Here is a 56,562-nt window from a genome sequence, read left to right as displayed (position 1 = left end):
AAAATGGAACTGCCGCTTTCCGGCCACGTGTTTCCGATTGTGGATATCGAGGACTATTCGCTGCCAACATTGGAGAAGCGTGAAGCGTTTGCCGCCGATGTTGTTATTGCTTGGACGGGAGATGAGAAAGTGAACGCCGAGGTCGCATTGGCGGCAAAGGAGCGGGGAGTGGAACGGGTGCTTGCGCTGGCGGAAACACCGGTGCAAGTCGAACAGCTAAAGGCGGCAGGCATCGAAGTCATGTCCGTCTTGCTGTCGTCGACATCGATGCTGAAGGCGTCGATTGAATCGCCGCGAGTGGCGCGGATGTTTATAAACAAAGATGCAACATTACATGAAATTACGATGAATAACAATGAATATGATGGAATCCCGCTCCGCCGCTTTCCGTTTATGGGCGATTGCATTATCGTCCGCATTTTCCGTGAAAATGAATCGATCGTTCCACATGGGGATACGGAACTACATAAGGGCGACCGCCTCATTGTCACCGGCTCAAGTGAGTATGTTGCTGAGCTGCGGGAGCTGTTGGAATAGTAGCACATTTGTTATGAGAGATCTGCTGACAATGAGGTATAGAAAATGAATACGATGTTCCCCGCTTAGCCAATATGGCAGAGCGGGGATTTATTTGTGCGGATCCATACTATAATCCTCTGAGAACAGCCCATCTTGCTAAAAAATATATATTGCCCCGATAACGATAGCGGTGAAAATGATAGATACAGCAATGACCATACTAAATAACGCTTTTGATAATTTGTCCATGCTTGCCTCCTTCGTATTGGATTCTGCATACTTCGAATGAAAATTCAGAAGCAGTCTAAACAAAAAATCGGGGCTTTCTGGCAAAATACATCCCCGATTTTTTACCCTTATTACGGCGCGAACGGAAAAAACAGAAAAGCAACGAAAAACAGCGAAAAATAAGCAACAGCAAGATAAACAAGCGTAAAGAAAACAGCGAGAATGAAAGGAAGCCATCGTTTATTCGCAGGCATCGACTTTATTTTCTGGATAAGGCGAAATAATATAAGGAAAAGCAGTAAAAGGACAATACGATATACCATGGTACGGCCCATTTCCCGAGCGTAATGGAGCCGTCTGCGTTGTACCATTCCATGCGGCTAAGGCGGAAAAATCCTGTTTGATAGCGGATCCATAACGAACCAACGATAAAAATGGCAATGAGAAGGGAAAACGCGCCGCCGATCCGTCGTTTTTGCGCAGGCATCGTTCCTTTCAGCAACCAAAATACGCCGCCTAAGTAACCAAGTGCAATTAGTTCCATCTATGATTCTCCTTTAAAATAAAATGCGGTACATAAATGGCAAAATGCAACGGGTTTTACGCATATAACCTTTTTTTGGTATTATAATTCTACATATATGAAACAAATTCCTTTTTTATCTGTTTTTTACTATAGATAGGAGGAAATTGCCATGTGCGGACGTTTTTCGTTAATGGCTGATATTATGCAGCTGCAAGCATTGTTCCATTTTGTTTATGCTGGAACGATCCCTCCCCGCTTCAACATCGCTCCAAGCCAAGAGGTGCTGACCGTTGTGGAGGAGAATGGAACACGAATTGGGAAGATGATGAAGTGGGGGCTCGTGCCATCTTGGGCGAACGATCCGAAAATCGGCTGGAAAATGATCAACGCCAGGGCGGAAACGGTCGATGAAAAAGCGAGCTTCCGCCATGCGCTGAAGCGCCGGCGCTGTTTGATTTTAGCGGACGGATTTTATGAGTGGAAAAAGGAAGGGACGAAGAAAATTCCGTACCGATTTGCGCTGCGAAACGGAGAGCCATTTGCGTTTGCGGGGTTGTGGGAGACATGGGACAAACATGGTGAAACTCTGTATACGTGTACCATTATTACGACAAAGGCAAATGAATTGGTAGGTACGATTCATGATCGCATGCCTGTGATATTACCACAAGAGTGGCATGACGCATGGTTAGACCCGAAGTTAGAGGATACTGATTATGTCAAATCACTATTGCAGCCGTATCCTGCCGAAGAGATGAAAATGTACGAAGTGTCAACGGTTGTCAATTCGCCGAAAAACGATGTAATAGAATGCATTGAGCCAGTCCATAGCGAGTAAACGGGGGAGAAAGATGAATCCAATTATTTTGTTTGACGGCGTTTGTTCGCTTTGCAGCGCCAGCGTGCAATTTATTATCGTGCGCGACCCGAGTGCGGTGTTTCGTTTTGCGTCTTTGCAAAGTGAATCAGGAGAGGCGCTGCGGCAAAAGTTTGGGGTTCCCGAGGTGGACAGTCTCGTGTTGCTCGAAGACGGCCGCTATTATACGAAGTCAAGCGCCGCTCTCCGCATTTGCCGGCGACTGAAAGGCGCTTGGAAACTGTTTTATTTGTTTTGGCTTATTCCGAAGCCGCTGCGGGATTATGTATATGATTTTGTTGCTAAACATCGGTATCAATGGTTTGGAAAACGGGATTGTTGTCTTATGCCTACTCCTGATATTCGCGCGCGGTTTCTTGATGAGCAACAAAGCGACAATAGGGAGGAAAATGTTTGCTTATTGTCGTATTCGGAATAAGTAACTGAAATAGGGGGAGATGATTTAATGAATGGCGGCCAAAAAACATGGCTGGACAGCTTGACGGTGAAAGCGTTGGAACAGTTTTCCGAAGACATGATGGCGGCAGTGAAAAATGGTGAAGATAAAGAGAGACAGCGATTTTATGAAGGAATGGCAGTCGCTAGCAAGCTAGCAGCCATGAAACTCAAAGGGGAGTTTGAATATATTGATGAAGAATTTATCCATCATGTGTACGAGAACATGAAAACGCTAATAAACGATACGTTCTCAGCGTCTAAAGAAAATACAAAAGAACGATGCTCTTTTTGCTTGCGTGAAAAAAATCGTCTTGCCAGAGGGCCGTTTGCCTCGATTTGTGAAGACTGTTTGCAATTCGGGCTACAGGTTATCGAAAGTCAAAAATAATTGTTTCACCATGATGAAAGTGAGGAAACAATATGAAACGGAGCAAGGATAATGCCGAACATTATATATGGGGCGGTCGCTGTGACGGGTGGCATTTAGTAAAAGATTCAGATTGGAGTATCATTCATGAGAAGATGCCGGCCGGCACTGCCGAAGTACGACATTATCACCAAAAGGCAAAGCAATTTTTCTTTGTTTTATCGGGAATTCTCACATTAGAAATCGATGGTAAGGAAATCGTTCTTACTCGTCACGAAGGAGTCGAAATCCCTCCGCTTACCCCTCATCAAGCGTTTAACCGATCAAGTGAGGATGTGGAGTTTCTTGTTATTTCGCAACCAGCTTCTCAAGGAGATCGAGTAAGTTTATAAAAGTGAATGAAAGGACGTGACGATCATCGCGAGGAAAGTAGAAGTCGTCCCGTTTTGTGAACAATGGGCAACGATGTTTACCGAGGAAGCAGAAAAGCTGAAACGGGTATTTGGTGAACAATGTTTGCGCATCTACCATATCGGCAGCACGGCCATTCCGGGGATGAGTGCCAAGCCTATCGTTGATATCATGATAGAGGTCCATGATATTGACTATGTCGACAGTTATAACGATGCGATGGCAGCGCTTGGCTATCAAGCGATGGGAGAAAACGGCATTCCGAAGCGCCGCTATTTCCAAAAAGGCAGGGATGAGCGCACCCACCATGTCCATGTGTTTCCGGCAGGAAGCGAGCATATTGCGAGACATATAGCGTTTAAGGAATATATGATCGCGCATCCCGAGGAGGCCAAGGCATACAGCCGCCTGAAAGAAGCGCTTGCCAAACAGTTTCCTGCCGATATCGAAGCATATATAAAAGGAAAAGACGCATTCGTAAAAGAAATCGAGAAGAAAGCGTTAGCCTGGTACAAACAGAAACAATAAAATAGGACTGCCATCTCTCTTTTTTTTGCAAAAAATGATTGACAATCAAGGGAAAATCTTCATATTATAAGATCAAATAGTGTAAAATTACACTAAAAGGGAAGTTTTGTATAAAAGGGGATGGTGGTTTTGAAGTACGGATGGTGGATTTGGGGGTTAAGCCTTCCTACCTTTTTAGTGACGTATGTGTATTCATTTTTTCTCGCCAGCAAAATTGCCTATGAATCCCAGGCGGATTGCCGGCAAAAGTTTATTTTTACTCCGAAAGATGTGGAATATTGCAGCGATATTTACCCCATCGATGTTTTTCTCATCTCGCTAAAGACATACCCGCTTTCCTACCTTTGTATTGCATCAGGAATGTTCTTCGTTCTGTATCCACTGTATCAGCTTTATAAAAAAAACCTTTCATATAAAACGGTATATTTGGCACTGTCATGGATTCCTGTCCCGTTTCTCTTTCATTTTTTCGAATATAATCAATATATTTCGATGCGTTCGTCTGCATCTCCTGCTATTGTATTATGTGTCGCTATTATCATTGTAGGAGGCCTATCCACACAAGCAAACTGGAAAACGTTTTTCCTGATGAACGGAATCGCTGCGGTTTTGACATTGTGCCTTGCGTCGCTTGCGATCCCGAATGATCTGCATTGGTTTAAGCCTGTTACGAGAAATGTAGCTATGGTGTTTACAGCGATTGTGTATACACTTGGCCAGCTTGTCGTGCACTTCCTTGTCAGGAGCGTCATCACGCTAGTAAAGAGGTGATAAAGGTGGATTGTTTAGGATGCCGGATTGCGCATGGATTAGAACCAACATATATAGTATATGATGATGAGCTAGTCACTTGTGTGCTCGATATTGATCCATTCAACGAAGGACATATGCTTATTTTACCGAAGCAACATATTCGGGAATTGGAAGAAATGGATGAGGAGCTGTCGCTGCATGTGATGAAAACATCGCAATTATGTGCAAACGTGCTAAAACAACGGTATGGGGCGGACGGCATTACCATTTGCCAAAATGGCGGTGTGTTTAACGATTTGGGGCATTATCATATGCATATTATTCCTCGGTTTATCGGGGACGGATTTACATGGAGTGAATCGCTGTTCGATACAGGAGCGAAGCAGCGGCTTGCCGAAACAGCCGCTAATCTGAAAATCTATTTTCATCGTGTTTTAGGAAAGTCCTAATCAAGAAAAGAGAGAAGGAAAATAAGCATCTTCTCTCTCTTATGTGGTAATCGTGGGAATTACTCGAGCTGCTTTTGAGCATAGCCAATAAGTGGAAAGCTTAATAGCAATAAAACCACGATAAATGCGATGACGCCAAGCCAATGAAAGTGGGTCCAAAAATAGCCGCCGCCTGTGCCAGCAAGGCTGGAGCCCAAATAATAGAATAAGAGATAAAGAGAAGAAGCTTGCGCTTTATTCACGCTCGCACGCTCGCCAATCCAGGTGCTCGCGATCGAGTGGCAGCCGAAAAAGCCAAAGGTAAATAACGAAAGTCCGATGATTTTGACAACAACAGATGGAACGAGCGTAACCACCGCACCAAGCGCGGTCAATGCCACTGAAATGCTTAACACCAGCGCATGGCCGTATAAATCGGCTTTTCTTCCCATATAAACCGAGCTAAAGCTGCCAAATATGTATACGATAAAAAGGAACCCGAGAATGGACTGGCTGAATGAATACGGCGGCTCGCTTAATAAAAAGCCGATATAGTTATACAACGTCACAAATCCGCCCATAAATAAAAAGCCAAGCACAATGAGAGCCATTAACGGTTTGTTTCGCAAATGGACAGCATACGCCCGCATCGCGGTTTTGCCGTTGAGCGGTTTTTTCACCGAATGACGAGGTGTCGGGAGAATGAGAGCAAAAATTACGCTTAACAGAAGGGAAATCGCGCCGATGGCAAACAGCGCCGTCCGCCACGAAAACAAGTCGGTTAACAGGCCTGTTACAATCCGTCCAGCCATGCCGCCGATACTCGTCCCGCTAATATAGAGACCCATTACTTTTCCGATTCCGGTTGGATGAAATTCCTCAGCGACGTAGGCCATCGCCAGGGACGGAATGCCCGCGGCTGTCATGCCGAGAAACGTGCGTGCAAGGACAAGGGAAATAAAGTTTGGGCTAAATGCCATGGCCATCGACAATATTGATGTCAGCAGCATGGACATCATCATCACATTCTTTTTGCCGATGCGGTCGGATAAACTGGCTGCTATGAGCATCATTACCGCTAACGTTCCAGTAGACGCAGACACCGTTAAGCTGGCGGATGCGGCGGAAACGTGAAATTCTTTCGCGAAAATCGGCAACAGCGGCTGTGTCGTGTATAAAATCGCAAAGGTGACAAACCCGCCGAAAAATAGCGCCAAACTTGCTTTTATGTATTCGGCGCTGCCTTTTTGGATGTACGTCAATGTTCTCGCCTCTTTTATTTTGTTTATTGTTATATTCTTACTATAACTCTTTTAGATGGAAGACGTCCATGTCCTAAAATACTATCGAAAATCATGAAAACAAACACGCCGCAATCAGACGGCGTGTTTGCATCATTGTTACTGTTTTCGTTCCAACATCCATTTTGGTTTTCCGAATCCTTTAAATTCTTTGTCAATCACTTCTTCGAACTCTTTCGATTCGACGGCTTCTTTAATATCTTTGACAAATTGTTTATTTAAATCTTTTGTGTTGACAACGACGCGGTTGCGATAGTCATCGGGCATGTTTTCGAGTGCAATGGCATCCATTAAATTCATTTTTGCGGCTAAGGCATAGTTGCCAGGAACAGCGGCCAAATCGACGCTTTCCACGGTGCGCGGCAATTGGCCGGCTTCAATCGGCTTAAATTTAAGGTGTTTTATATTTTCTTTTATATCTTTTTCCGAAACGGTGAGCGGGTTGACAGATGGGTTGAGCTTAATTAATTTCTTGTCTTGCAAGATTAAAAGTGTTCTTGCCAAGTTGGTTGGATCGTTTGGAATCGCAATTTCACTTCCATCTTTAATTTCATCAAGCGATTTAAATTTCTTCGAGAAAATTCCCATCGGTGCCGTTGGAACGATAATGACTTCGGAAAGATCGAGGTGATGTTCTTTTGCGAAATTTTCCATGTAAATTTTATGCTGGAATAAATTAGCGTCTAGATCACCGTTGGCCAGCGCCAAGTTTGGCTGAATATAGTCGCTGAATTCGACTACTTTTACTTTGTAGCCTTTCTTTTCCAATATCGGTTTAATCGCTTTATTGACCATGTCGCTGTAAGGACCGGAAGTCGCTCCGATCGTTAGTTCTTTTTTCTCGGGAGTGCCGGGAGCCGTTTCCTTGCCAGCGCATGCGGCAAGAAGCCCGATGGAAAGCATGAAAACGAGAAAGATCGATAGTTTTTTCATGATAAAGTCCCCCTTAGTAGTTTATATTTCAACGACCTCACCGCTTATCGACCAAGCGGGCGATGCGGTCGCCGGCAAACTGAATGATTTGGACAAGACAAATTAAAATGGCGATCGTTGTAATCATAACGGTATTGTCGTAGCGGTAATACCCGAAGCGAATGGCAAGGTCGCCGATGCCTCCGCCGCCGACAATTCCAGCCATTGCCGAATATCCAACTAAACTAATCGTTGTGATTGTAATTCCATGCACAATGCCAGGGCGTGCCTCAGGCAGCAGCACATCTTTGATAATCATCCACGGTGTCGCGCCAACGGCAACCGCCGCTTCGATTACCCCTTTTTCGATTTCCCGCAAGGATGTTTCTACAATTCTTGCAAAAAACGGAACGGCAGCGACCGACAAAGATACGGACGCAGCAGTAGGTCCGATCGTTGTTCCGGTAATCAGTTTCGTAAGCGGCAACAGCCCGACGAGCAAGATGACAAACGGTATCGAGCGAATCATATTGACGATAAAGCCAAGGACGGATTTGACCACTGTGTTCTCCAAAAACAGCCCGCGGTCGGTGACGAAGAGGAGAATTCCGAGCGGCAAACCGGCAAGGATCGCGACGAAAAGGGAAATTGCCACCATATAAATCGTCTCTAAAAACGCTTTGTTCAGTTCGGGAATTAAATCAATTAACGCATCAAGCAGCATGTGCAATCACTTCCAATCCGTTCGTTCTTTGCGAAATGTAGTTAATGGCTCGCTCGATTTCTTCCGGTTCGCCGGTCAGCTCCATGACAAAGATTCCGAGCGGCATCTCTTGAATATACTCGATTTTTCCATGCAAAATATTGCCTTTTACTTTAAAGGCTTGTAGCATATCAGAAACGATTGCTTCCTCGGCGGTCTTCCCTTTGAACTGGATTTTGACAATCGTTCCTGTCCGCTTCTGCAGCAGATGATCAGGGAGTTCAAACCGCAATACACTATTGATAAAGGACTTTGTTAATTCTTCTTTCGGATTTGTAAAAATGTCATATACGGTACCTAATTCGATGATTTTCCCGTTTTGCATGACGGCGACGCGGTCGCATATATCTTTGACTACTTCCATTTCATGCGTAATCAGCACAATCGTAATGCCAAGTTCACGGTTGATTTTTTTCAACAGCGTCAAAATCGATTTGGTTGTACTTGGGTCTAACGCCGATGTTGCTTCGTCGCACAAGAGGACGGTCGGGTCGTTGGCAAGTGCCCGAGCGATGCCGACCCGCTGCTTTTGACCGCCGCTTAGCTGAGAAGGGTACGCGTCCCGCTTATCGGAAAGCCCGACCATTTCAAGCAATTCATTGACTCTTTTTTCAATTTCTTCTTTTGGTTTTTTTGCCGCTTTTAAGGCAAATGCGACATTTTCAAATACCGTTTTGGAGCTGACAAGATAAAAGTGTTGAAAAATCATTCCGATTTTTAAGCGGGCCTGCCGCAGCTGTTTGCTGTTCAATGCCGTTAAATCGACACCATCGATGATGATTTGGCCAGATGTCGGGCGTTCTAAAAGATTTAAGCAACGCAGCAACGAGCTTTTGCCGGCACCGCTATAGCCGATGATTCCAAAGATCTCCCCGTCTTGAATGGTTAAGGATACGTTGTCGACGCCGACAACTTGTTTCTTTTTCGTGGAATAGATTTTTGTTACATTTTTTATTTCGATCATCACTTCTTCCCTCCCGATCTATTTGCGGAGTTTTAGTAATTCTGAAAAACTATGTATATAAGAAGTTTTGCTTTTTTGTTTTTCCTAGAGGTGAAAAACAAAAAAGCCCCTTTCATTCAGAAAGAGGCATCGGTATGTCAATACCCGACTTATCTTTCAGAATGAAAGCCATTCTGCAGGAATTGGCACCGTTCCCTAAAAGGGAGGTTGCCGGACGTCATTGGGCCTGTTCCCTCGGTCACTCTTGATAAGCGGTTTGTTGTATGCAATTTTTACATTCATCATAATTCCAAGAAATCCGGTTGTCAATATTGGTTTTTGCGATGATGGGATAAGACAGCGCTTACATCGTTGTTATACCGCGAAAAAATTTTTTCGCAGGTGTTTTCCTCTTTCATGGAGAACAAATTAATGAAATAGGACAAATACATATTTAATAGATGAGGTGAGCATGATGCATATCGTTTCAGCCGCAGAAATGTACGAAATCGACCGCGACACGGTTGAACAAATCGGCATCAGCGCCGATTCTTTGATGGAAAACGCCGGACAAGCGCTGTTTCATGTGTTGTGCGAACGCATTCCTCGTTCGGCGCGTGTGGTAGTGTTAGCGGGAACAGGGAATAACGGCGGTGATGGATTTGTCGTCGCAAGAATGTTGAAAAGCTACGGATATGATGCTGATTTATGGCTTATTCCGCCGAAAGAAAAGATAAAAGGTGCGGCGAAAACGGCGCTTGAGGTGTATGAGCGTTCCGGATATGACTGGAAACCATATGCGGGAAATGAACAAGCGTTTGCCACGTACATTTTACAATACGATGTCATTATTGACGCCTTGCTTGGCATTGGCATGAAAGGGGAGGTGCGGCTGCCGTATAAAAAGATTATTGAGCTTGTCAACCGCTCCCACGCTATTGTCTATGCGATCGATATTCCGAGCGGAACCCAAGCGGATGGGGGAGAGACTGAAACCGCGATTCGTGCCGATGTAACCATCACCATTCAATGTCCGAAACTTGGGGCGTACACGTTCCCGACGGCCGATTATTACGGGGAGCTTCTTGTTGTTGACATTGGCATTCCGCCGCTTGCCGTCAAGCGGAATGCCGCGCCCCGCTTTGTATGGAAAGAGGACGATGTCGTGCGGACGTTGCCAAAACGGAAACGGTCATCCCATAAAGGAACGCATGGAAAGCTGCTTGTTGTTGGCGGTTCTCGTCCGATGACAGGAGCGATTACGTTAACGGCCAAAGCGGCGCTGCGAAGCGGAGCAGGATTATTGACAATGGCGGTGCCGGATGACATTTATTCCGTTGTCGCCAACCGCGTTCCGGAAGCGATGTACTATCCATGTCCGGCACGGGACGGAGTGTTTTCCGGCGCCTTGGATGTATCGGCGCTCGATATCGATGCGATCGCGATTGGCCCGGGGCTTGGCCGTACGGACGAGGTCCGCGATCTTGTTTCCGCCATCGTGCAGCAGCCAGTGCCGCTTGTTATTGATGCCGACGCCCTCTTTTTCTGGAACGAGTACACCGCGCTAATTCGTGAACGAAAAGCGGCAACAGTGGTCACCCCGCATCCCGGGGAAATGGCGCGCATGCTCAATCTATCGATCCGTGACATCGAAGGTGATCGTTTTGGTACTTCGAAGCGGCTTGCAATGGAGTACGGCATCTACGTCGTGTTGAAAGGACCTTATACGATTGTGACAACGCCAGACGGTTCGCAATACGTTAACACAACCGGAAATCCCGCCTTGGCAAAAGGCGGAAGCGGTGATGTACTGACGGGTATCGTTTCCGCGTTTCTCCTGCAGCATCATTCCACACAAGAAGCCATCAGCAACGCCGTCTGGGTTCACGGAAAAGCTGCCGATATGCTTGTAGAACGCGGTCATTCACAATGGGACGTGCTCGCTGGCGATTTGATCGAAGCAATTCCTTCGGTGCTTGCTTATGTGCAGGAAAAACAATAGGGGGAATATGGATTGAAAAATTGGAGCTTCTGGCTGGACATTGCAATGGTTGGAATCGGCGCTTTTTTGCTTTGGAAAAGCGTGGACCTTGGCGAAGCGTACACCAATCATTGGCTTCGCGAAAGTGGGGGACATGCGGACGCAGATACTTATCATATTATCTTATCCGAAGCGATTCGCATGTATCGTTCGGCAGGGGCGATTTTATTCGCCATCGGGGTATGGTTTCTGCGTAAAGAAGCGATGCGCTAGAATATAGAAGCGCATCGCTTTTCTGTTGGGAGTAGCTCAAATCTCCCATACCCGTTTTAGTTCGCGAATTCCAGCTCGGATGTCCTTCTCGCTCATTCCTCCAAAGCCGAGCAAAAGATACGGAGGCGGCGTTCCGCCGTTTCCAAACCAATATTTCGCTGCGGAATAGACGAGAATGCCTGCTTGTTCTGCTTTTTGCACAAGTTCGGCGGCGTCCTTGTCCTTTATTTCTACAAGAAGATGGAGCCCCGCTTTGTCGCCGATGATCGTTGCTTGATCACCGAAGTATTCGCGAATCGCTCCGATAAGCGCCTGCCGTTTTTTCGCGTAGATGGTGCGCATGCGGCGGACATGGCGTTCAAAATGGCCTTCACGCATAAATCGGGCGAGCGCTTTTTGTACGATCGTAGCGACGGTCTGGTGATAGTTGGCGCAGCGTTCATGAAACCGCGCCAGCAAACGTTGCGGCAGCACCATATAACTCGTGCGGATGGCAGGGGTGAACACTTTTGAAAACGTGCCGATATAAACGACGCGGTCTTCTGTATCGAGCGCTTTTAACGCAGGGATCGGTTTGCTCCCGTAGCGGAATTCGCTATCGTAATCGTCTTCGATAATAAATCCGTTTGACTGCTGCGCCCATTTCAGCAGCTTTTGCCGCTTGCCGATCGGCAGCACCATCCCAAGCGGCAATTGATGCGAAGGGGTGACATAAACGACTTTTGCGTTGGTTGTTTGCAGCTGGTCGATGTTCAGCCCATCTTCTTCCAGTTCAATCGGGAGAATAGAAAAATGGTGATTTTGAAACACGGTGCGAATGACATTATAACAAGGGTTTTCTAAAGCGACCACATCGTGCCGAAAGTCGAACAGCTGGCATAAGAGACCAATCAGTTGTGGCGTGCCAGAGCCGATAACGATTTGTTCTGGAGAACAGTGAATGCCGCGTGCGTAGTACAAATAGCGTTGAATTTCCTCGCGCAAGTCGATATCTCCTTTACGTTCTCCATACCATAATAATGCGCTTTGTTCGGAATCGAGCGCTTCGAGAAGACATTTTCGCCATGTTTTCAGCGAAAAATGGTCAAGGTCAATATGTCCGTAGCGAAAGTTGTAGCGAATGGGATTGGTTTTTGGAGCCTCCGCCAGAACATCGATTTGGGGAACCTGCGGTGCGAGAGGTTCTTCTAGTTCTTGAACAATAAACCCTACGCGCGGTTTGCTTTCGATATATCCTTCGGCAAGAAGTTGCTGGTATGCAGTTTCGACGGTGGTTTTGCTGATGGCTAAATGCTGGGAAAGCGCGCGAATCGAGGGAAGTTTGCTTCCTTTTTTAAGATGGCCGTTTGTGATTTCCTCTTTTATATATGTATACAGCTGCATGTAAAGCGGTGTGCCGTTTGTTGGATCGAGAATGGGTTGCAATTCCACTACGTTTTCCTCCTCTGACCCTTCTTTTTTCTTTATTTCTGTCCCTATTCATAAGGTCAACTCTTCGCTATGATTCCAATTATAACACGATGAAGGGAGAGAAATAGATGAGAAGGGACATGTTGGAGTGCAAAGACGAACAAAAAATCAACCGGTTTTTACAGGAAGCGTTGACCGGCTTTTTAGGCTTGGCAGACGGAGAAGAGCCGTATGTCGTGCCGCTGAATTTCGTATGGTGGAACGGTTGTGTATATATACATGGAGCGGAAGAAGGAAGAAAAATCGATATGATCCAGCGCAATCCGCGCGTCTGCTTTACCGTCAGCGAGCATATCGGCACGATGGTACATCCCGTGCCAGCCAAAACAAGCACTGCTTATATGAGCGTGATGATATTCGGAACAGCGGAGGTCGTTTCCGATTTACGTGAAGCAACAGATGCGCTGGAACAAATGCTCCGCAAATATGTGCCGGGCTATTTTGACCGTCCGCTTTCCGAGAGGCATGTATCATCATACCGCTCATCAGCAGGGAGCGCCACCGTTGTCATCAAAATCGTTCCTGACCGTATTACAGCGAAAGAAAAACCGTTAGAGGAAGAGCGTCAGTTTTATAGAGGAAGAACCGTACGGGACGATATCGGCAGAATTTTTTGACCGGAAAATAGATAGAAAATTTTATTTATTTTATTATAATTGAATATAAAATTCATTTTTTTATTATATAGAACGAGAAAGCATGATAAATAAAACAGTTGCCTTCAGCGGGATATGATCGAACAAGACCGAAAGTGGCAATATACGGTCAGCAGCTATTCGGCCGTGATGGTGATGCCGATTTTCAATGTAGTGGTGGGATTGAGTATACTGGTCCGGAGCATCGGTTTTCACCAGGAGCGGCCGAAAAGCGAAAGCAGGCCGCCCAGCTTGGTTTTCAAGGAAGGGATGACAATGGATTATACGATGTTTCCGTTAAGTGAATATGCGGTGACGGTTCGTTTTTCCACGGAGGTAGATGAAGCGGTGAATGACTACGTTCATCGTGTCGCTACTTTTTTGGAACAACAGAACAAAGACGGGATTTTGGATATTGTCCCAACGTTTTCATCGGTGACGGTGTATTACGATCCGCTTGTCGTTGGAAGCTACGGGGAAATGTGCGAGTGGCTGCGAACAGAGCTCGAGCGGGTCCAACAGGTGGAAGCACCGCCATCACGAACCATTGTCATTCCCGTCTGTTACGGTGGAGAGTTTGGCCCTGATTTAGAAGAGGTCGCCCGCTTTCACGGGATGACGGAAGACGAGGTCATTGCCATTCATGCGCAAGGGCGCTATCGCGTTTATATGATTGGTTTCGCTCCCGGCTTTGCTTATTTAGGCGGATTGTCTCCTAAGATTGCCACTCCGCGCCGCGCTACTCCAAGAACGCTTGTACCAGCCGGTTCGGTCGGCATTGCTGGCAATCAGACAGGAGTTTACCCGCTGGCGACTCCAGGCGGGTGGCAAATTATTGGAAGAACGCCGCTCGCTTTGTTCCGGCCGCATCATGAGGAACCGAGTTTGCTTCGTGCGGGAGATATCGTACAATTTTGTCCGATTACCGAAGAACAGTATAGGATGTGGGATGATGAGCGCCATTCAAGTAATACATAGCGGATTTTTCACAACCGTGCAGGACGGAGGACGCTTCGGATATCAAAAAGCCGGTGTGTCTGTTGGAGGAGTGATGGATTCGTTTGCGAGTCGCCTTGCAAATTTGCTTGTCGGGAATGACCCTAATGAGGCGACATTAGAAATAACGATGAGCGGTCCGACGCTTCGTTTTGAAACGGACGCGCTCATTGCGATTTGCGGCGGTTCATTTCGCTGTACATTAAACGGTGAATCGGTATCGATGTGGAAACCGCTTGTCGCCCGCAGCGGCGATATTTTGTCGATAGGGGCGTGCCAGAACGGTTATCGTGCATATGTCGCGTTTGCGGGCGGGCTTAACATTCCGCTTGTGATGAATAGCCGTTCTACACATGTACAAGCGCACATCGGTGGTTTTCATGGAAGATCGCTGCAGCCGGGGGATGTGTTGCCACTGCGATCCAATACACTAACGATTCCAGAAAGCCCTATTCGTTGGGGAATTGCTTTTTCAGAAAGAAATTACATAAACGGGAAGAGAAAAATTGTTCGCGTTGTAGAAGGTCCGGAATATCACATGTTTACAGAGCAAAGCCAAAAACGATTTTTTTCTTCCGTGTATGAAGTGACGACGCAATCGGACCGCATGGGCTATCGCCTGCAAGGACAAGTGCTTAGGCGAAAAGATGATACCGAGATGATTTCGGAAGCGGTCGCGTTTGGAACGGTGCAAGTGCCCGCATCGGGCCAGCCGATTGTATTGATGGCCGATTGCCAAACGACAGGCGGGTATCCACGGATTGCCCAAGTCATTGCGGCGGATTTGCCGATCTTAGCGCAGGCACGGCCGGGAGATATCATTCAATTTCAACCAGTATCATGGCAGGAAGCACGCCAGCTATATACGGAACGGGAACAGCAAATGAAAAGATGGAAACGAATGATTCAACAAAAGTGGAGGGAAGTTCATGACGCGCATTGATTTGAATTGCGACTTTGGCGAAAGCTTTGGAGTATACCAGCTCGGTGAAGAGGAGGAGATATTACGCTATGTCACATCTGTCAATATCGCCTGTGGCTTTCATGCCGGCGATCCGCTTGTCATGCGGAAAACGGTACGGATGGCGCTAGAAAAAAACGTAGCGATCGGCGCTCATCCGGGGTTTCCGGACTTGCTTGGCTTTGGCCGGCGCAATATCGCGGTCACTCCAGAGGAAGCGTATGCGTATGTTGTTTATCAAATCGGGGCGCTCGCCGCATTTGTGAAAGCGGAAGGAGGAACGATGTCGCACGTCAAACCGCACGGCGCCCTTTATAACATGGCGGCGAAAGATGCGGCGCTGGCCGAGGCGATCGCCAAAGCGGTGTACGATGTCGATCCAACCTTAATCCTGTACGGACTTGCCGGAAGCGAGCTGATTCGCGCCGGAAAGAAATTCGGCTTGCGCACAGCGAACGAAGTATTCGCGGACCGAACGTATCAACAAGACGGTTCATTGACACCAAGAAGCAACCCGCGTGCGATAATTGTCGATGAGCATGAAGCGGTCCAGCAAGTGCTTACCATGGTGAAAGAAAAACGCGTCCGCTCGCTGCAAGGCATCGACGTTGCGATTGAAGCGGAAACGGTATGCATTCACGGGGACGGCAAGAAAGCGGTGCTGTTTGCGAAGCGGTTATATGAAGCGTTGCGAAAAGAAGGTGTGGTCGTCTGTTCAATAAACTAGAGGAAGAAAGCAACGGAGGCCCTCTCTTTAACCAAATGTATTTTTCGATCAGATGCCCGTAGAATGAGAGCGGAAAGTTGATTGATGCGCGTCATCAGCGTTCTTTTTCTATCAATCTGGCCAATCGTCCCTTGCGGAAAGACAAATACATTTTGCGCGCCGAGTGGAAGAATGAGGCCAAGCGCGAGGATAAAGCCATGAATGAAAGCAGTAAGCAAGTTCCATTCTCCTTATCTATGTTATGATAGGTCTTGCGCCAGTCGAATCATATCACGGCATGGTATGCCGTTTTCCAAAATAGGCTCCTCATAGTGCCGGACAAAAAAATCTTTGTCAATCCCCGTGATGCGAAACCCGCATTTTTGATATAGCGCCAGCTGTCCAATACTTGAGTTGCCGGTGCCAATTTCTATCGTTTGATAGCCTTGTTGTTTGGCTGTTTCAATCGCGTGCTGCACGAGCTGTTTTCCGATTCCTTTTCCTTGATGCTCGGGCATAACGGCGATATTGACGATTTCTGCGGTTTTGGGACGTGTCGGAAGCAAGACGTACACGCCAACGATGTTCCCTTCTGTTTCCGCCACGAAGCATTGTCCTCTTTGTATGTAATCGAGAACGAGTTGTTCGGATGGATCGGCCAATAATAGTAGCGGCATTGGAGGAGATTCGTTGTTTGATAAAGGACGAATTACCATGATTATGCTCCTTTCTTTAGAAAAACTCGTACAATCCGTTTGCGAAATACTCATATTCTTCTTTTGTGATCGGTTTCTGTTCCGTTAGCTGTTTCGATTATTCCTACGTCCGATGTATATCCTTGTGTTGGAAAATGGATAGCATATATAGTTCCTACATCGTTTTGAATATCTTCGGGAATTTCTTGAATGGCAATTGGTTTCATTGTTTCCTCACCAGTTCGCTCCGTTTAAAAGTACGCATTTGCCATAAAAAAACAGTAAATCATTTTGTTTCTATGCTATAATACTATAACAATAGTTTTGAAAATTCAAATAGATACATAGAGGGAGGGGAAAACGATGCTTGAATTGCGGCGATATAGCGATTTCTCACTGTTCAAACGGGATGTATTGCCGTTTCTTGAGCAACATGAAGGGGAAAACAATTTGCCGCTAGGTGTAATCATGAATATGAAGCTGGAACAGAAGCCGTTGTATATGGGAACAGTGAACAAAGATGGCAAGCTGGCGCTTGTCCTGTTGCAAACGCATCCGCGCCAGCTTATTTTGTCGAAATCGTTGCCATTTGCGGACGAAGAAATAGAGAAAATCGCGAAAAAGCTGTACGAAAGCTATCCGAATATACCGGGGATGATCGGCGAAAAATGGCTGGCGACGGCGCTCGCGGAAAAGATCGCCAAGCTTCAGCACCGCCGTGTCCATATTCAGATGAAACAGCGGATTTATGTACTGAAACAAGTGAAAAGGCCTGCCTCTCAACGAGGCGTGCTGCGTCCGGCGCAAATGAGCGATATGGAAATGCTGTGCCAATGGTTTGTCCGGTTTTGTGAGGATGTTAAACTCCCGACATCCGCAGAGGAAGCGGCGCAGGCGGTGCAAGGATCGATCGCCAATCAGCAAATATACGTATGGACGGTCGATGGGGAGCCGGTTTCGATGGCGCGCTGGGCCCGCCCGACGAAAACGAATGTGACGATCAACTGGGTGTATACGCCGCCGGAAAAACGAAACAACGGGTACGCTTCCGATTGTGTGGCGGCATTGACGCAGCAGTTGTTAGATTCGGGATATAAAACCGTTTCGCTTTATACCGATTTAGATAATCCGACTTCGAATAAAATTTACATGGAAATTGGTTATGAGCCGGTGATGGATTCGATGCTGCTGCAGTTTGTGAAGGAGGAAACAACATGAGGGAAATTCCCTTTGCCATTATTTTCGATATGGATGGCACGCTGTTCCAAACGGAAACCGTTCTTGTTCCTGCCCTACATAAGACGTTTGACCGTCTGCGCCGCGAAGCGCTATGGCAAGGGGACACGCCAGTCGAGGAATATTTGCGGATTCTTGGCGTTCCGATTACAGAAGTATGGCGCCAATTGATGCCGGAAGCGAGCGAAGCGGTGCGTAAACAAGCGGATGCTTGGTTTTTAGAGGATATCATTGCTGAAATCGAGCAAGGAAACGGACGACTATACCCAGACGTGCTCACGACGCTTGCGGCCCTTGCCGATCAAGGAATTCCGCTTTTTGTCGCAAGCAACGGGCGTTCCCGTTATCTCGCCGCGATTCGGACTGCCTTTCGGCTCGAACGCTATTTTATCGATTTTTACAGCCTCGATCGGTTTTCCTTGCCATCGAAATCGGCGTTAGTTAAGCGATTGTTGAATGATTACGAAATTGAAAAAGCGGTGATGATAGGGGATCGGTGTTCCGATATTCAGGCGGCGAAGGATAATGGGATTTGGTCGATTGGTTGCCGGTTTGGTTTTGCCAACGATGAAGAGCTGCGTGGGGCGGATATTGTGATTCAGCGGTTTGGCGAATTATCTCAGCTCAACTTGCCGTCTCTTGTTTTTAGAGAATCATAGTTTCCATCATTTGCATCCACCCTATGCCGTTCTGTAATATAAAAAAGGCGCAGCCTAAAAATGTCACAATAACTGACCGCTTTTGTAAATACCGCACAAAAATGCATGTCGGCATTGCTTTGTCGTTCTTGCGACCGAAAAGATAAACATCATCAAAAGCATAAGCGATCGCAACGATAAAGAAAGGGGAAACTGCATGGACGGGGCAAAAGTAAAAGCAATTGTCTTTGATTTGGACGGAACATTATATGAAGAAACCCATCACTTTGAATATTATGCGGAACAGGTTGCCAAGCGGCTGCATGAAGAAGATCAACACCGTTTTTGGGAAGATTACCGCGCGGTTCTTTCCGGCCGCCATCCGCTTCGCATCGGCAGTGTGTACGACGCGGGAGAAGATCTTATTCTGTTTTTGCAAAACGGCATCGTTAACGAGGCATACCGCTGGGATGGGGAAAAGCTGGACGAGGAGGAAGTGAAAAAAATATATCCGGAGCGGGTGACAATTGATCTTGACCGTTTCTTCAGCATCGGTGATTTTTGGTGGGTGCCAAGCTCGCTTGGTCGCCATTACGGGTTGACGAATGAAGATACATATGCGGCGTTTTTAGAAACGAGAGAATGGATGATGGGGCCGGATTTTGTGATGAACGGAGTTCCCGGGCTGGCCGAGACGTTGCAGAAGCTGAAAAACAACGTTGCGCTCATATTGATGACGAACAGCCCGGAACCGGACAGCGAGGCTATTTTGCAAAAACTAAAGCTGGCCGATGTTTTTCATCATAAAATTTTCCAAGCGGGCAAGCCAATCAAAACAGCAAGCCATCTCAAAATGATTCGGGATCGTTATCATCTCCAGTATGAAGAGATGATCAGCATTGGCGACAATTTGGAAAATGACATCCTCCCGGCCCGCCGGCTTGGCTGCCGAACTATTTTTATCGATGCGCATAGACTGGCTAAGCAAGGCGACGCCGATGTCATCGTCGCTTCGATGTCGGAATGCGTCCCTGTCTTGCGTCGCCTCCTATAATGCCGGCATTGCGCCGGCCTTTTATTTTGTTGCCCAGTTAGCGATGGGCTTTTACGGGGAACAGGCGGTAGTCCTTTTTAGTCGTGCTATTTTTTATATGCCACCACAATTTGTGAAAACGGAAAGGTGTAAAACACTTTTCTTGTTTCGATGCGGTTGGCTAAAGGAGTGAGTATCTCGATGTATTCTGATACTCGCTGCATATCGGAAATCACCAGCCTTCCGTTCGAGCGCAAAACGCGCCACATCTCCCTTACTGCTTGTTCTCTGCCCTTCGCGTCTTTAATGTTATGAATAACAAAGTTGGAAACCACCGCGTCAAAACGTTCATCGGCAAATGGCAATTCGCGGGCATCTCCGTCAATCAATTCAATCAGAGGAGCTTTTTCGATTTCGACATTTTTGAAAAACGATTCCCTTCCGTTGCCACTTATATCCCACTGTGACCAATGGTCAATCGCGGTGACATTGCATCCTAGTTTGGCCGCCGCAATGGCGAGAAGCCCCCGGCCTGTACCGACATCGAGTACTTCTTTCCCCGCTTGAACTTCCGCAAGCCGCAAAATGACATAGCGATGCTTGATTTTGATGACGGTCGAGTAGAAAAACATCCATAGTCCCATACATAATAGGAATAAACCAAAGATAAGACCGCCTATGCTCTGCGGCAATCCCGTGATGCTAATAAGCGAAAAAACGAAACCGAAAGTAATCAAAGTCCCTACCCAAAACGGAGCATCAATACCGTACCGTAATGTCATTTTGTATCCTCCTATAAAGAAATTTCATCTCCTTCATTTTATCAAGTTTTTTGTCATCACAGAAGGAATATTCAAAATATTATTGATATTACCAAAAAGATACGGTATCATGAAAGAAAATGCATACACACGACATACTAACCGGTTAGTTAACAAATGATGCAAACGACAGAAGCAGTAGATTAAAAGACGGACACATATTTTTTACTAACACATAAAATTGTAACCGCTTTCTTTTAAAATTTTTATAGGTGGAGGAGAGAGGGGATCATGAACAAACGCCACTTTCCGTATTGGCCGAAACGGTTGAGCAAAACGCTGACCGTGCCGGAAACAACGATCGTCGATCATTTAGAAACGACAGCGAAGCGCTACCCTCAAAAAACTGCCATCCATTATTACGGTTCCTCTTACTCTTATAAACAATTATGGGAGCAAGTCAACGCGCTTGCCGGCTATCTGCAGCAAAAGCTTTCCGTTCAGCCAGGAGACCGAGTGCTTTTATACATGCAAAATTCCCCGCAGTTTATCATTTCCTACTACGCGATTTTACGAGCCGAAGCGATTGTCGTTCCGATTAACCCGATGAACACAACGGAAGAGCTTTCGTTTTATGTCAAAGATTGCGAAACAAAACTCGGCATTGTCGGGCAGGAGCTGTTCGCCAAAGCGGAGCCGCTATTATCTACAACCCCGCTCGAACATATCATCGTCGCCGCTTATTCGGATTATATTTCCGAATCTTCGCCGATTGCGCTTCCGGATGAAGTCGCATTGCCGCGGCAAACGTATGATCATGAACATGTTTACTACTGGACTGATTGTTTAGAAGCAAATCTTGCGCCGAACCTATATCAAGGGCATGTCGATGATATTGCCGTGCTCCCGTATACATCGGGAACAACGGGAGTGCCAAAAGGATGCGTTCATTCGCATCGGACGGTCAACGCCAACATTGTCGGCGCCTATCATTGGGCGAACGTAACAAGCGATTCTGTTTGCCTCGTCACCTTGCCGCTCTTTCATGTGACGGGAATGGTCCACAGCATGCATCTTCCGATTTTTGCCGGATCGGCTATGGTAATGATGACGCGCTGGAATCGCGACAGCGCCGCGTATTTGATTGAAATGCATCGCTGTACGCATTGGGTAAATATAAGCACGATGCTCATTGACTTTTTGGCCAATCCATCATTATCAAAATATGATATTTCTTCTCTTGTTAGCATCGCTGGCGGGGGCGCACCGCTTCCGGAAGCGGTTGGAGAAAAATTGTTTAAGCTGACAGGAGTGAAATATATGGAAGGATACGGGCTTTCCGAAACGATTTCGCAGACGCATTTTAACCCGCCGGATCGCCCGAAATTGCAATGCTTGGGCATTCCATCGTTTGACGTGGACGCCCGCATCATTGACCCGGCGACGGGAAAAGAGCTTGGCGTCGGGGAAGTCGGCGAAATCGTCGTACACGGTCCGCAAGTGTTTAAAGGCTATTACCGCCGCGAAAAAGAAACAGAAGAAGCGTTTATTGAACTTGATGGAAAGCGGTTTTTCCGCACCGGTGATATCGGCCGCATGGATGAGGAAGGATATTTCTTCATCGTCGACCGCGTTAAACGAATGATCAATGCGTCCGGGTATAAAGTATGGCCGACGGAAGTCGAATCGCTTCTGTATAAACATCCGGCCGTCCAGCAAGCGTGCGTTGTCGGCGTTCCTGACCCGCGCCGCGGCGAGACGGTAAAGGCGTTTATCGTGCTTCAGGACGAATACGTCGGCAAAATCACAGAAGAAGAAATTATTGAATGGGCGAAAACACAGATGGCCGCCTATAAATATCCGCGCCTTGTCGAGTTTCGCTCGTCTTTGCCGATGACATCAAGCGGAAAATTGCTATGGCGGAAATTGCAGGAAGAAGAGTATCAAAAATTAGAAAAAGGGGCGAAAGCATGACAAAAGAAATGGTGGAAACCGTCTGCGGTCCGGTACCGGCGAGCGAGCTTGGCAAAACGCTGATCCATGAGCATTTTGTCTTTGGGTATCCCGGGTTTCAAGGCGATGTGACGCTCGGACCGCTCCGTTTTGAGGAAGTGCTTGAGGCGGGAATTGCCATCGCACAAAAAATGATGGCCCATGGCATTCAAACCGTTGTCGATCCGACGCCGAATGACTGCGGCCGCAATCCGGAATTGCTCCGTCGCATTTCCGAGGCAACCGGGCTGAACATCATCTGCGCGACCGGGTATTATTACGAAGGCGAAGGAGCAACGCCGTATTTTAAGTTTCGCCAGTTGCTCGGCACGGCAGAAGAAGAAATATATGACATGTTTATGGCAGAAATTACGAACGGCATTGCCGATACCGGCATTAAACCAGGCGTCATTAAACTGGCGTCAAGCAAAAACCGGATCACCGAATACGAAAAAATGTTTTTCCGCGCCGCAGCCCGCGTGCAGAAAGAAACAGGAATCGTGATTATCACCCATACGCAGGAAGGAACGATGGGGCCGGAACAAGCGGCTTACTTGCTCGAGCACGGAGCCGATCCGCAAAAAATCGTCATCGGCCATATGTGCGGCAACACCGATCCGGAATACCACAAAAAGACGCTGCAGTACGGAGTGTATATCGCTTTTGATCGCTTCGGCATTCAAGGCATGGTCGGCGCGCCGACGGATGAAGAGCGGATCCGCACGTTGCTCGTGCTGCTTCGCGAAGGCTTTGCCGATAAAATCATGCTCGCCCATGATACCGTCAATATTTGGCTCGGCCGTCCGCCGCAGCTGCCAGAGCCGTTTGCTGCGCTGATGAGCAATTGGCATGTTGAACATGTATTTCAAAATATTATTCCAGCTTTAACGAAAGAAGGAGTGACAGAGGAACAGCTAGAGCAAATGTTTGTGAAAAATCCTGCCGCATTGTTTGCGTAAGCGCCGATGAAAAGACCGTTTCCAAGAAGCGACGATCCGTTGCTTTTTGGGATGGTCTTTTTTTATTGCCACAAAAAAGATGAATATTTTTCCTCTTTCGTTAGAAAATAAAGGAAGACATTTGAAAAAAGGAGTGGGAGAGGTGCCGACAAAAGAAAAGCGACTTCTGCTCTTCTCATTCCTTGTGATCGCTTTGTTTGTATCGCCGTATTTTCTACTTGGCGAGGATGCGCATATGCGAGTCCACGATAATTTAGATTCGAACATTGCTTGGTACAAAGTTGTCACTAGGAGCGGGGAGCTGTTTGGCTCGGTCCATGCGGTCATCCCGCAAATCATTAACGGTCTGCCGCGCAACGCGTTCGGTACGGAGTTTAGCGGGATTGTTTGGCTTCATGCGCTGTTTCCCTCGATTTACGCCTATGGTTTAAGCCAGGTGATTACCCGTGTCTTTGCGTTTATCGGCATGTATTTGTTGTTGAAAAAGCATGTACTTCGCGATGAAAAATGGATGTGGATTCGCATCGGGGCGGCGCTTACGTTTGCCTTGACACCGTTTTGGCCATCGGGAATGTTGAGCACGCTTGGCATGCCGCTCGCGCTATGGGCGTTTCTTAATATCCGTAACGGCGAGCGCTCCTGGGTGAACTATGTCGTGCTTACACTATTGCCGTTTTATTCGAGCTTTGTGCTTGGCTTTTTCTTTTTCTTAAGCGCGATGGGCATATGGTGGTTTGCCGACGTTATCCGCGGAAAGGGATGGAACTGGCGGTTTTTCTTGGCGATTGTCTTTATGACGATTCTTTATTTGGCGATTGATTATCGTCTAGTTCATTCGCTGTTATTTTCCGATGAACCGACGAGCCGCGATGAATATTTCCACGCTCGTTTACCGCTTTGGCGGGTGATCCGCTTAATTTTCAAAAACTATATTCTCGGCCATACGCATGTGATGACGGTGCACGGGCTTGTCATTTTGCCAATCACGCTAGTCGCATTATATATCGTCTGGAAGAAGAAAATATGGCAGCAAGAAAAACTGTTTAACTTTTTGCATGTGCTCAATTTCGCGCTGTCCACATGGTATGCGTTTTGGTTTTATAAAGGTTGGGCACCGCTGACGGAACGCTTCGACTTGTTAGATAAATTTAATTTCGCCCGCTATCATTTTTTGCGGCCGATGGTTATTTACGTGTTGTTTGCCATTTCGCTCAAAATTTTATGGCAGCAAGGACAAGCGTGGAAAAAGCTATGTTTCGCCGCCATCGCCGCCCAGCTGGTGGTGCTAGCGGCGTTTAACGAGGAAATCGTCCATCGTCATAAACCGTCGTTTCGCGAGTTTTATGCAGAAAAGCAGTTTCGAGAGATTAAAGAGTATATTGGACGGCCTGTTCATACATACCGCGTCGCCAGCATTGGCATTCATCCGGCGATTGCGCAATATAACGGGTTTTACACGCTCGATACGTATAACAATTTTTATCCGCTCTCCTATAAACATCAGTTCCGCCAAATCATCGCCAACGAACTCGCAAAAAACAAAAAGCTACGAGAGTACTTCGATGAATGGGGCGGACGCTGCTATATTTTTGTCGATGAACTGGGCAAACATTATATGTTTAAAAAGAATTCCAAGCGAACGATTAAACATTTAGAGCTCAATACCGATGTGTTTTATCAAATGGGTGGCCGCTACATTTTCTCAGCATTGCCGATTGAAAACGCCAGACAAAATGAGTTGGCGCTCGAAAAAGTGTTTCACTCGAAAGAGTCGGCATGGAAGATTTATTTGTACAAGGTGATGCCATAAGGAGGGAGATCAAATGATTGAGCCGATGCTTACGATTGTCGTACCTTGTTATAACGAAGAGGAAGTATTGCCAGAAACGATCCGCCAGCTTCGCGCGCTGCGGGAGGCGCTTGTTGCGGAAAAGCTGATTTCCGCTGACAGCACGCTCCTTTTTGTCGATGATGGGAGCCGCGATGCGACATGGGACATCATTTACAAGGCAAGTTTGCGCTATCCGGAAGTAAAGGGGCTGAAACTGGCGCACAATGCGGGACATCAAAACGCGCTGCTGGCGGGAATGTTTGCCGCGAAAACGCGTTCGGACTGCATCGTTTCCATTGATGCCGATTTGCAGGATGATATTGCGGTCATTCGCGATTTTATCCAAAAATTCCAAGAAGGCTATGAAATTGTATATGGGGTGCGCAAGCGGCGCGATACCGATACGTTCTTTAAACGCCATACGGCGCAAGGCTTTTATAAATTAATGAAAGCGATGGGGGTCGAGCTCGTCTATAATCACGCCGATTACCGTTTAATGAGCCGGCGCGCGGTCGAAGCGCTCGAGCGGTTTGAAGAAGTGAACCTGTTTTTGCGCGGCATCGTCCCGCTGCTTGGTTTCCGTTCGACAACGGTGTACTATGATCGAAAAGAGCGGCTGGCCGGAACGACAAAGTATCCGCTGAAGAAAATGATTGCTTTTGCTCTTGATGGGATTACATCGTTCAGCATCACGCCGATCCGCATGATTTCGCTTCTCGGTTTTGTATCTTTTTTCGTCAGCGTAATATTTGGCATCTATTTTCTTGTTTTAAAATTTACCGGCCATACGCAAACAGGCTGGACGTCGCTGATCACCTCGATTTGGCTGCTTGGCGGCCTGCAGCTGATCGCCTTTGGTTTGATTGGCGAATATATTGGGAAGATTTATAAAGAAACGAAACGGCGGCCCCGCTATATCGTCGATTTAGACTTATTTAATCTGCCAATGCCGCATCGTTGGCACCAGCCTTCTTCGCTTCCTGAGGGGGCAGGAGTGCAGGAAATTCCGCATCATCGCCCATCCTAATATTTTGCTTGCAATATCGAAAAAGAAAGAGTAGACTGTTTGGTGAACAACCATATAGCAATGCGGGAGCTTGCGGAAGCAGGCTGAGAGTACGGCTATATTCCGCCGTTGACCGTTTGAACCTGTTTGGGTAATGCCAGCGCAGGGAAAGTGAGGATGGGGCCGCTTTATACACTTTGCTTGCGCGCAAAGTGTTTTTTATTTTCTCAAAAAAGGAGAGGATGGGAATGGTGAATAATCAAGAAGCGGCAAGTGTATTACAAAAGGTGAGACAAGCTAATCCACTTGTACATAACATCACCAATGTTGTCGTCACGAATTTTACCGCCAACGGCTTGCTGGCGCTTGGCGCCTCGCCGGTGATGGCGTACGCGAAAGAGGAAGTGGCCGATATGGCGAAAATCGCCGGGGCGCTTGTCTTAAATATCGGAACATTAAATCCAACAGAAGTAGAAGCGATGCTGATTGCCGGAAAAGCGGCAAACGAAGCCGGTGTTCCGGTTATTTTCGATCCGGTCGGCGCCGGGGCGACGCCATACCGCACGGAGACGGCGCGCCGCATTGCCGCTGCGGTCAAACTGTCCGTTATTCGCGGCAATGCGGCAGAAATTGCCAATGTCATTGGGGAAACGTGGGAGATTAAAGGAGTCGACGCCGGAGAAGGAAGTGGCGATGTCGTTGCCTTGGCGGAAAAAGCGGCGGCACAGCTAAAAACGGTTGTTGCGGTCACGGGAAAAGACGATGTTGTCACAGACGGCAAGACAACATATGTTATCCATAACGGACATCCGCTGCTCACGAAAGTAACGGGAACGGGCTGTTTATTGACCTCTGTGATCGGCGCTTTTGCCGCGGTGGAACAAGATGTGCTGAAAGCAGCGGCAGCCGCGCTTGTCAGCTATGGCGTCGCCGCCGAAATCGCGGCGGGTGAAGCGGGGGAACAAGGACCTGGCAGCTTCCAAATCGCCTTTTTAAACGCGCTTTCCCGCATCGGAGCGGAAGAGATTGGCCGATACGGCCGCATCGAACAAAAAGGATAAAGAGGGGAGAACATGATGGTATATAAAGCTTTGACGATTGCTGGTTCTGACAGCGGTGGTGGCGCCGGAATTCAGGCCGATTTAAAAACATTTCAAGAATTAGGTGTATTTGGCATGTCTGCGCTCACCGCAGTAACGGCGCAAAATACGCTTGGGGTGCAAGGGGTGTACCCGCTGCCACCGGAAGCGGTCGCACAACAAATTGAATCCGTCGGAACTGATTTAGGAGCGGATGCAGTAAAAACGGGGATGTTGTTTAGTGCAGAAATTATTGAAGCGGTTGCTGCAAAAGTGAAGCAATTCGGGTGGGACCGTCTCGTCGTCGACCCGGTCATGATCGCTAAAGGCGGCGCACCATTGTTGCAAGAAGCGGCGGTAAGCGCATTAAAAACGCATTTGCTTCCGCTAGCGATGGTGGTTACCCCGAACATTCCGGAAGCAGAAGCATTAACCGGTCTTACGATTCGAACGATGGATGACCGCAAGGAAGCAGCGAAACGTCTGCATGAACTAGGAGTGAAGTATGTTGTGATTAAAGGCGGCCATGACGATGATGGGGAAGAAACGGTCGATGTATTATATGACGGCAGGGAATTTTTCTATTTCACAAGCAAACGCATCGAAACAAAACATACGCACGGAACAGGATGTACGTTTGCAGCAGCGATAACAGCAGAGCTCGCAAAAGGAAAAACGGTACAGGAAGCAGTGCAGACGGCGAAATTGTTTATTCAAGCGGCAATTGAGCATGAATTAGGAATCGGTCATGGTCACGGCCCGACGAACCATTGGGCGTACCGGGAAAAAACGGCGCGGTAGGTGAGCAGAATGGCGCGAATAGCAAGCGACACAATGAGGGAACAACTAAAAGTATATTTTATCATGGGAAGCGTAAACTGCACAAAAGCGCCGGCAGAAGTATTGGCAGAGGCGGTTGCGGGCGGCGTTACGCTCTTTCAGTTCCGCGAGAAAGGGAGCGGCGCGCTAGTTGGCGAACAAAAATATGAGCTCGCCAAGCAATTGCAGCACATTTGCCAAGAGCATGGCATTCCGTTTATCGTCAATGACGATGTCGAATTGGCCCTTGCTCTTGACGCCGATGGAGTGCATATCGGGCAGGAAGATGAAGACGCGCGTATCGTCCGCGAAAAAATTGGCGATAAAATTCTCGGAGTGTCCGCACATAGTTTGCAAGAAGCACAAGCGGCGGTTGCGGCTGGCGCCGATTATATCGGCGTCGGTCCCATCTATCCGACGAAATCGAAAGAAGATGCGAAAAAAGCGCAAGGTCCGGAGATCATTCGTTTGCTCCGCGACGAAGGAATCGATATTCCGCTGGTCGCAATTGGGGGTATTACGGCGGACAATGCCGGTGAGGTCATTGCGGCAGGGGCGGATGGTGTTTCCGTGATCAGCGCCATCGCTTCTGCCCCGTCACCGGCGGTGGCCGCGAGACAGCTGGTTCAGGCGGTGCAATCAAGCAAAAAAGGTGCCCAAAAGTAAGGGCACCTTTTTGCTTGCCTAAGAAACTGCTTGTTTTCTTTTCGGCAAACGCAACTCTAAAAGCGGGCGCGTAATTTGTACGATCGGCTTGCTTCCAAGAAGGAGAACAATGAGAACCGACAATCCTAACAGCAGCGGGTAGCCGTGAACGCTCATGATAAAATCCGGAAACTTTGTCTCGTGCAAATATTTTAAAATAAACCCGTGCAAAACATAAACATAAAACGTTCTTGTCCCGAACACGGAAAACGAATAGCGCTGGTTTGGGATCAGAGCGAGAAAACTGATCATCATCAGCGTGCTTGCCCCATAAATCATGAGACGTCCAACAACGCCAACCTTTTCTGGAACGCCAAGCGTATCATACGATTTAGAGCCATACAGCCATTCCTGCGGCAAATCCGGAAAACCGTAATGAATTAGAACGAACATGGTAATGAGCGCAGCAATGGAAAATAAGCGGCTCCGCCGTGTAAATAAGCGCTCAATTTCGCTTTTTTCAAGAAAAAATCCTAGTAAAAAGAACGGGAAAAACGTAAACGTACGCGATAGGCTCAGCCATTTTTCCGCATCGAGCAACCCGGCTCCGACCCCCAAAAGAAGGGCGAGTGACAGCGATATCGATTTTGGTATTTTGGCAAATACCCATAACATCAAGTTCCAGCTGAACAAGCTGATTAAAAACCATAAACCCCAGTGAGGGGTTAATAAATCAAATTCGAGCGAATCTTCTTCATATAAGAAGAAATAATAAATAGAGTAAAGCAGTTGAAAAATAAGATAGGGAACAAGCAGCTTTTTTGTAATTTTTTTAAAATATCCTTGTTGATGGAACTTTTTCGCAAAATAGCCGGAAATAAAGATGAATGCAGGCATATGGAAAAAGAAAATCCAAACGTATAAGCTATGCACCCATAGCACATTGTCGATATATGGGCGGAGAAAGTGGCCGAACACGACGAGGAGCATCAATACGCATTTCGCGTTATCGAAATAATAATCCCGCTCACTCATAGTGCCTTCCTCCTTTCTTACTATACACCAATTCGAATCATACTCCTTCTTTTTTGGGGGGTCAATAGGTTATTATTTCTTGGAAAGGTGTGACAGATGCATGATCGATAAGGAAGAACGGGAAACTACCGACATGACCCAGCTTTTACAAATCATCAACGCAAAAGGGGACGAAGGGGAGCTAGAGCAAATTGTCCATCCTGTATGCAACGACGAATTATTTTGGAAAAGTTTGCGTGCATTAGCAGAGGATAGCGCCAAAACGGAGGAAGAAGGGAGGGGACATTCGTAATGGAAGTGGTGCGTGCAAAACAAATCGCGGAGTCAGGAAAAATCGTGCCAGTCACATTCGAAGGACAGCAAGTAATGATTCAACACGTGGATGAAAAACGGGAAATGGCGCGTATTTATCTCAAGAACAAACCGGAGGAAGAAATGGAAGTACCGGTTCGCCTCTTGCAGGAAGAATAGTCGTACATGTGGATGGCACGCTTCTCGTTTGTATGATATAATAAAAAAAAATGACTCAACATATGGAGTGAATCAAATGAATATCGGATTTGGCGAAATTGCCCTTATCGTTTTCTTCGCGTTGTTAATTTTTGGACCGAAAAAACTGCCGGAGTTGGGACAAGCAGCGGGAAAAACGCTGCGCGAGTTTAAAAACGCGACAAAAGGAATCATCGACGACGAAGAGCACAAAGTACAAAAATAAGGACTTGGCGTTGCATGCCAAGTCCTTATTTTTGTTCTAAATCGCACTCATGCAATGGAATGACTTTTGTTTTTTTCACGAACTTATAGCCAAGCCAGACGATAAGGAAAAGAGGCAACCCGATATAGGAAACAAGCACTCCATACCAATCGATCGTCCCGCCTATAAACGCTGGGTAGTTTTGTCCTAAAACGATAATAGTGCAAAGAACAAAGGCAAAGATCGGACCGAACGGAAACCATTTCGCTTTATACGGTAAATCCTCAAGACTTTTCCCTTGCGCCACATATGCTTTACGGAAGCGGTAATGGCTGATGGCGATGCCAAGCCAAGCGATAAACCCCGACATGCCGGAAGCGTTAAGCAGCCATGTATATACCACTCCATCGCCAAAGAGAGAGGCCAAAAAGGCAAGCGTTCCTAGCGATGAAGTAACAATTAGGGCATTTACTGGAACCCCGCGTCGGTCGAGTTTTGCTAAAAATTTCGGCGCCTTTCCTTCGCGGGCCAAGTCCCAAAGCATGCGAGTCGATGCGTACATGCCGGAGTTGCCCGCCGATAATACGGCAGTTAAAATGACTGCGTTCATGACAGAGGCGGCAAAGGCAATTCCTGCTCTGTCGAACACAAGCGTAAACGGGCTCACCGATACATCACTGTTGGCAAGCTTATCATCTGTATAAGGGATTAACAAACCGATGGCCAAAATCGCCAGCACATAAAACAGCAAAATGCGCCAAAATACCTGGCGAATAGCACGGGGAATGCTTTCTTTCGGATTTTCCGTTTCGCCAGCAGCGACGCCTAACAATTCTGTTCCCTGGAAGGAAAATCCCGCCGCCATAAAGATTCCTAGCATTGCCATAAAACCGCCGTGAAACGGTGCATCTTCGATGGTAAAGTTTTTAAAGCCAATAGCTTCGCCGCCCATGATGCCAAAGATCATGAGGAAGCTGACAATTAAAAAGATGATTACCGTTACCACTTTAATGATGGAAAACCAATATTCCGCTTCGCCAAACCCTTTGACGGATAAATAATTTAATAAAAACATAATCGCCAAACAAATCGCGCTCCATAAAAGCGATGGGCTGTTTGGAAACCAAAATTTCATAATCATCGTCACTGCGGAAAGTTCCGCCGCAATCGTAATCGCCCAGTTATACCAATAATTCCAGCCTAACGCAAACCCTAGCGCCGGATCAACGAATTTCGTCGCATACGTGCTGAAGGATCCGGAAACGGGCATATAGGCAGCCATTTCGGCTAGGCTTGTCATTAAAAAATACACCATAACGCCGATCGCGATATAGGCCGCAAGCGCTCCACCCGGCCCCGCGGTATGCACCGCTCCGCCGCTGGCTAAAAAGAGCCCTGTACCGATCGTGCCGCCAAGGGAGATCATTGTTAAATGGCGTGTTTTTAATTTTCGTTTTAGCCCGCTTTCCGAATGCGAAACAGCTAACGAGTCAGCTGTTGGTTTTGTCAGTGTTTCCATAGTTGAACCACTCCTTTTTGTTATTATAACTTTTACAAAACTAGGATCCTAATAAATAAAAAAGCCGTCGAAGGAGATTCGACGGCAGTATGACTTAGTGACTGCATCCATCAAACTCTCCCACGAAGATAGCGCTCCATACGTGCACCATTCGTGCACGTATGACAGTGTTGCCCCTATTCGGCGACAACCCCAGCCTAAACATCCAGAGAAATGTTCAGGCTTCGGCAGCTTTTCCTTTCCGGTAAAGTCTTTGACGTGCTCTGCGTCTCGTTTACCGTACTCATAAAAGCTGCGACCTCTACTTCGATGGTCGAATGAGCGGCCTTATTCTATTATGCTAATATATTAATACATTATTTCAATAATAGCAACAAAAAAGAGACAAGTATTGATAGATGCTGCCATATAATAGCGTATCGAAGTTTTTCTAGCGCGCCGGTTTGGTGGTAAGCGAGCCGAAAAACGATAGGGTGATCTCCGATGTTAAAAAAAATAATGACCACTATTATTGGCAGTATTTTTCTGGCTATCGGCATCAATGTATTTTTAGTTCCCCATCATTTACTCGATGGGGGCATTATTGGAATTGGCTTAATCGTGAAATATGTTTGGCATGTAAAAGTGGGACTGGCCATCATTTTATTAAGCATTCCCCTTTATATTATAGCTTGGTTTTACTATCGCCCCTTTTTTTATAACAGCCTGCACGGTTTATTGTTTTCTTCCTTGATGATTGATATGTTTTCTGTACTCCGCGGCGTTATTATGCTCGATCCGATTCCTAGCTCTATCATTGGCGGTGTTTTGGTCGGCTTAGGAATTGGTATGATGTTGCGGGAAGAGACGAGTACGGGAGGAACGGATTTATTAGCGCAGTTTATCGCGAGAATGACCAATTGGAATGTGGGAATTATTATTTTTCTGATCGATGCGCTGATTATTACGATTGGCAGCTTTGTCATTGATTCGACTTCCTTTCTTTATTCGCTCATTGTCGTCACCGTAGTAGGGGCGGTGACCACGATGCTCACACAGACGAAGGGATGGAGAAATTACGTGATGTAACAATCCCCATCCATCTGGCTAGCTCGAGCGTCTAGCTAATTCCAGCGCGCGATAAACGTTAATCAAGCCATATCCGTAATACGGATCTTTGCCGCTGTCGCCAAGATCGGTAGCGGTGTCGATAATAATTTGCTTCACCTCATCGTTCGACAAGCGCGGATTTAAAGAACGGATGAGACCGGCTAATGCCGTAACGTGGGGAGCGGCCATCGATGTTCCAGACAGCGCCGCGTATCGATGTTGCGTAAACGTGCTGGCAATATTAGTTCCTGGTGCAACTACATCCAAATAATTACCGTAATTGGAATAAGGGGCAAAGGAAAGATCCTGATTTACCGCGCCGACGCTGATCACTTCCGGATAGGCGGCGGGAAAGCTTGGCTGAGAAGTGCTGTCGTTTCCTAAAGCGGCAACAAGCACAACATCGCGGTCATAGGCATAACGAATCGCTTCTTCCAATACGGCAGAAGGCTGATAGTTGCCGAGGCTTAAATTGATCACTTTTGCCCCATGATCGACTGCCCAGCGGATTCCTTTTGCTACGTCAAAACTGGTGCCATATCCATCTGCGTTTAATGCTTTAATGGGCATAATCGGATTGAACCACGTGATGCCGGCAACGCCTTCATGGTTGTTCGGCTGCGATGCAATAATGCCTGCCACGTGTGTGCCGTGGCCGTTTTCATCTTCCGGAACGTTATTCTCGGTAAAAACGTTATAACCCGTTTGCAGGCGACGGACAAGATCTGGATGATCCAAATCTACCCCGCTGTCGATAACGGCAATGGTAACGCCTTTTTTTCCGCGCGACAGCGTCCAGCCTGCTTCGGTGTCAATTGCCGGCAAATTCCATTGATAACGTGAATATAATAAATCATTTGGAACTTCGTTTTGCAAATAAATATAGTTTGGTTCACTATAGGAAACAGTTGGGATTGATTCAAAATAATGATGTAATTCATGATATGTTTTGCTGTTAGAGCGAAAGATAAAAAAGTGATCAAACTGGTTGATCAATTTTCCGTCGATTGCCCGTTCTATTCGTTGGATCTCTTGTGCGGCAGGAAGCTTTCGAAACCGAACCGTAATTTCATGGTTAAAATAATGGCTTTTGTCACGGCCGTTATGATCGATTTTTATAATTTTCGGATGACGGTTTAACTGATTTTTGATTTTTTCCCCCATTGCTAAACTGTCCAATGTTACGACAGTCGGATGGGAACGAGGAGTGGTTGCCTCATAAGGGGCCGGTTTCGGTTTTAGCTGATTCGTTTCTTCATGATGGACTGTCGGACGATATGTCGACACGATTGCTGCAATCATAATAAAAAGAATGACAACTCCAGCGGCGATGGCGAAAAGAGTCTGTTTATTCATCGATATGTCACCTCACTAGTTATAGGGTGAACCAACAGAAAAAAATTATGAAAAAATGGGATTCTTACCTTGACGGTTGAATCCCATTGGAAGCAGTTATCGTACGTTACTTATTTGTAGCGCTTGCTGTGCTGCCTGCATATCTACACGAAGCTGTTCTTGCACGTTTTCTGGATGATAATATCCTTTGTTAATCATATATTGGCTGATTTGTTCATGAAGCACAATGGCGTCGTTTAAGTGCTGTTTCAGCGTGTTGCGAACTTCCGGTGTTGCCGCTTCGGCAATCGCCATGGCATAACTTTTAATGGCATTTTTTGCGCCGATTAAAAAGTCTGTCGCAATCACTTGATCGTTAAGAACGTTTGTTTGTGTCATTGGGCTTTGCATCGTGTTTCACCTCGTTTCATTTTAAGATAAAAGGTTTTGTAAGTCGCGGATTTGTTGTTGTGTTTTTTGAATATCTTGTTGGATTAGCGATTTGAGCTGTGGATCCGATACCATTCCTTGCATGGCAGTATTTTTGGCAAGGCAGACGTTTTTGAATGCAAGCAGCTCATGAAGCTCTAACGTTTCATGAGTTCCCATTGCTTTCATATGTTTTCACCACCTTCCGTGACATAGTATGCACGGTAAGGGAATTCAAATAAATGGGAAATATTATAAAAAAGCTGGCCCCATAAAACGGGAGCCAGCTTGTTAATTCATCATTCGCACAAGTTTTTTCGTCAACAATAATAAAATAAGTCCTAATCCGATGGTCACGCCGCTAATTAAGCTGAAAATTTCCAAATAACCTAATGATTGGGTAAACGCCGCTAATTGACCAGCCAACAATTGCGCGACACCAGTTCCCGCTAGCCATACGCCCATTAGCACCGATGCAAGTCGAACAGGTGCAAGTTTACTTACCATCGACAATCCAACTGGTGATAAGCAAAGTTCACCGAGCGTGTGAAGGAAATAAGTGAAAATGATGAATAATAAATTCGCTTTTTCGACGATATGTTGTTCATCGCTTCCTGTTTGTAATACAGCTGGAATTAATACGGCAAATCCAAGACCAAGTAAAATCATGCCAAGACCCATTTTTGCTGGAATTGGCAAGTCACCGCGCTTTGAATTCGAAAGTTTAATCCAGATTTGTGAAACAATCGGTGCCAACACGATGATAAAGAATGGGTTTAATGATTGGAACCAAGAAGTAGGCATCGTCCAGCCGCCGATCGATTTATCTACAAATTTGTCTGTATATAGTGTTAAAGAACTTCCAGCTTGTTCAAATCCAGCCCAGAAGAAAATAACGAAGCACGTTAAAATAAAAATAACCGCAACGTTTTGTTTTTCTTGTTTTGTTAAAGGAGCTTTTGTTTTTGTTTCCTTGTTTGTTTTCTTTGGTGCGCCGACAGGTTTTTTACCAATATCTCCTAAATAACGATTTCCAAATAGATTGAAAATTAATTGTCCAATAATCATACCGATCGCAGCAGCTAAAAATCCGTATTTAAATCCGTAATGGATGACACCATTGATGTTCGTTGCAAAATATTCTTCCGCTAAAAATCCGCATACGAGTGGCGAAAATAATGCCCCTAAGTTAATTCCCATATAGAAAATGGTGAATGCAGCGTCTTTCCGTTTATCGTTTGGAGCATAAAGTTCCCCGACAAGTGTTGAAATATTTGGTTTAAAGAAACCATTACCGATAATTAATAAAATTAATCCGATATATAACCCTGTTTGATTGTTGACGGCAAATAGCACGATATTACCGAGCGCCATCGTAATACCGCCAATCGTAATCGCCAATCTTCTCCCTAAAAATCGGTCAGACAAATAACCGCCAAAAAGTGGAGTGAAATAAACAGCGCCAGTAAAAATTCCATAAACCGTCATTGCGACGCTTGGTTTTATTCCTAATCCGCCGCTGACAAGTTCTGCCGTTAAATAAAGAACAAGAATTGCCCTCATTCCATAATAGCTAAATCGTTCCCAAAGCTCTGTAAAGAATAATAAATAAAGTCCAGGTGGATGCTTCATTTTTGTGCGCTGATTTTGCACCGTCTGTGTTTCCGGTAATGCACTCATTATATTTCCTCCTTAGTTAATATAATGGCTTTGTTAATACATTGTTAATTTTAATTTACAAAATATTTATATGTCAATAAAATTATATATAAATAGATAATTCTAAATTTTTAATAAGGTTTAACCACTATTTTACACATAAAAATTAAATAAAATATTTTTATTAGAATAATTTTTTGTGTTATTTTAATAAAATTTGAAAAATTGTATATGTTAATAAAGTTTCATAGTAGGCAGTTTTTAATAGACGTGAGGGTTTACGTTTCTTTTATGGATAATTTCCATATAGAGGGGGTACACTATGCGTGCTGCATATTCTTGATGGACGGTGAGAAGGAATGCGTAAAACATATATCAGCGTTATCATTTTCCTTATATTGTTAATTGGCGGAAGATTTTTTTTCAACACCAATGTCAAATACGCATTCTTACCTGAGAAAGACGATGTAGTGAAGTATGAAGTGAATAATCAAACGGGCACGGATATTTGGGGAAAATGGATTAGCAGGGAAACAGGAAGAATGGAAAAATTATCTGTAGATGGTACAGAAAGGTCTGTTTCTGCTAAAGACGGTGCTATTGTTGTTGATAAACAGCTTCTTCAATTAGGGCGAGAAGTGTTTTATAAAGAAACATTTGGCAATGAAGTGTTTTTAACCGATATTATGGGGCTTGTGAACGGACCGTTAACGATGACAAATATCGCCAAGGCGATTATTGCTTTAAAAGGGAAGGGGACGACAAATTTACAGGTTGAGCTGGCAGAAGATATTACAATTGGCGATCGAACATACAAAAAAGGGGAAAAAGTTGACACAGGCATCGATGTCCCTAAAGGATCCTATTTGCCGTTAGGAATGCCGGTTGTTTGGGATCACGGTAAGCTTCGCGTTGGCATTAGTTGCGCTGCTTGTCACGCGACGGTTGATCCGAAAACGAAAAAAGTGGTGGAAGGAGCACCTAACAATGATTTAAATGCTGGATTGCTCATGGCGTTAGCAACCAATTCAGCCGCTTATTTTACACATGCGGACATAAAATCGCTCAAAAGCTATATACGTTCTCTTGACCGGGCAGTGTTGGATTCAAAAGGGCGGAAATCATCGCTTCCTGATCCGCAATTGCTCGAAAAAGAGGTAGACCGTATTTTCGCAAGTTGGCCGCGAGGAAATTTCGATTCTACTATCGATATGAAGGCAAATCCATCACAAATACCGGATTCATTTACATTAGGAGATCATCCATATGGATGGAGCGGATTCGCAGCAGCTGGACCGTTCCGTGGGCTTTCTACGTTTAGCAATAACGTTCACGCACAAAACGCTGATTCTCTTGCGCAATCGGAAATTAGCGAAGCGTTATTTGGAGTGGATAAAGAAGTATATATTGGAACGATACTGCAAAATGCCGCTAACCCCAAATTTCGCTATAAGCCGAATATGAACGAAAAACCATCTGAGTTTTTTGCAAAGGTAGATCCGACCCCTGGTGTTGTCGGTGTCAACAAACTCGTTGCTCCACCGCAATTTCCAAAAGTATCGCTCGTTGCACCGGACGGGTTAGTTGTTAGTGAACCTGGATATCGATTTAATGAACAAAATAATGCTGTAGCTGCTTGGCAGAACACGATTAATCCGCCATCCATAAGCACAAAAATGGATACAGAGCAAATAGAAAGGGGGCGTGACGTATTTATTAGAGCTGGATGTATACGTTGTCATGCGGGGGCATATTTAACCAATAATCGCGTTGTTTCGGCGAAGGTTGTTGGAACCGAGCCATCGCGGGCACAAGCATTGAAGAAAACAGAAAAAGTATTTGGTGAAGCGCTTTTCTATGCTCCGGATACACCTGTCCCAGTTCCAAAAAACGCTAAAGTATTAAAAGTACCGACAGAACAGTTGGATAAAGAACAAATACGTTTAGCGTTTGCCCATGGCAATTCTCCAGGGGGGTATAAAGTGCCTAGCTTAATCGGTCTTTCTTGGAGCGCTCCTTATCTCCATGATGGGGGAGTTGCGGTCGGACCGAACGGGGAGCTCGGTTTAACGGGAACGCTGGGAAAAGGGATTGTGCCCGATGCGCGCAATAGTCTTCGCGCGTTGATGGACCGAACACTAAGGCAGCAAGTGATCCGTGCGAACGCTTCTGATCCGCAACTCCGTGCTGTGCATGTTAGCGGTGATGGTCATCGCTATTGGATTGATCCACAGGCGGGCTTTACGAAAGAAGAACAAGAAGCAGTGATCGATTATTTACTTTCCCTTACCTATCCGTAATCGATTGGGAGTAGTTCACTTGCAAAAAGATATCCTCCTCTGTCCACACTAACGGATAGGGGAGGGAGCTACATGAACGAAACGTGTTTTTATTGCCAATGTGAATGCGATGATCAAGTTCATTATGTATCGTTTTATGTTTCAGACGAAGAACATGAAAAAGCGTTATGTCCAGAATGTTATCAAGAGTGGCTCCATGGCATAAAAGGATAGAAACACAAAACCGCACCTTACGACGATACAGGTGCGGTTTTTTTCGTAAGCGGCGGAGTTGCGATCGTCTCGTGAAGATTGCTTTTTTCGTCATAAGAACGGTAAACAATAGGAGCGGTGTTAGGGGAAGAAATAGATATAAATAAAATATGTTCATCGTTTTCCTTCGGTTTTTTTGTTTCCATTGTTAAGACTGCGTTATCTAAATGAAGTGAATAAAATCGATAAGTTAGACCAAGCCATGTTTTTTCGGATATCGAAGTGTCGGGATGCTTCCGAATCAGTTCGGCGATATCGGAAAAGGAATGTTTCTCCCACTGCAGCCGGTCTATTAGCGCATTCGTCGTCTGTTTCATCCATTTTTTCCATGACTCGAACATTGCTCTCACCTTTTTTATTTAAGTATGCCCCTGTTCCTAACTTGTTTATGCGGGCAGCCTGATGGAAAAAGAAGTCAATTGTTCATCCGAGGTACATGTTATTTGTCCACCGTGATCTTCAATGATTTTTTTGCAAATGTAAAGTCCAATCCCTGTTCCTAATTTTTTCGTTGTAAAAAACGGTTCGAAAATCGTTTGGACCAATTCTTCCGGAATCGCCGGACCGTTGTTGGCGATTTTAATATAAACGGACTCGTCTTGACGGTAGGCGTCGATATAAATGCAACGGGGCTTGTCTTTTTCTTTCACCGCTTCAATGGAATTTAACAAAATGTTGATGAACACTTGGCGAAGCTGATCTTTATAGGCAAATATATGTAACGATTGGTCAATGGACATTGAGATTTTCACATCTCCATCGACAATGCTTGCGTATAAAAATTCAATGATTTCCTCGAATAGCTGCAAAAGCGAAAAGGTTTCTTTTTCGCTTTCCACTATTTCTTTTCTAGAAGCATGAAGAAATTGGGAAATGCGAAACTTAAGCTGCTGCAGTTCATGGTCAATAATATCAAGATACGGCAAATTCGGGTGTTCGAATTTTAATAATTGAACAAATCCCATAATGGCTGTCAGCGGATTACGAAATTCGTGCACGAAACTCGATGACATTTGCCCAAGCAACGTTAAGCGATCTTTATGAGATTGGGTGATAAATAAGTTTTTCTCCCGCAATTCCGCTTCTTTTAGCTCGTTGTATTTCGTAACGGCGTAAAATAAAAATTGATCAAACACGCAATTGATTTCATCGATCAGCGGGAGCAATTCTTCGATCGGCAATGTTGACTGAAGCGCATACTTTATCACTAATCTTCGCCCGAGATTTGTATTGTAAACAAACTCGCCGATGCTCATCTTTGTTTCCGCTCGTTCTTTCGCGATTTTGTAGGCAAGCTGCTCGATGTTTTCCCGATTGGATGCCGAGTGAAGCAGTGTGTCTTTGACGAGCTGAAACATCGCTACTCCGTTATGCACGACGTGATCGATATATTTATCGTTATCAGCGATATACATATTGCTTCGCCAGTAAGAAAGAAAGTCGGAAAAGTGCTCATCTAAATGGGCGATTAATTTTTGCACCGCGGACGTCAAACGATGTCACCTCGTTTTTATCAATTTACTTTTTATTATAAAGGGGAATGTGCAAGTAGAATAGATGGAAAATGGAAATGATATCAATTCATTGATCACTGAATGTGAACAATTTTTCACAAATTCTTCACAATATTCGTTTATAATGGACTTGTTGATGAAAGGAGGGGGCGAGGTGAGGAAAGCGCGCCTATTTCTTCTTATATTGGGGCTGTTCTTGGTGTATGGATGTGAAAAAGCAACATTTCCGGCGGTTCCAAAGCGGCCGCAAATATTAATTAGCGTCAATGTGAACGATGAAAGTGTCGAATTTTTCGATGCGAAAACAGGGTCGGCCCTGGCGGAATGGAAGGTGAAAAAACCGGTTCAAGGCGCCGCGCTGCTTCGCGATCAGCGAACATTGCTGCTATATGGCAATGAGCTAGATCGTGTTTACCTGTATGATATCAAGACCGGAAAGGCAACACAGGAATGGCAAACAGGAAAAGGAATTGTTCATGCGCTCGTATCGAATAAAGGGGATGCTGTTTTTTTGGCGGACGATCGGCAAAACGCCATCCGTATCTTTAAGGAAAATGGACAGGAGGCTGGGAAAATCGCAGTAGGCGACAGGCCACTGACTTTATTGCAAAACGATGCAGGGACGCTTCTGTATGTCATTGACTTTCGCAACACAAAAGCGTATATCGTTCAAGTCGACAAACGGCGGGTAGTTCGGACGTTTTCTGTTCCGAAATTTGCCGTTGGCGGCTTGCTACGTGAGGAAGAAGGGGAATTATGGATTGGAGGCCACGGAAGCGGCAACACCGTGGAAACGAATATTCATATTTACTCGGCTAGCACAGGAGCGTTGGTCAAAACGGTAAAAGCGCCCGTGATGCCTGTAAGTTTTGCGGAAACAAGAGAAGGAATTTATGCTTTAAGCCATGGCTCAAGTACGCTACGGAAATGGGATGATTCAGGAAAATTGGAATCATCGGTCATCGTAGGGGCGAATCCGTTTACCATGATTGGGGCAAATGAACGGCTATATATTGCTAGTTATGATAGTGATGAAATATATGTTGTGGACGAGCGTACGATGAAAATAATCGCTCGATGGAAAACAGGGAAAGGTCCGTTTCAATTGTTGATGGCGGAAGGAGAATGACAGTGGAGAAGAAAACAGTATTAATTGTAGATGACGAGGAAGATATGCGTTTTTTAGTCAGGATGTATTTAGAAAACGCCGGCTTTTCTTGTTTGGAAGCCGAAGATGGAGACCGGGCGCTGGAAGTGTTGGAAGATGTGAAAGTAGATGCCGTTTTAATTGACATTATGATGCCGAAAATGGATGGGTTTGCCTTATGCGAACGAATTCGCCAGCAATCGGACGTTCCTATTTTGTTTTTAACGGCAAGGGGAGAAGAATGGGATAAAGTAAGAGGTTTGAAGCTTGGCGGCGACGATTACATTGTGAAGCCGTTTAGTCCGGGAGAATTGATCGCTCGCATTGAAGCGGTGATGCGCCGTTCCTATCACGCCGGCAATAGCGGCCTTTCGTTTGGCTCGCTTATGATTGATGAAAGAGGAAGAAAAGTAACGGTAGATGGGGAGCCAGTGATTCTTACTTTAAAGGAATTCGACCTGCTTTTGTTTTTGGCAAAACATCACGGACAAGTATTTAGCCGCGAAGAGCTGCTCGCAAAAGTATGGGGATATGATTATACGGGAAATGCGCGAACGGTTGATACCCATATTAAAACGTTGCGCATGAAGCTAAAGCAGGCGAGCGATTTCATTCATACAGTCTGGGGAATTGGATATAAATTTGAGGTGTCGTAAATGCGGCGAAACACGCTGACATTAGAGCAAAAAATATGGTTGATGATTAGCCTTGGCGTTATTTTGACCGTATCGTTTTCCTCTTTTTTATTAGATTATTTCTATCAAAAACTATACGTAGATAAAGTAGAACAGACGCTGCTCCAAGAAGGAAGATGGTTGGCATCCGATTATCGCGGCGGTGCGGTTAGCGAAACATTCCGCAAACAAATTGAATGGTATGATAAAAAATCAACGGCCGAAGTGATGCTAGTGAACAACCCACGCGAATTAAGCGCTTGCCTGCCGTTTGATATTAACTATCAATCGTTGATTAGCGGAAAGGATCGCGCAAAGTTATTGAACGGCGAGACGGTGACAAAGATCGGCTACGAAAAGCGATTTCACCGCAAAATTATGGGAGTGATTGTTCCGCTTTTAGATGGCTATCGCCTGCAAGGGGTGATTTACCTTTACATCCCGCTTGCAAGCATTCAAGAGTTAACGAAAGATGTCGCGATGATTTGGCTTCCGCTCGCAGCATTGTTTGTCTTTGTTCTTCTTTTCGCTGGAAAGCGGCTCGTCCGCCATATAACCGGTCCGCTAAAGGAGATGGAAGAGGTTGCTTATCATATGTCGCAAGGAAACTATGAAGCGCAAATTCCGGTGCGGACGAACGATGAAATAGGCAGACTGGCGAAAGCGTTCAATGTCATGGCGAAAGCAATTGCGGAAGAAGATATGCGAAAGCGCGAGTTTTTAGCAAACGTTTCCCATGAATTGCGGACGCCATTAAGCTATGTGAAAGGATATAGCGAAGCGGTATTGCAAGGATTAGTGAAGACGAAGGAAGAGGAAAGAAAGTATGTGCAGCTGATTCATCGGGAAGCGGGCCGAATGGAGAGGCTTGTCCGTGATTTGCTTGATTTGGCGCAATTAGAAGGTAATAGTGTGCCACTAAAAAAAACACCGCTTGTATTTGCGCAAGTGATCGAAGATACGGCCGTAAAATACGAACCGTTTTTACAAAAAAAACAAATTACTCTTAACATGGAATTAGATCACGACATTATTTTGGAAGGGGATGCCGACCGGCTTGAACAAGTCGTGCAAAACCTTTTAGATAATGCTGTTCGTTATACCCCAACCGCCGGAAAGATCGATATACAATTGAAAAAAGTTGGCACTACGAGTTGTCAGCTTATCATTCGTGATTCAGGAAAAGGAGTTCCAAAAGAAAAGCTGCCGCTTCTTGGACAACGCTTTTTCCGTGTCGATCAGGCACGTACGAGAAAGGAAGGCGGTACAGGATTAGGTTTGGCGATTGTCAAACAAATTATTTCCCTTCACGATGGAACGATTTCGTTTTTCAGTGAAGAAGGGAAAGGAATGGAAGTGGTGGTTCAGCTTCCGATATACGCCGAGTAACCATCATTGAAAGAAAATCCAAATAACCTTATAATCATATAAGAATAATTTCAATAAAGGTTGGGGACTTGTGATGAAACGATACAACTCTATTTTAGACTTAATCGGCAATACGCCAATTGTCAAATTAAACCGCATTCCTGATCCGCATGGTGCGGATGTGTATATGAAACTAGAATCGTTTAACCCGGGAGGAAGCGTGAAAGACCGGGCAGCGTTTGAAATGATTCGGCGCGCGGAGCAAGAAGGAAAGATTGTGCCGGGGAAAAGCACGATTATCGAACCGACTTCAGGCAATACCGGAATCGGTTTGGCAATGGTATGTGCGGCTCGGGGCTATCGTTGCATTATCACGATGCCGGATAACGCAACGGTTGAGCGGGTAAAAATTTTAAAAGCATACGGGGCAGAAGTGTATTTAACGCCGGCGGAAAAACGGATGCAAGGAGCGATTGATGAGGCAAACCGGCTCGCTGCGCAAATCCCAGACAGCTTCATCCCGATGCAGTTTGAAAATCCGGCGAATCCCGATGCGCACCGCCATAGCACGGCACGGGAAATTTTTGAAGCGTTCGACGGCAAACTCGATGCGTTCGTATTAACAGCTGGTACTGGTGGAACGGTAACAGGGACGGGGGAAGAATTGAAAAAACAAATTCCTCATTTGCGTATTTACGTGGTGGAACCGTATGGCTCTCCTGTGCTTTCTGGAGGAAAGCCAGGACCGCATAAAATCCCGGGTACAGGTCCGGGTTTTATCCCGAAAATCTTAAACCGCGACATTTACGATGATATTTTTTTAATTAAAGATGAAGACGCGCAAATGATGGCGCGCCGGCTTGCTGCAGAAGAAGGTATTCTTGTCGGTGCTTCTGCTGCGGCCAGCGCCTATTATGCTGTCGAAGTGGCCAAACAGCTTCCAAAAGAGGCGCGTGTTCTTTGCATGGCGCCGGATTCGGGAGAGCGTTATTTGTCGTCCGATTTATTTGCAGAGTAACAAAAGGCCCGCTTAAGCGGGTCTTTTGTTTTCTCGTTATTCCCAAGCAATATCCTGCGAAAAACATAAAGCGCGCATGAACTATCCCAACGTTCCGTAACAGAGCTGGTATATGCGAATCGGTTTGCGTAAGGCCGCCAATCCGTTCGAACACAAACAGAAAAATCCACCACAAACATAGTTTCAAACTTTTTTGATTTTTTGTACAAAAACGCCGTTTTAACTGATGACCGCTCACGGTCAATTATGATAAACTAAATAAAAAAAGGAGGTGTAGACCTGGTTGCTAAAATCGTTGTCGTGCACGGACCGATGGAAGGAATGGTGCACGACAGGTGCCGTCGCTGACAGCGAGCTACGGGGTGTCTTTCACAGCAGGTGAGACATTAGGATTCCCTTCCTGATGGAACTCGGTGAGAATCCGAACAGTAAGCGGTATTTGCTGATTCCATCGCGATGAGTTATAGATTTTAGTAACCAGGAATGGAGGTTGAATTACTCAACAACGTATTCATCTAGTCCCATTGCTAAACTAACAGTTACATTTTTAGCAGCACTGGCAGTGGCAACAGGGGGTCTTTACGTCGGACAATGGATTCCGGCAGCGCTGCATTTGCCGCTTGCGATGCTGGAGATCGTTTTGCTGCTTGTGATGATTTTTTCCCGCAGCAAAAAAGCGGTCGGCTATCCGCTTATGTACAGCTTTATGCTCGTATCTGGCGCAACGCTCTATCCGCTGATCGGCTATTATATTTCCGTTATCGGCGCCGATGCGGTGCTGAAGGCATTTGCGCTGGCGGTCGTCTCATTTTCCGGCGTGGCCATTTACGCGGCAAAAACGAAAGAAGATTTTTCGTTTCTTGGCGGCTTTTTAATATTAGGCGCGTTTGCGCTGCTTGGGCTTTTAATCATTCAATGGTTTATTCCGTTTTCCAGCGTCGGTCAAATGGGAATCGCTGCCTTAGGGATTCTCATTTTCCTTGGTTTTACGATTTACGATATCAACCGCCTTGCCCGCTACGGTTTTACGGAGGCGGACATTCCGATGATTGTCGTCAACATTTATCTTGACTTTATTAACTTGTTTGTTTATATTTTGCGCTTTTTTGCCAGCGATGAAGATTGATCGAACGTTTATACAAAAAGGACTGTTTTCCCTGTTGGTCAGGGAACAGTCCTTCTTCATTGCAGTAAGCAGTCAGACTGCTAAATCGCGCTTCGAAAAGAAATATGAAGAATTTTTGAAAGAAAATCATTCTTTTTAAGAAAAGGTTGAGTATATCATTTTTGAAAAGCAAAAGGTGCTCGAGCAAATCCTAGTCGATGTATTGTAGCGGGTGATTCAAGAAAATGAAGAAGTTCGTCGTGTTGTTGATATGCTATATCAAACACACGTGATTCCGCTGTTTGTGGAAATGATCAAAGAGGTTCAGGAAATCGATCCGAATCTTTCTATTGATATCTTGTTGTTTTACGTAAATATGGAAATAGGAGAGAAGGTTCCTTCTTCTATCAATGATGAAAGATTCACGGAAGAACTTGTTCAGTTGTTTTTCTGCGGAGTGAAAGGAGCGGAACGTCATGAGGGAACTGCTTGAAAAAAAACGGCAATATTTTCAAGCAGGGGAAACAAAATCAGTGGAATTTCGCCTAAAGCAGCTTGAAAAGTTAAAAAAAGCGATCGAAATGCATGAAAACGAGATTATCGATACCCTCTACGCGGAGCTGAATAAGCCGCCGCTGGAAGCGTACAGCATGGAAATTGGTTTCGTATATAAGGAAATCAGCTTTATAATGAAGCATTTACGAAAGTGGACAAGGCCGAAGCGGGTAAAAACGCCGCTGACGCATGCAGGAGCGAAAAGCTTTATTTATCCGGAGCCGTACGGAGTTAGCCTTATCATCGCACCGTGGAACTATCCGTTTCAATTGACGATCGTACCGTTAGTCGGTGCCATTGCCGCGGGAAACTGCGCTGTTGTGAAGCCGTCGGAATATACGCCGCGCATGTCGTCACTTTTAAAAATGATCATTGAAGAAACGTTTCCAAGCGATTATATTTCCGTTGTCGAAGGGGGAGTGGACGTTAGCATCGAACTGTTGAAGCTGCGATTTGACCATATTTTTTTTACCGGAAGCGTTCCGGTCGGAAAAATTGTAATGGAGGCGGCTAGCAAGCATCTCACACCGGTTACGCTCGAGCTAGGCGGAAAAAGTCCGGTGATCGTTGATCAGACAGCAAATATTGATCTCGCGGCAAAGCGGATTGTTTGGGGGAAATTCTCGAACGCTGGTCAAACGTGCATCGCTCCGGATTATGCGCTAATACATGATGAAGTGAAAGACGCATTGATAGAAAAAATGAAACACTACATTCGTGCGTTTTACGGTGATATGCCGGAAATGAGCGGACATTACGCCAAAATAGTCAGCGAACGTCACACAAAGCGGCTCGTTTCCTTTTTGCAAGACGGAACAATCGTACACGGCGGCCGCTACAATATTGCCCAACAATGGATGGAGCCGACGATCATCGAGAAAGTTGACGTAAATGCTTCTATTATGCAAGAGGAAATTTTCGGCCCGATTTTGCCGGTTTTTTCGTTTACGAACATCGACGAAGCAATCCACTTTATCCAACGTTACGAAAAACCGCTGGCACTATATTTGTTTTCGGAGGATCGCCGCGTGCAACAAGCGGTGTTGGAGCGAGTTAGTTTCGGCGGTGGCTGCATTAACGATACGCTCATGCATATTGCGACGCCGTATTTGCCGTTCGGCGGCGTTGGACAAAGTGGGTTTGGGGCGTATCACGGCAAAGCGAGCTTTGACGCTTTTTCCCATTATAAAAGCATCCTCAAACAAACGACCGTATGGGATATCGCTGTGCGCTATCCAAATTACCCGAAGGCGTTTCAATGGGTAAAACGGTTGCTGAAATAAGCAGGAATACAGCATCTCCAGCGAGAATGATAAGCAATATTCGTCGGAAAGGAGGAAGAAAGAATGAACGAGTTTGCTGTTAACATATCAACTATTTTTACAGAAATGCCGTTTTTACAACGATTTCAAAAAGCAAGAGAGTACGGTTTTTCGTTCGTGGAGTGCCAGTTTCCATACGAATATCCTATCGAACGCATTCGCGACGAGCTTTATCAGCACCAATTGTCTCTCGTATTAATCAATTTGCCGCCGGGAAATTGGGAGAAAGGAGAGAGAGGATTAGCGATTTTTCCCGATAGGGCGGATGAGTTTCGGCGGTCCGTCGAAGAAGGAATTCGGTACGCAACCGAGCTAAACGTGCCTTATGTTCATTGTATGGCGGGCGTGCTTCCAAATGATTTAGAACGGGAGAAAGCGAAAGAGACGTACATGCGTCATTTGCATGATGCGGCAAAGCAAATGGCCCAGCATTCTCTGACGCTGTTAATCGAACCGATTAATCCGTTTGATATGCCGAACTATTTTTTAACGGACGTGGATGAAGCCGTGTCGATCATTAAAGAGATTGGGCTGGCCAACATCAAACTGCAATATGATTTTTACCATATGCAGCGCACGCGAGGAAACTTAATCGCAACGTTTGATGTCTATTTTGATTGGATTGCCCATGTGCAAATTGCCGATGTGCCGGGGCGCCATGAGCCAGGAACGGGGGAAGTCCGCTACGAATACGTGTTTCAGTTTTTAAAAGAACGTGGCTATAGCGGAGCGGTAGGGCTCGAATATATTCCATCGAACCACAGCGAGCAGAGTTTTCAATGGATGAACGATTACATGCTCTAAAAAAGGAAAGAAGGGAGGAAGCATCCCGAGCAAGCGGCGATGCGCACAAACATGAAAATTGGATTCATTGGCACGGGAGTCATGGGATCGAGAATGGTCAAACGGCTGCTTGCGGCTGGGTATGACGTCATTGTATACAACCGCTCTGCGGAGAAAGCGGTGCCGCTATTGGAGCTTGGAGCGGAAAGAGCGGATAGTATTGCGAAGCTGGCGCAATGTTCGGATGTGATTTGCACTTGTCTATCGATGCCGGATGATGTCATCGATGTTTATTTGCGCAAAGGCGGTGTGATCGAAAGCGCCAGGCCGGGTATAATTTGCCTTGATTTTACGACAGTAGGACCGGACACGAGCAGAACGGTTGCGAACGAAGCGGAAGAAAAGGGGATATATTTTTTAGATGCACCGGTAAGCGGCGGGCCGGAAGGAGCGGAGCAAGGAACCTTGACGATTATGGTTGGCGGGGCGAAGACAGCGTGGGAACAAGTGATGCCGCTTCTGAACGTCCTTGGCGAAACAGTCGAATATTTAGGAGAAAGCGGGGCGGGCAGTGCGGCCAAACTTATTAATCAATATCTTGTTGCCGTTCATTCCGTCGCCGCATCTGAGGCGATGGTTGCCGGGGTCGCGTTTGGACTTGACGCACAGCAGCTCTATCGCATTTTGAAAGCAAGCTATGGGGACAGCCGCATGCTGCGCCGGCATATGGAGCAATATGTGCTGCCGCGTCGGTTTGCGCCGGGCGGAGCAGTAAAGTATGTACATAAAGATGTTCGTTTGGCTAACGAGCTGATGAAGGAAATGGGCATGAAGCAATTTTTAGGGCAAATGGCGGAAGCAGCGTTTTCCCTTGCTATGCAACAGGGACTGTCCGATTTAGATATGTCCGCGGTCATTCAGCCGCTCGAACAACGATGCAACGTGACGGTTAAAAAGGAGAGTGAATAGAATTATTGATAAATTCTAAAAATTCGTTGAAAAAAGTAAAAATAGATGTTTTAATAATAATAAAAAGCAATAAAGCAAGCAACAGTCGATGAGTCTTGCATTTGTCGATGCATGACCTATTTTTTGCGAAATAAAAGAAACACCGTTTTCTATTACGAAACAACAGGAGGTGTAAAAGGTGCTGTCGTTAGCATGGAAAGACGAGTTAACCGCATTTTTACCGGAAGAACGAGTGAAAATAGACGGTCACACACACCCGCTTGGCAACAGCGGTTATGTAACCGTTTATCCGCAAACAGAAGCTGAGATTTCCGCCGTGCTGCGTTACGCCAATAGCCATGGAAAAAAAGTATGCATTGCCGGCGGCGGAACAAAGCGGGGATTCGGCGGGCAAATGGAATGCGCCGATATTTTGCTATCGCTAGCCAACTATAGCGGGATCGTCGAACATGCTGCTGCCGATATGACGGTTACCGTTAAATCAGGGACCGTGTTTGGGCAGCTACAAGATTACTTGGCGGAATACCGGCAAAAAGTCGCGCTTGACCCTGTATGGCCGCAATACGCGACGATTGGCGGCGTCATCGCGGCCAACGACAGCGGGCCAAAACGGCTTGGCTACGGCTCGGCGCGCGATAGTGTTATTGGCTTGCGGACGGTCTATCCAGACGGAAAAGTCATCCGTTCTGGAGGAAAAGTCGTGAAAAATGTGGCCGGTTATGATATGAACAAGTTGTTTATCGGAGCGATGGGAACGCTTGGCGTGTTATCGGAAATCACGTTGAAGCTCCGTCCGCTGCCGAAATATGAAAGCCTTGTATTGCTGTCATTTCCGTCGGGAAATTTAGAAGAAGTTCGTTCGTTTGCCGTTCAATTTCTCGATTCGATGATGGAGCCGGTTTGTTTGGAATTGTTGAATCCATCGCTGTCGGAGCGGCTGATCGGCAAACGTGTTTATACGCTTATGATCGCGTTTGAAGATGTAGAAAGCGCTGTTCATTATCAGGAGGACTATGTACAGCGCCTTCGTCCGTCCCATACGACGATTCGCATTCTTCCGCAGGAAGAGGCAAAAACGTTTTGGCAAACGTTCTACACGATCGGTCCGAATGGGGCGGTGCCGTACGAACCGGCTGGAAACGAAATCGAAGCGGCAGTGAAAATCGGTGTCGTGAATCTGAATGTCATCTCGATCATCCGCGAGAGCGAGCGATTAGAAGACCGCTGCCACGTCCATATGGAGGCGCACGGCGGTCTAGGGCACGGACTTTGCCAAGTGTATTTAAAAGGAAGCGAGGAGTCGGTTATCACGGCGATCGAACAGCTGCGGGCGGCGGCGACAAGCTTGGGTGGATACGCCATCGTCAAGCACCTGCCTTTCGCGCTGCGAACCCGCGTCAATGTATGGGGAGAAAAGCCGTCGTACTTTTTCCTTCTTGAAGGAATTAAACGAAAAATTGATCCAAAGCAAACGTTAAATCATCAGCGGTTTGTCGGGGGGATATAAGATGAGTTTACGAGAAAGCGAGATGAAAATCGGACCAGCCTGTACGACCGTTAGCCTCGGAAACTATCGTTTCAGCGATCCGCCAGATCCAAATAAATGGGCGGACTGCGTGCATTGCGGCATGTGTTTAGAATCATGCCCGACTTATGAACAGACTGGTCAGGAACAACATTCGCCGCGCGGACGCGTGCATTTGATGAAATCGATAGGGGAAGGAAAACTAGAGATTACGGAAGATTTAATCGATCCCATTTTTACATGCCTAGACTGCCGCGCTTGCACGACGGCATGCCCTGCGGATGTCGATGTCGGCGGGCTGATTGAACAAGTGCGCGGACAAATTCGCCAAGCCATTCCATTAACCGGGTGGAAAGCGTTGGTCAACGATTTCTTCCTCAAAGGAGTGTTTCCGCATCCATCTCGTCTTCATCTGCTTGGGAGCTTGTTAAAGCTGTATCAAAAAAGCGGATTGCAGACGCTTGCCCGCACAACCAAACTGCTTCGTATGATGCCAAAGCATTTGGCGGAGATGGAGGCCATTTTGCCCGAAGTGGGTGTGCCGGTGCGGAAAAAATATAAGCATACGAACGTGATTAAAGCAAAAGGCGAAACAAAACATACGGTCGCGCTTTTAACCGGCTGCGTGATGGATGTCATGTTCAGCGATATCAATGAAGCAACAATCCGCGTGTTGACCCGCAACGGAAACGATGTTGTCATTCCGCAAAACCAAACGTGCTGCGGAGCGCTTCATGTCCACGCCGGCGACCGCGAAACAGGCCGCAGGCTGGCAAAGCAAAATATCGAGGCGTTTTGGCATGCCGACCGTGTTATCGTCAATGCGGCCGGATGCGGCTGCATGTTAAAGGAATATCCGGAACTGTTCCGCGACGATCCGGAGTGGCATGAGAAAGCGGAACAATTTGCGCAAAAAGTCGAAGATATTTCGAAATATTTGCATGACACCGGATATGAAAAGCCGAAGACCGAGTTAAATGTGCGCATTACGTACCATGACGCCTGCCATTTGGCCCATGGCCAAGGAATCCGAGAGGAACCGCGCCAACTATTAACGAGCATTCCGGGAGTAGAAATGGTTGCCATGCCAAACGCAGACCGCTGCTGCGGCAGTGCGGGCATTTACAACCTTACCCATCCGGAGATGGCAAGCGCGGTATTGGAAAGCAAAATGGAACACGTTCCGCAGGATGTGGAGCTGATTTCGATGGGTAATCCGGGCTGCATGCTGCAAATGGCGCTCGGCGTAATGAAATACGGACGAAACCAAAAAGTTGTCCATACGGTGCAAATATTAGATTGGGCGTACCAAAAAGAAGAAGGAAAGGAAGTACGCATATGAGAAAAACGGCAGTACAAACAAAAGACCCGCATATTCAAGCGTTAGCACGCATCGTTGGCGGCGAAAAATCGATTTTGTATAAAAAAGAAGATTTAATTGCCTATGACTGCGATGGGTTCACCGTTCACCGTCATCTGCCGAAAGCGGTCGTATTTCCGAAAAATACCGAGGAAGTTGCGGCGATTGTCAAGTATTGCCATGACCACGACCTGCCGTTCCTCGCCCGCGGGGCCGGGACGGGATTAAGCGGTGGTGCGATTCCGCTAAACGGGGAAGTCGTGATTAGTTTGACGCGGATGAAGCGGCTGCTTCATGTCGATTTGGAAAACCGTCGTGCGGTCGTGGAACCTGGGTTTGTGAACTTAAAGCTAACGAATTCGATCGCCGACCGAGGATACTATTATGCTCCGGATCCATCGAGCCAATATTGCTGCACGATTGGCGGAAATGTTGCGGAAAACGCAGGAGGAGCGCACTGTTTAAAATACGGTGTCACCACGAACCATATTTTAGGGCTTGAAGTCGTGCTTCCAAACGGAGAAATTATTGAAATCGGCGAAAACGGCATTCCTGATCCGCCGGGATATGATTTATTAGGATTGTTGACTGGTTCAGAAGGAACGCTAGGGATCGTGACGAAAATTACGGTTCGGATTTTAAAAAATCCGGAAGCGAAGCAGACGGTGCTCGCCTATTTTGACCGTGTCGAAGACGCAAGCCAGGCCGTTTCCGATATTATTTCCGCGGGGATGGTTCCGGCGGCGCTCGAGATGATGGATCAAACAGCGATTGAAGGAGTGGAAGCAGCCGCTTTTCCGGTCGGACATCCGAAAGATATTGAAGCGCTTTTATTAATTGAAGTAGACGGGATTTCTGCCGGCATTTCCGAGCAAATTAATGAAATTTTGCACATTTGCCAGCAGCGCAACGTGCGCGAAGTAAAAGTGGCTCAATCGGAAGAAGAGCGGGCGCGCTGGTGGGCCAACCGCAAAACCGGATTTAGCGCGATGGGAGCCATTTCCCCGGATTACTTAGTGCAAGACGGGGTTATTCCGCGTAACAAATTGCCGGAAGTGCTAAAAAATATCCAAGCGATCAGCGAAAAATATGGACTGCGCATCGCCAACATCTTTCATGCGGGCGATGGAAATCTTCACCCGCTTGTGCTGTTTGACGCAAGAAAGCCAGGAGAAACAGAAAGAGCGCTTGCGGCGGGAAGCGAATGCCTACAGGTGTGTGCCGCTGTCGGCGGTTCGATCACCGGGGAGCACGGAGTCGGTATCGAGAAAAAAGAAGAAATGCGCTTCATTTTCAGTGATGAAGAAATTTTAGCGCAAACCGACATTCGCGATGTGTTTAACCCGAAAAATTTGCTGAACGCCGGAAAGTTGTTCCCAACTCCGGGACGATGCGTCGAGATAAAACAGGCTGCTTCTTCATAGAGGAAATTTTGCGAAAATGATTGAAAGTAAATTCATTTCATGTTATCATTCTTTTAAATAATTTAGAAACAATGTTTCGTAATAAGAAACAAAAGGGGAGAGAGGGAAAAAGAAATGGAACAATACGTAAAAGTCGGAAATCTTCAAGTAGCGAAATTGCTCTACGAGTTTATCAATGAGGAAGTGCTTCCGGGAAGCGAAGTCGATGGGGAGAAATTTTGGAAAGACTTTGAAACGCTAATTGCCGATTTAACGCCAAGAAATAAGGCGCTACTTGCCCGCCGTGACGAAATTCAAGCAAAGCTAAATGAGTGGCATAAAGAACATCGCAGCAATTTCGATATGGAACAATATAAAGCGTTTTTAACCGAAATCGGTTATTTAGAGCCAGAGGTGGAAGACTTCGCGATTACAACAGAAGGAGTAGACGAAGAAATTGCTGTTCAAGCGGGACCGCAGCTAGTCGTTCCGGTAACGAACGCCCGTTATGCGCTAAACGCAGCCAATGCACGCTGGGGAAGCCTTTACGACGCGCTGTACGGAACGGACGCGATTAGTGAAGAAGACGGCGCTGAACGTGGCGATTCCTACAATCCGGTGCGCGGCGCCAAAGTGATCGCCTATGGGCGTGAGTTTTTGGATCAAGCGGTGCCATTAAACGAATATTCTCATAAAGATGTCGTACAATATGCGGTAGTGGACGGAAAATTAGCGGTCACTGTCGAAGGCGGAAGCACCACGACGCTAAAAGAGGAAGAAAAATTTGTTGGCTTCCAAGGAAATCCGGAAAGTCCATCCACCGTTTTGTTAAAAAATAACGGCCTTCACATCGAAATTCAGATTGATCGCAACCATCCGGTCGGGAAAACGGATAAAGCGGGAGTAAAAGACATTTATCTAGAAGCAGCCGTCACAACCATTATGGACTGCGAAGACTCGGTAGCAGCTGTGGATGCGGAAGACAAAGTGCTCGTATACCGCAACTTACTTGGTCTTGTCAAAGGAGATTTAACGTCTACGTTCGTCAAAAATGGAAAAACAATGACGCGGGCGCTGAATCCGGACCGCGTTTATCGAACACCAGATGGCAAAGAGCTCACACTACCGGGCCGTTCGCTTATGTTCGTCCGCAACGTCGGCCACTTGATGACAAACAACGCGATTTTAGACGCCAACGGCGAGGAAGTATATGAAGGCATCATCGATGCGGTTGTGACAAGCTTGATTATGAAACATTCGCTCATTGGCAACACCCGTTACTTAAATTCACGTAAAGGCTCGATTTATATCGTCAAGCCGAAAATGCACGGTTCGGAAGAAGTGGCGTTTGCAAATGAACTGTTTGACCGCGTCGAAGATATGCTCGGTTTAAAACGCAACACCATTAAAATCGGCGTCATGGATGAAGAACGCCGCACGACATTGAACTTGAAAAACTGCATTTATCAAGTACGTGACCGCATCATCTTTATTAATACGGGCTTTTTAGACCGGACTGGGGATGAAATTCATACGTCGATGGAAGCAGGACCGATGATTCGCAAAAATGAGATGAAATCGTCGACATGGTTGCAAGCCTATGAAAAATCCAATGTCGCGATCGGTTTAGCGGTCGGCTTCCAAGGCCGTGCCCAAATCGGAAAAGGGATGTGGGCGATGCCGGATTTGATGGCGGAAATGCTTAAACAAAAAGGCGGGCAGCTGAAAGCCGGCGCCAATACGGCATGGGTGCCTTCGCCGACAGCAGCGACGCTGCATGCGCTCCATTACCATCAGGTGAATGTGGCGGAAGTGCAAAATGAATTGCGGAAAGACCGCAAAGATTACCGCGATGAAATTCTGCAGATTCCAGTCGCTAAAAATCCGCAATGGACGCCGGAAGAAATTCAAGAAGAGCTGGATAACAACTGCCAAGGTATACTCGGCTACGTGGTGCGCTGGATCGATCAAGGTATCGGTTGCTCGAAAGTTCCGGATATTAATAATATCGGGCTAATGGAAGACCGAGCAACGCTGCGGATTTCCAGCCAGCATATCGCCAACTGGCTCCATCATGGCATTTGCACGAAAGAGCAAGTGTTAGAAACGTTAAAACGGATGGCGAAAGTCGTGGACGAGCAAAATGCCGGCGATCCGAACTATCGTCCGATGGCTCCGGACTATGATAATTCCGTTGCTTTCCAAGCGGCGTGCGATTTAATCTTTAAAGGCTATGAACAGCCAAACGGCTACACTGAGCCGATTTTGCACCGTCGCCGTTTAGAAGCAAAAGCAAAATTTGCAGCTATTCAACAATAAAGCATTTTGGAACAAGGGCATGTTTCAATAATGCCCTTGTTTATTATTAAAAATGATGTTATTATTTTTCTTAATATTCCAAAAAATAAAAACAAAAAAAGGAGGTGCAAATCCTAGTTACTACACGTGTTACAGCATCAAAAGCGGCAGTAAGGCGGCAGCAATAGACTGAAAAAGTTAGTAGCTAGGTAGAGAAAATGCGGAACCTTCGGGAAAAATCGCTGTTTGTTCATCAGCAAGCAAAAGGAAAGTTGCGTGTAGAGGTCAAAGTTCGGGTAGAAAACAAAGATGATTTAAGTGTGATTTATTCGCCGGGAGTGGCGGAACCATGCAAAGTGATTCATGCAAATCCTGATTTGATTTATGAGTATACGATGAAAGGCAACTTTGTGGCGGTTGTTTCCGATGGCTCTTCGGTATTAGGACTAGGGAATATTGGAGCAAGTGCTGCCATGCCAGTGATGGAGGGAAAAGCCGC

General features: G+C 46.2%; 61 protein-coding genes, 1 pseudogene and 3 riboswitches (2 of these 65 running past the window's edge). Of the genes and pseudogenes, 44 read left to right on the top strand and 18 right to left on the bottom strand.

Going from position 1 to position 56,562, the window contains the following annotated elements; genetic code table 11:
* A protein-coding gene (locus AC1WMD_RS07745; RefSeq protein WP_043905046.1) for a monovalent cation:proton antiporter family protein crosses the window boundary here: on the top strand, positions 1-537 show its final stretch. The gene continues 1,299 nt to the left of window position 1, outside the view; the window shows 537 of its 1,836 coding nt (coding positions 1,300-1,836); the start codon falls outside the window, past its left edge; the stop codon is at positions 535-537.
* Positions 538-1,006: 469 nt separating this feature from the next.
* Here the strand turns inward: AC1WMD_RS07745 and AC1WMD_RS07740 are convergent, their stop codons facing one another.
* Positions 1,007-1,291, bottom strand: coding sequence for a hypothetical protein (locus AC1WMD_RS07740; RefSeq protein WP_043905045.1), 285 nt, complete (start codon positions 1,289-1,291; stop codon positions 1,007-1,009).
* A 151-nt stretch (positions 1,292-1,442) separates the two neighbouring features.
* Between AC1WMD_RS07740 and AC1WMD_RS07735 the strand changes: the two genes are divergently transcribed.
* From AC1WMD_RS07735 to AC1WMD_RS07705, 7 genes are all read left to right on the top strand, one after another.
* A complete protein-coding gene (locus AC1WMD_RS07735; protein WP_043905044.1) occupies positions 1,443-2,111 on the top strand; it encodes an SOS response-associated peptidase in 669 nt (222 codons plus the stop codon).
* 13 nt (positions 2,112-2,124) lie between these two features.
* A complete protein-coding gene (locus AC1WMD_RS07730; RefSeq protein WP_043905043.1) occupies positions 2,125-2,568 on the top strand; it encodes a thiol-disulfide oxidoreductase DCC family protein in 444 nt (147 codons plus the stop codon).
* 27 nt (positions 2,569-2,595) lie between these two features.
* Positions 2,596-2,976, top strand: coding sequence for a hypothetical protein (locus tag AC1WMD_RS07725; protein WP_043905042.1), 381 nt, complete (start codon positions 2,596-2,598; stop codon positions 2,974-2,976).
* Positions 2,977-3,008: 32 nt separating this feature from the next.
* The gene (locus AC1WMD_RS07720; protein WP_043905041.1) at positions 3,009-3,347 is read left to right on the top strand and encodes a cupin domain-containing protein; all 339 of its coding nucleotides are present in this window, start codon (positions 3,009-3,011) and stop codon (positions 3,345-3,347) included.
* A 16-nt stretch (positions 3,348-3,363) separates the two neighbouring features.
* Complete coding sequence (locus AC1WMD_RS07715) at positions 3,364-3,894, top strand: GrpB family protein (protein WP_043905040.1); 531 nt, start codon at positions 3,364-3,366, stop codon at positions 3,892-3,894.
* A 129-nt stretch (positions 3,895-4,023) separates the two neighbouring features.
* Positions 4,024-4,665: a DUF4306 domain-containing protein gene (locus tag AC1WMD_RS07710; RefSeq protein ID WP_043905039.1), complete on the top strand. Its 642-nt coding sequence runs from the start codon at positions 4,024-4,026 to the stop codon at positions 4,663-4,665.
* Positions 4,666-4,670: 5 nt separating this feature from the next.
* Positions 4,671-5,096 carry an HIT family protein gene (locus AC1WMD_RS07705; RefSeq protein ID WP_052351488.1) on the top strand — a complete coding sequence of 142 codons (426 nt, stop codon included), beginning with the start codon at positions 4,671-4,673 and terminating at the stop codon, positions 5,094-5,096.
* A gap of 59 nt (positions 5,097-5,155) precedes the next feature.
* Here the strand turns inward: AC1WMD_RS07705 and AC1WMD_RS07700 are convergent, their stop codons facing one another.
* From AC1WMD_RS07700 to AC1WMD_RS07685, 4 genes are all read right to left on the bottom strand, one after another.
* Positions 5,156-6,337 (bottom strand): MFS transporter, encoded by a 1,182-nt coding sequence (locus AC1WMD_RS07700; RefSeq protein WP_043905037.1) that lies wholly within the window; start codon positions 6,335-6,337, stop codon positions 5,156-5,158.
* A gap of 138 nt (positions 6,338-6,475) precedes the next feature.
* A complete protein-coding gene (locus AC1WMD_RS07695) occupies positions 6,476-7,309 on the bottom strand; it encodes a MetQ/NlpA family ABC transporter substrate-binding protein (RefSeq protein WP_186003857.1) in 834 nt (277 codons plus the stop codon).
* A gap of 37 nt (positions 7,310-7,346) precedes the next feature.
* A complete protein-coding gene (locus AC1WMD_RS07690) occupies positions 7,347-8,012 on the bottom strand; it encodes a methionine ABC transporter permease (protein WP_043905035.1) in 666 nt (221 codons plus the stop codon).
* Complete coding sequence (locus AC1WMD_RS07685; RefSeq protein ID WP_043905034.1) at positions 8,002-9,015, bottom strand: methionine ABC transporter ATP-binding protein; 1,014 nt, start codon at positions 9,013-9,015, stop codon at positions 8,002-8,004. The genes AC1WMD_RS07690 and AC1WMD_RS07685 overlap by 11 nt, the downstream gene beginning before the upstream one ends.
* Before the next feature lie 146 nt (positions 9,016-9,161).
* A riboswitch (SAM riboswitch) is annotated at positions 9,162-9,269 on the bottom strand.
* 200 nt (positions 9,270-9,469) lie between these two features.
* Here AC1WMD_RS07685 and AC1WMD_RS07680 point away from each other — a divergent pair.
* Together AC1WMD_RS07680 and AC1WMD_RS07675 are read left to right on the top strand one after the other, a co-directional pair.
* Positions 9,470-10,996: a bifunctional ADP-dependent NAD(P)H-hydrate dehydratase/NAD(P)H-hydrate epimerase gene (locus AC1WMD_RS07680; protein WP_043905033.1), complete on the top strand. Its 1,527-nt coding sequence runs from the start codon at positions 9,470-9,472 to the stop codon at positions 10,994-10,996.
* A 12-nt stretch (positions 10,997-11,008) separates the two neighbouring features.
* Entirely contained in the window at positions 11,009-11,248 is a 240-nt protein-coding gene (locus tag AC1WMD_RS07675; RefSeq protein WP_260676064.1) for a hypothetical protein, read from the top strand.
* A 36-nt stretch (positions 11,249-11,284) separates the two neighbouring features.
* Here AC1WMD_RS07675 and pdxR read toward each other — a convergent pair whose 3' ends face one another.
* Complete coding sequence (gene pdxR, locus AC1WMD_RS07670) at positions 11,285-12,679, bottom strand: MocR-like pyridoxine biosynthesis transcription factor PdxR (RefSeq protein WP_043905032.1); 1,395 nt, start codon at positions 12,677-12,679, stop codon at positions 11,285-11,287.
* Positions 12,680-12,786: 107 nt separating this feature from the next.
* On the opposite strand from pdxR, the gene AC1WMD_RS07665 reads away from it, so the two are divergent.
* The 4 genes from AC1WMD_RS07665 to AC1WMD_RS07650 all read left to right on the top strand — a co-directional run bounded on the left by AC1WMD_RS07665 (position 12,787) and on the right by AC1WMD_RS07650 (position 16,037).
* Positions 12,787-13,335, top strand: a complete 549-nt coding sequence (locus AC1WMD_RS07665) for a pyridoxamine 5'-phosphate oxidase family protein (protein WP_043905031.1) — start codon at positions 12,787-12,789, stop codon at positions 13,333-13,335.
* A 294-nt stretch (positions 13,336-13,629) separates the two neighbouring features.
* Positions 13,630-14,331, top strand: coding sequence for a 5-oxoprolinase subunit PxpB (pxpB, locus tag AC1WMD_RS07660; protein ID WP_494256697.1), 702 nt, complete (start codon positions 13,630-13,632; stop codon positions 14,329-14,331).
* On the top strand, positions 14,303-15,292 hold the full coding sequence (locus AC1WMD_RS07655; RefSeq protein WP_494256541.1) for a 5-oxoprolinase subunit C family protein: 990 nt from the start codon (positions 14,303-14,305) through the stop codon (positions 15,290-15,292). The genes pxpB and AC1WMD_RS07655 overlap by 29 nt, the downstream gene beginning before the upstream one ends.
* Positions 15,279-16,037 carry a 5-oxoprolinase subunit PxpA gene (locus AC1WMD_RS07650; protein ID WP_043905029.1) on the top strand — a complete coding sequence of 253 codons (759 nt, stop codon included), beginning with the start codon at positions 15,279-15,281 and terminating at the stop codon, positions 16,035-16,037. Before AC1WMD_RS07655 ends, AC1WMD_RS07650 begins: the two co-directional genes overlap by 14 nt.
* A gap of 128 nt (positions 16,038-16,165) precedes the next feature.
* Here AC1WMD_RS07650 and AC1WMD_RS07645 read toward each other — a convergent pair.
* From AC1WMD_RS07645 to AC1WMD_RS07635, 3 genes and pseudogenes are all read right to left on the bottom strand, one after another.
* Positions 16,166-16,255, bottom strand: a pseudogene (locus AC1WMD_RS07645) (LysE/ArgO family amino acid transporter); the annotation flags it as partial.
* Positions 16,256-16,276: 21 nt separating this feature from the next.
* Positions 16,277-16,732 carry a GNAT family N-acetyltransferase gene (locus AC1WMD_RS07640; RefSeq protein ID WP_043905027.1) on the bottom strand — a complete coding sequence of 152 codons (456 nt, stop codon included), beginning with the start codon at positions 16,730-16,732 and terminating at the stop codon, positions 16,277-16,279.
* 50 nt (positions 16,733-16,782) lie between these two features.
* A complete protein-coding gene (locus AC1WMD_RS07635) occupies positions 16,783-16,938 on the bottom strand; it encodes a hypothetical protein (protein WP_186003855.1) in 156 nt (51 codons plus the stop codon).
* 136 nt (positions 16,939-17,074) lie between these two features.
* Between AC1WMD_RS07635 and AC1WMD_RS07630 the strand changes: the two genes are divergently transcribed.
* From AC1WMD_RS07630 to AC1WMD_RS07620, 3 genes are all read left to right on the top strand, one after another.
* Positions 17,075-17,929 (top strand): GNAT family N-acetyltransferase, encoded by an 855-nt coding sequence (locus tag AC1WMD_RS07630; RefSeq protein WP_494256540.1) that lies wholly within the window; start codon positions 17,075-17,077, stop codon positions 17,927-17,929.
* Positions 17,926-18,606, top strand: coding sequence for an HAD-IA family hydrolase (locus tag AC1WMD_RS07625; RefSeq protein ID WP_043905025.1), 681 nt, complete (start codon positions 17,926-17,928; stop codon positions 18,604-18,606). The genes AC1WMD_RS07630 and AC1WMD_RS07625 overlap by 4 nt, the downstream gene beginning before the upstream one ends.
* Positions 18,607-18,802: 196 nt before the next feature.
* A complete protein-coding gene (locus AC1WMD_RS07620) occupies positions 18,803-19,639 on the top strand; it encodes an HAD family hydrolase (protein ID WP_494256538.1) in 837 nt (278 codons plus the stop codon).
* Positions 19,640-19,725: 86 nt separating this feature from the next.
* Here AC1WMD_RS07620 and AC1WMD_RS07615 read toward each other — a convergent pair whose 3' ends face one another.
* Positions 19,726-20,400, bottom strand: coding sequence for a class I SAM-dependent methyltransferase (locus AC1WMD_RS07615; RefSeq protein WP_043905023.1), 675 nt, complete (start codon positions 20,398-20,400; stop codon positions 19,726-19,728).
* A gap of 270 nt (positions 20,401-20,670) precedes the next feature.
* On the opposite strand from AC1WMD_RS07615, the gene AC1WMD_RS07610 reads away from it, so the two are divergent.
* The 7 genes from AC1WMD_RS07610 (at position 20,671) to thiE (ending at position 28,731) form a co-directional block, all read left to right on the top strand.
* The gene (locus AC1WMD_RS07610) at positions 20,671-22,353 is read left to right on the top strand and encodes a long-chain fatty acid--CoA ligase (protein ID WP_494256536.1); all 1,683 of its coding nucleotides are present in this window, start codon (positions 20,671-20,673) and stop codon (positions 22,351-22,353) included.
* Positions 22,350-23,330, top strand: coding sequence for a phosphotriesterase family protein (locus AC1WMD_RS07605; RefSeq protein WP_043905021.1), 981 nt, complete (start codon positions 22,350-22,352; stop codon positions 23,328-23,330). Before AC1WMD_RS07610 ends, AC1WMD_RS07605 begins: the two co-directional genes overlap by 4 nt.
* Positions 23,331-23,472: 142 nt before the next feature.
* The gene (locus tag AC1WMD_RS07600; RefSeq protein ID WP_043906583.1) at positions 23,473-25,140 is read left to right on the top strand and encodes a DUF6044 family protein; all 1,668 of its coding nucleotides are present in this window, start codon (positions 23,473-23,475) and stop codon (positions 25,138-25,140) included.
* Positions 25,141-25,153: 13 nt separating this feature from the next.
* Positions 25,154-26,188: a glycosyltransferase family 2 protein gene (locus AC1WMD_RS07595; protein ID WP_043905020.1), complete on the top strand. Its 1,035-nt coding sequence runs from the start codon at positions 25,154-25,156 to the stop codon at positions 26,186-26,188.
* 52 nt (positions 26,189-26,240) lie between these two features.
* Positions 26,241-26,354, top strand: a riboswitch (TPP riboswitch).
* A 61-nt stretch (positions 26,355-26,415) separates the two neighbouring features.
* On the top strand, positions 26,416-27,228 hold the full coding sequence (gene thiM / locus AC1WMD_RS07590) for a hydroxyethylthiazole kinase (RefSeq protein WP_043905019.1): 813 nt from the start codon (positions 26,416-26,418) through the stop codon (positions 27,226-27,228).
* Positions 27,229-27,243: 15 nt separating this feature from the next.
* On the top strand, positions 27,244-28,047 hold the full coding sequence (thiD, locus tag AC1WMD_RS07585) for a bifunctional hydroxymethylpyrimidine kinase/phosphomethylpyrimidine kinase (protein ID WP_043905018.1): 804 nt from the start codon (positions 27,244-27,246) through the stop codon (positions 28,045-28,047).
* 9 nt (positions 28,048-28,056) lie between these two features.
* On the top strand, positions 28,057-28,731 hold the full coding sequence (gene thiE, locus AC1WMD_RS07580; protein WP_494256533.1) for a thiamine phosphate synthase: 675 nt from the start codon (positions 28,057-28,059) through the stop codon (positions 28,729-28,731).
* Positions 28,732-28,749: 18 nt separating this feature from the next.
* Here thiE and AC1WMD_RS07575 read toward each other — a convergent pair whose 3' ends face one another.
* Positions 28,750-29,745 (bottom strand): acyltransferase family protein, encoded by a 996-nt coding sequence (locus AC1WMD_RS07575; RefSeq protein ID WP_494256532.1) that lies wholly within the window; start codon positions 29,743-29,745, stop codon positions 28,750-28,752.
* A 100-nt stretch (positions 29,746-29,845) separates the two neighbouring features.
* On the opposite strand from AC1WMD_RS07575, the gene AC1WMD_RS07570 reads away from it, so the two are divergent.
* The 3 genes from AC1WMD_RS07570 to tatAY all read left to right on the top strand — a co-directional run bounded on the left by AC1WMD_RS07570 (position 29,846) and on the right by tatAY (position 30,460).
* Positions 29,846-30,037 carry a hypothetical protein gene (locus tag AC1WMD_RS07570; protein ID WP_494256530.1) on the top strand — a complete coding sequence of 64 codons (192 nt, stop codon included), beginning with the start codon at positions 29,846-29,848 and terminating at the stop codon, positions 30,035-30,037.
* Positions 30,037-30,216, top strand: coding sequence for an H-type small acid-soluble spore protein (locus AC1WMD_RS07565; protein ID WP_043905014.1), 180 nt, complete (start codon positions 30,037-30,039; stop codon positions 30,214-30,216). Before AC1WMD_RS07570 ends, AC1WMD_RS07565 begins: the two co-directional genes overlap by 1 nt.
* Positions 30,217-30,292: 76 nt before the next feature.
* Positions 30,293-30,460 (top strand): sec-independent protein translocase protein TatAY, encoded by a 168-nt coding sequence (tatAY, locus tag AC1WMD_RS07560; RefSeq protein ID WP_043905013.1) that lies wholly within the window; start codon positions 30,293-30,295, stop codon positions 30,458-30,460.
* Positions 30,461-30,485: 25 nt separating this feature from the next.
* On the opposite strand, the gene AC1WMD_RS07555 is transcribed toward tatAY, so the two are convergent.
* Complete coding sequence (locus AC1WMD_RS07555) at positions 30,486-31,958, bottom strand: amino acid permease (RefSeq protein WP_494256529.1); 1,473 nt, start codon at positions 31,956-31,958, stop codon at positions 30,486-30,488.
* 121 nt (positions 31,959-32,079) lie between these two features.
* A riboswitch (Lysine riboswitch) is annotated at positions 32,080-32,270 on the bottom strand.
* A 171-nt stretch (positions 32,271-32,441) separates the two neighbouring features.
* On the opposite strand from AC1WMD_RS07555, the gene AC1WMD_RS07550 reads away from it, so the two are divergent.
* Positions 32,442-33,026, top strand: a complete 585-nt coding sequence (locus tag AC1WMD_RS07550) for a YitT family protein (protein WP_494256527.1) — start codon at positions 32,442-32,444, stop codon at positions 33,024-33,026.
* Positions 33,027-33,044: 18 nt separating this feature from the next.
* Here AC1WMD_RS07550 and AC1WMD_RS07545 read toward each other — a convergent pair whose 3' ends face one another.
* From AC1WMD_RS07545 to AC1WMD_RS07530, 4 genes are all read right to left on the bottom strand, one after another.
* Positions 33,045-34,403: a S8 family peptidase gene (locus AC1WMD_RS07545; protein ID WP_494256525.1), complete on the bottom strand. Its 1,359-nt coding sequence runs from the start codon at positions 34,401-34,403 to the stop codon at positions 33,045-33,047.
* Positions 34,404-34,499: 96 nt separating this feature from the next.
* Positions 34,500-34,793, bottom strand: a complete 294-nt coding sequence (locus AC1WMD_RS07540; protein WP_494256524.1) for a spore coat protein — start codon at positions 34,791-34,793, stop codon at positions 34,500-34,502.
* A 21-nt stretch (positions 34,794-34,814) separates the two neighbouring features.
* Positions 34,815-35,000: a DUF892 family protein gene (locus tag AC1WMD_RS07535; protein ID WP_043905008.1), complete on the bottom strand. Its 186-nt coding sequence runs from the start codon at positions 34,998-35,000 to the stop codon at positions 34,815-34,817.
* Between the two features lie 102 nt (positions 35,001-35,102).
* The gene (locus AC1WMD_RS07530; protein WP_043905007.1) at positions 35,103-36,491 is read right to left on the bottom strand and encodes a peptide MFS transporter; all 1,389 of its coding nucleotides are present in this window, start codon (positions 36,489-36,491) and stop codon (positions 35,103-35,105) included.
* A 338-nt stretch (positions 36,492-36,829) separates the two neighbouring features.
* Here AC1WMD_RS07530 and AC1WMD_RS07525 point away from each other — a divergent pair, with 338 nt between their 5' ends.
* The gene (locus AC1WMD_RS07525; RefSeq protein ID WP_043905006.1) at positions 36,830-38,770 is read left to right on the top strand and encodes a hypothetical protein; all 1,941 of its coding nucleotides are present in this window, start codon (positions 36,830-36,832) and stop codon (positions 38,768-38,770) included.
* A gap of 72 nt (positions 38,771-38,842) precedes the next feature.
* A complete protein-coding gene (locus AC1WMD_RS07520; RefSeq protein ID WP_186003854.1) occupies positions 38,843-38,983 on the top strand; it encodes a hypothetical protein in 141 nt (46 codons plus the stop codon).
* Positions 38,984-39,000: 17 nt separating this feature from the next.
* On the opposite strand, the gene AC1WMD_RS07515 is transcribed toward AC1WMD_RS07520, so the two are convergent.
* The gene (locus AC1WMD_RS07515; RefSeq protein WP_043905005.1) at positions 39,001-39,363 is read right to left on the bottom strand and encodes a hypothetical protein; all 363 of its coding nucleotides are present in this window, start codon (positions 39,361-39,363) and stop codon (positions 39,001-39,003) included.
* Between the two features lie 45 nt (positions 39,364-39,408).
* Entirely contained in the window at positions 39,409-40,515 is a 1,107-nt protein-coding gene (locus AC1WMD_RS07510; protein WP_494256522.1) for a histidine kinase N-terminal domain-containing protein, read from the bottom strand.
* Positions 40,516-40,690: 175 nt separating this feature from the next.
* Here AC1WMD_RS07510 and AC1WMD_RS07505 point away from each other — a divergent pair, with 175 nt between their 5' ends.
* From AC1WMD_RS07505 to AC1WMD_RS07440, 14 genes are all read left to right on the top strand, one after another.
* Positions 40,691-41,665, top strand: a complete 975-nt coding sequence (locus AC1WMD_RS07505) for a YncE family protein (RefSeq protein ID WP_494256520.1) — start codon at positions 40,691-40,693, stop codon at positions 41,663-41,665.
* A gap of 2 nt (positions 41,666-41,667) precedes the next feature.
* Positions 41,668-42,339: a response regulator transcription factor gene (locus AC1WMD_RS07500; protein WP_043905003.1), complete on the top strand. Its 672-nt coding sequence runs from the start codon at positions 41,668-41,670 to the stop codon at positions 42,337-42,339.
* Positions 42,340-43,746 carry a sensor histidine kinase gene (locus tag AC1WMD_RS07495; RefSeq protein ID WP_043905002.1) on the top strand — a complete coding sequence of 469 codons (1,407 nt, stop codon included), beginning with the start codon at positions 42,340-42,342 and terminating at the stop codon, positions 43,744-43,746.
* A 73-nt stretch (positions 43,747-43,819) separates the two neighbouring features.
* Positions 43,820-44,743: a cysteine synthase A gene (gene cysK, locus AC1WMD_RS07490; RefSeq protein ID WP_043905001.1), complete on the top strand. Its 924-nt coding sequence runs from the start codon at positions 43,820-43,822 to the stop codon at positions 44,741-44,743.
* Between the two features lie 490 nt (positions 44,744-45,233).
* A complete protein-coding gene (locus AC1WMD_RS07485; RefSeq protein WP_043905000.1) occupies positions 45,234-45,869 on the top strand; it encodes a Bax inhibitor-1/YccA family protein in 636 nt (211 codons plus the stop codon).
* A gap of 211 nt (positions 45,870-46,080) precedes the next feature.
* A complete protein-coding gene (locus AC1WMD_RS07480) occupies positions 46,081-46,341 on the top strand; it encodes a hypothetical protein (protein WP_052351487.1) in 261 nt (86 codons plus the stop codon).
* Positions 46,325-47,686, top strand: a complete 1,362-nt coding sequence (locus AC1WMD_RS07475) for an aldehyde dehydrogenase (protein WP_494256518.1) — start codon at positions 46,325-46,327, stop codon at positions 47,684-47,686. Before AC1WMD_RS07480 ends, AC1WMD_RS07475 begins: the two co-directional genes overlap by 17 nt.
* 63 nt (positions 47,687-47,749) lie before the next feature.
* Positions 47,750-48,529 (top strand): hydroxypyruvate isomerase family protein, encoded by a 780-nt coding sequence (locus tag AC1WMD_RS07470; RefSeq protein ID WP_043904998.1) that lies wholly within the window; start codon positions 47,750-47,752, stop codon positions 48,527-48,529.
* 51 nt (positions 48,530-48,580) lie between these two features.
* Complete coding sequence (locus AC1WMD_RS07465; protein WP_494256517.1) at positions 48,581-49,477, top strand: NAD(P)-dependent oxidoreductase; 897 nt, start codon at positions 48,581-48,583, stop codon at positions 49,475-49,477.
* Between the two features lie 178 nt (positions 49,478-49,655).
* The gene (locus AC1WMD_RS07460; RefSeq protein WP_494256515.1) at positions 49,656-50,984 is read left to right on the top strand and encodes an FAD-binding oxidoreductase; all 1,329 of its coding nucleotides are present in this window, start codon (positions 49,656-49,658) and stop codon (positions 50,982-50,984) included.
* Between the two features lies 1 nt (position 50,985).
* Positions 50,986-52,344 carry a (Fe-S)-binding protein gene (locus tag AC1WMD_RS07455; RefSeq protein WP_494256513.1) on the top strand — a complete coding sequence of 453 codons (1,359 nt, stop codon included), beginning with the start codon at positions 50,986-50,988 and terminating at the stop codon, positions 52,342-52,344.
* Entirely contained in the window at positions 52,341-53,786 is a 1,446-nt protein-coding gene (locus AC1WMD_RS07450) for an FAD-binding oxidoreductase (RefSeq protein WP_494256512.1), read from the top strand. Before AC1WMD_RS07455 ends, AC1WMD_RS07450 begins: the two co-directional genes overlap by 4 nt.
* Positions 53,787-53,900: 114 nt before the next feature.
* Positions 53,901-56,084 carry a malate synthase G gene (locus AC1WMD_RS07445; RefSeq protein ID WP_494256510.1) on the top strand — a complete coding sequence of 728 codons (2,184 nt, stop codon included), beginning with the start codon at positions 53,901-53,903 and terminating at the stop codon, positions 56,082-56,084.
* A 197-nt stretch (positions 56,085-56,281) separates the two neighbouring features.
* On the top strand, positions 56,282-56,562 hold the 5' portion of the coding sequence (locus AC1WMD_RS07440; protein ID WP_043904993.1) for an NAD(P)-dependent malic enzyme. 931 nt of this gene lie beyond the right edge of the window; the window shows 281 of its 1,212 coding nt (coding positions 1-281); the start codon lies at positions 56,282-56,284; its stop codon lies beyond the right edge, outside the window.

It is taken from the genome of Parageobacillus sp. NEAU-HV-2, from assembly GCF_059115485.1.
This window is presented reverse-complemented; position numbering and strand designations above follow the sequence as displayed.

Bases quoted from the DNA above. Each gene is read 5' to 3' on its own strand.
- thiM (WP_043905019.1), top strand. From the start codon at position 26,416: ATGGTGAATAATCAAGAAGCGGCAAGTGTATTACAAAAGGTGAGACAA.
- AC1WMD_RS07610 (WP_494256536.1), top strand. From the start codon at position 20,671: ATGAACAAACGCCACTTTCCGTATTGGCCGAAACGGTTGAGCAAAACG.
- AC1WMD_RS07685 (WP_043905034.1), bottom strand. From the start codon at position 9,015: ATGATCGAAATAAAAAATGTAACAAAAATCTATTCCACGAAAAAGAAA.
- AC1WMD_RS07680 (WP_043905033.1), top strand. From the start codon at position 9,470: ATGCATATCGTTTCAGCCGCAGAAATGTACGAAATCGACCGCGACACG.
- AC1WMD_RS07620 (WP_494256538.1), top strand. From the start codon at position 18,803: ATGGACGGGGCAAAAGTAAAAGCAATTGTCTTTGATTTGGACGGAACA.
- AC1WMD_RS07555 (WP_494256529.1), bottom strand. From the start codon at position 31,958: ATGGAAACACTGACAAAACCAACAGCTGACTCGTTAGCTGTTTCGCAT.
- AC1WMD_RS07445 (WP_494256510.1), top strand. From the start codon at position 53,901: ATGGAACAATACGTAAAAGTCGGAAATCTTCAAGTAGCGAAATTGCTC.
- AC1WMD_RS07495 (WP_043905002.1), top strand. From the start codon at position 42,340: ATGCGGCGAAACACGCTGACATTAGAGCAAAAAATATGGTTGATGATT.
- pxpB (WP_494256697.1), top strand. From the start codon at position 13,630: ATGGATTATACGATGTTTCCGTTAAGTGAATATGCGGTGACGGTTCGT.
- AC1WMD_RS07545 (WP_494256525.1), bottom strand. From the start codon at position 34,403: ATGAATAAACAGACTCTTTTCGCCATCGCCGCTGGAGTTGTCATTCTT.
- AC1WMD_RS07640 (WP_043905027.1), bottom strand. From the start codon at position 16,732: ATGGTAATTCGTCCTTTATCAAACAACGAATCTCCTCCAATGCCGCTA.
- cysK (WP_043905001.1), top strand. From the start codon at position 43,820: ATGAAACGATACAACTCTATTTTAGACTTAATCGGCAATACGCCAATT.
- AC1WMD_RS07565 (WP_043905014.1), top strand. From the start codon at position 30,037: ATGGAAGTGGTGCGTGCAAAACAAATCGCGGAGTCAGGAAAAATCGTG.
- AC1WMD_RS07720 (WP_043905041.1), top strand. From the start codon at position 3,009: ATGAAACGGAGCAAGGATAATGCCGAACATTATATATGGGGCGGTCGC.
- AC1WMD_RS07570 (WP_494256530.1), top strand. From the start codon at position 29,846: ATGATCGATAAGGAAGAACGGGAAACTACCGACATGACCCAGCTTTTA.
- AC1WMD_RS07520 (WP_186003854.1), top strand. From the start codon at position 38,843: ATGAACGAAACGTGTTTTTATTGCCAATGTGAATGCGATGATCAAGTT.
- AC1WMD_RS07625 (WP_043905025.1), top strand. From the start codon at position 17,926: ATGAGGGAAATTCCCTTTGCCATTATTTTCGATATGGATGGCACGCTG.
- AC1WMD_RS07690 (WP_043905035.1), bottom strand. From the start codon at position 8,012: ATGCTGCTTGATGCGTTAATTGATTTAATTCCCGAACTGAACAAAGCG.
- AC1WMD_RS07665 (WP_043905031.1), top strand. From the start codon at position 12,787: ATGAGAAGGGACATGTTGGAGTGCAAAGACGAACAAAAAATCAACCGG.
- AC1WMD_RS07635 (WP_186003855.1), bottom strand. From the start codon at position 16,938: ATGAAACCAATTGCCATTCAAGAAATTCCCGAAGATATTCAAAACGAT.
- AC1WMD_RS07730 (WP_043905043.1), top strand. From the start codon at position 2,125: ATGAATCCAATTATTTTGTTTGACGGCGTTTGTTCGCTTTGCAGCGCC.
- AC1WMD_RS07475 (WP_494256518.1), top strand. From the start codon at position 46,325: ATGAGGGAACTGCTTGAAAAAAAACGGCAATATTTTCAAGCAGGGGAA.
- AC1WMD_RS07650 (WP_043905029.1), top strand. From the start codon at position 15,279: ATGACGCGCATTGATTTGAATTGCGACTTTGGCGAAAGCTTTGGAGTA.
- AC1WMD_RS07535 (WP_043905008.1), bottom strand. From the start codon at position 35,000: ATGAAAGCAATGGGAACTCATGAAACGTTAGAGCTTCATGAGCTGCTT.
- AC1WMD_RS07695 (WP_186003857.1), bottom strand. From the start codon at position 7,309: ATGAAAAAACTATCGATCTTTCTCGTTTTCATGCTTTCCATCGGGCTT.
- AC1WMD_RS07450 (WP_494256512.1), top strand. From the start codon at position 52,341: ATGAGAAAAACGGCAGTACAAACAAAAGACCCGCATATTCAAGCGTTA.
- AC1WMD_RS07630 (WP_494256540.1), top strand. From the start codon at position 17,075: ATGCTTGAATTGCGGCGATATAGCGATTTCTCACTGTTCAAACGGGAT.
- AC1WMD_RS07465 (WP_494256517.1), top strand. From the start codon at position 48,581: ATGAAAATTGGATTCATTGGCACGGGAGTCATGGGATCGAGAATGGTC.
- AC1WMD_RS07605 (WP_043905021.1), top strand. From the start codon at position 22,350: ATGACAAAAGAAATGGTGGAAACCGTCTGCGGTCCGGTACCGGCGAGC.
- AC1WMD_RS07470 (WP_043904998.1), top strand. From the start codon at position 47,750: ATGAACGAGTTTGCTGTTAACATATCAACTATTTTTACAGAAATGCCG.
- thiD (WP_043905018.1), top strand. From the start codon at position 27,244: ATGGTATATAAAGCTTTGACGATTGCTGGTTCTGACAGCGGTGGTGGC.
- AC1WMD_RS07740 (WP_043905045.1), bottom strand. From the start codon at position 1,291: ATGGAACTAATTGCACTTGGTTACTTAGGCGGCGTATTTTGGTTGCTG.
- AC1WMD_RS07515 (WP_043905005.1), bottom strand. From the start codon at position 39,363: ATGTTCGAGTCATGGAAAAAATGGATGAAACAGACGACGAATGCGCTA.
- AC1WMD_RS07530 (WP_043905007.1), bottom strand. From the start codon at position 36,491: ATGAGTGCATTACCGGAAACACAGACGGTGCAAAATCAGCGCACAAAA.
- thiE (WP_494256533.1), top strand. From the start codon at position 28,057: ATGGCGCGAATAGCAAGCGACACAATGAGGGAACAACTAAAAGTATAT.
- AC1WMD_RS07725 (WP_043905042.1), top strand. From the start codon at position 2,596: ATGAATGGCGGCCAAAAAACATGGCTGGACAGCTTGACGGTGAAAGCG.
- AC1WMD_RS07735 (WP_043905044.1), top strand. From the start codon at position 1,443: ATGTGCGGACGTTTTTCGTTAATGGCTGATATTATGCAGCTGCAAGCA.
- AC1WMD_RS07455 (WP_494256513.1), top strand. From the start codon at position 50,986: ATGAGTTTACGAGAAAGCGAGATGAAAATCGGACCAGCCTGTACGACC.
- AC1WMD_RS07595 (WP_043905020.1), top strand. From the start codon at position 25,154: ATGATTGAGCCGATGCTTACGATTGTCGTACCTTGTTATAACGAAGAG.
- AC1WMD_RS07540 (WP_494256524.1), bottom strand. From the start codon at position 34,793: ATGCAAAGCCCAATGACACAAACAAACGTTCTTAACGATCAAGTGATT.
- AC1WMD_RS07655 (WP_494256541.1), top strand. From the start codon at position 14,303: ATGATGAGCGCCATTCAAGTAATACATAGCGGATTTTTCACAACCGTG.
- AC1WMD_RS07550 (WP_494256527.1), top strand. From the start codon at position 32,442: ATGTTAAAAAAAATAATGACCACTATTATTGGCAGTATTTTTCTGGCT.
- AC1WMD_RS07525 (WP_043905006.1), top strand. From the start codon at position 36,830: ATGCGTAAAACATATATCAGCGTTATCATTTTCCTTATATTGTTAATT.
- AC1WMD_RS07575 (WP_494256532.1), bottom strand. From the start codon at position 29,745: ATGAGTGAGCGGGATTATTATTTCGATAACGCGAAATGCGTATTGATG.
- tatAY (WP_043905013.1), top strand. From the start codon at position 30,293: ATGAATATCGGATTTGGCGAAATTGCCCTTATCGTTTTCTTCGCGTTG.
- AC1WMD_RS07615 (WP_043905023.1), bottom strand. From the start codon at position 20,400: ATGACATTACGGTACGGTATTGATGCTCCGTTTTGGGTAGGGACTTTG.